The 53935-nt window shown below is 71.1% G+C and carries 59 protein-coding genes and 1 riboswitch (2 of these 60 cut by a window edge); of the genes, 34 read left to right on the top strand and 25 right to left on the bottom strand.

What is annotated here, in order from left to right; genetic code table 11:
* Positions 1-716, bottom strand: the 5' portion of a protein-coding gene (gene mutY, locus VIL67_RS10890) for an A/G-specific adenine glycosylase (RefSeq protein WP_332048906.1). 334 nt of this gene lie to the left of the window's left edge; 716 of the gene's 1050 nt are visible here — the first part of the coding sequence; the start codon lies at positions 714-716; its stop codon lies beyond the left edge, outside the window.
* 42 nt (positions 717-758) lie between these two features.
* Here mutY and VIL67_RS10885 point away from each other — a divergent pair, with 42 nt between their 5' ends.
* From VIL67_RS10885 to VIL67_RS10845, 9 genes are all read left to right on the top strand, one after another.
* Entirely contained in the window at positions 759-1298 is a 540-nt protein-coding gene (locus tag VIL67_RS10885) for a DUF721 domain-containing protein (RefSeq protein WP_332048905.1), read from the top strand.
* 104 nt (positions 1299-1402) lie between these two features.
* Positions 1403-2014, top strand: coding sequence for a DsbA family protein (locus tag VIL67_RS10880; RefSeq protein WP_332048904.1), 612 nt, complete (start codon positions 1403-1405; stop codon positions 2012-2014).
* Positions 2011-2628 carry a DsbA family protein gene (locus VIL67_RS10875; RefSeq protein WP_332048903.1) on the top strand — a complete coding sequence of 206 codons (618 nt, stop codon included), beginning with the start codon at positions 2011-2013 and terminating at the stop codon, positions 2626-2628. The genes VIL67_RS10880 and VIL67_RS10875 overlap by 4 nt, the downstream gene beginning before the upstream one ends.
* 15 nt (positions 2629-2643) lie before the next feature.
* Positions 2644-6087, top strand: coding sequence for a chromosome segregation protein SMC (gene smc, locus VIL67_RS10870; protein ID WP_332048902.1), 3444 nt, complete (start codon positions 2644-2646; stop codon positions 6085-6087).
* A 171-nt stretch (positions 6088-6258) separates the two neighbouring features.
* Positions 6259-6618, top strand: coding sequence for an AtpZ/AtpI family protein (locus VIL67_RS10865; protein WP_332048901.1), 360 nt, complete (start codon positions 6259-6261; stop codon positions 6616-6618).
* 16 nt (positions 6619-6634) lie between these two features.
* Positions 6635-7420 carry a F0F1 ATP synthase subunit A gene (locus VIL67_RS10860; RefSeq protein ID WP_332048900.1) on the top strand — a complete coding sequence of 262 codons (786 nt, stop codon included), beginning with the start codon at positions 6635-6637 and terminating at the stop codon, positions 7418-7420.
* A gap of 50 nt (positions 7421-7470) precedes the next feature.
* Positions 7471-7695 carry a F0F1 ATP synthase subunit C gene (locus tag VIL67_RS10855; protein WP_329633317.1) on the top strand — a complete coding sequence of 75 codons (225 nt, stop codon included), beginning with the start codon at positions 7471-7473 and terminating at the stop codon, positions 7693-7695.
* Positions 7696-7764: 69 nt separating this feature from the next.
* The gene (locus VIL67_RS10850; RefSeq protein WP_332048899.1) at positions 7765-8382 is read left to right on the top strand and encodes a F0F1 ATP synthase subunit B family protein; all 618 of its coding nucleotides are present in this window, start codon (positions 7765-7767) and stop codon (positions 8380-8382) included.
* Entirely contained in the window at positions 8382-8885 is a 504-nt protein-coding gene (locus tag VIL67_RS10845; RefSeq protein WP_332048898.1) for a F0F1 ATP synthase subunit B family protein, read from the top strand. Before VIL67_RS10850 ends, VIL67_RS10845 begins: the two co-directional genes overlap by 1 nt.
* A gap of 54 nt (positions 8886-8939) precedes the next feature.
* On the opposite strand, the gene VIL67_RS10840 is transcribed toward VIL67_RS10845, so the two are convergent.
* From VIL67_RS10840 to VIL67_RS10800, 9 genes are all read right to left on the bottom strand, one after another.
* On the bottom strand, positions 8940-9344 hold the full coding sequence (locus tag VIL67_RS10840) for a hypothetical protein (protein WP_332048897.1): 405 nt from the start codon (positions 9342-9344) through the stop codon (positions 8940-8942).
* A 222-nt stretch (positions 9345-9566) separates the two neighbouring features.
* The gene (gcvPB, locus tag VIL67_RS10835; RefSeq protein ID WP_332048896.1) at positions 9567-11135 is read right to left on the bottom strand and encodes an aminomethyl-transferring glycine dehydrogenase subunit GcvPB; all 1569 of its coding nucleotides are present in this window, start codon (positions 11133-11135) and stop codon (positions 9567-9569) included.
* Positions 11132-12478 (bottom strand): aminomethyl-transferring glycine dehydrogenase subunit GcvPA, encoded by a 1347-nt coding sequence (gcvPA, locus tag VIL67_RS10830; protein WP_332048895.1) that lies wholly within the window; start codon positions 12476-12478, stop codon positions 11132-11134. Before gcvPA ends, gcvPB begins: the two co-directional genes overlap by 4 nt.
* 201 nt (positions 12479-12679) lie before the next feature.
* Complete coding sequence (gcvH, locus tag VIL67_RS10825; RefSeq protein ID WP_332048894.1) at positions 12680-13045, bottom strand: glycine cleavage system protein GcvH; 366 nt, start codon at positions 13043-13045, stop codon at positions 12680-12682.
* A 161-nt stretch (positions 13046-13206) separates the two neighbouring features.
* Complete coding sequence (gene gcvT, locus VIL67_RS10820) at positions 13207-14364, bottom strand: glycine cleavage system aminomethyltransferase GcvT (protein WP_332048893.1); 1158 nt, start codon at positions 14362-14364, stop codon at positions 13207-13209.
* Between the two features lie 185 nt (positions 14365-14549).
* A riboswitch (glycine riboswitch) is annotated at positions 14550-14641 on the bottom strand.
* A 184-nt stretch (positions 14642-14825) separates the two neighbouring features.
* On the bottom strand, positions 14826-15746 hold the full coding sequence (locus VIL67_RS10815; RefSeq protein WP_332048892.1) for a hypothetical protein: 921 nt from the start codon (positions 15744-15746) through the stop codon (positions 14826-14828).
* A gap of 120 nt (positions 15747-15866) precedes the next feature.
* Positions 15867-16901 (bottom strand): hypothetical protein, encoded by a 1035-nt coding sequence (locus tag VIL67_RS10810; RefSeq protein ID WP_332048891.1) that lies wholly within the window; start codon positions 16899-16901, stop codon positions 15867-15869.
* Between the two features lie 547 nt (positions 16902-17448).
* Positions 17449-17820, bottom strand: a complete 372-nt coding sequence (locus VIL67_RS10805) for a hypothetical protein (RefSeq protein WP_332048890.1) — start codon at positions 17818-17820, stop codon at positions 17449-17451.
* A 223-nt stretch (positions 17821-18043) separates the two neighbouring features.
* A complete protein-coding gene (locus VIL67_RS10800) occupies positions 18044-18613 on the bottom strand; it encodes a hypothetical protein (protein WP_332048889.1) in 570 nt (189 codons plus the stop codon).
* 643 nt (positions 18614-19256) lie between these two features.
* Here VIL67_RS10800 and VIL67_RS10795 point away from each other — a divergent pair.
* From VIL67_RS10795 to VIL67_RS10785, 3 genes are all read left to right on the top strand, one after another.
* A complete protein-coding gene (locus tag VIL67_RS10795) occupies positions 19257-20087 on the top strand; it encodes a polysaccharide deacetylase family protein (RefSeq protein ID WP_332048888.1) in 831 nt (276 codons plus the stop codon).
* Positions 20088-20208: 121 nt separating this feature from the next.
* The gene (locus VIL67_RS10790) at positions 20209-21084 is read left to right on the top strand and encodes a terminase small subunit-like protein (RefSeq protein WP_332048887.1); all 876 of its coding nucleotides are present in this window, start codon (positions 20209-20211) and stop codon (positions 21082-21084) included.
* Positions 21085-21304: 220 nt separating this feature from the next.
* Positions 21305-22147, top strand: coding sequence for a TraB/GumN family protein (locus VIL67_RS10785; RefSeq protein WP_332048886.1), 843 nt, complete (start codon positions 21305-21307; stop codon positions 22145-22147).
* An 8-nt stretch (positions 22148-22155) separates the two neighbouring features.
* Here VIL67_RS10785 and VIL67_RS10780 read toward each other — a convergent pair whose 3' ends face one another.
* The 3 genes from VIL67_RS10780 to VIL67_RS10770 all read right to left on the bottom strand — a co-directional run bounded on the left by VIL67_RS10780 (position 22156) and on the right by VIL67_RS10770 (position 26200).
* A complete protein-coding gene (locus VIL67_RS10780; protein ID WP_332048885.1) occupies positions 22156-23463 on the bottom strand; it encodes a cation:proton antiporter in 1308 nt (435 codons plus the stop codon).
* Between the two features lie 242 nt (positions 23464-23705).
* A complete protein-coding gene (locus tag VIL67_RS10775; RefSeq protein ID WP_332048884.1) occupies positions 23706-25499 on the bottom strand; it encodes an arginine--tRNA ligase in 1794 nt (597 codons plus the stop codon).
* Positions 25496-26200 carry a Tat pathway signal sequence domain protein gene (locus tag VIL67_RS10770; RefSeq protein ID WP_332048883.1) on the bottom strand — a complete coding sequence of 235 codons (705 nt, stop codon included), beginning with the start codon at positions 26198-26200 and terminating at the stop codon, positions 25496-25498. The genes VIL67_RS10775 and VIL67_RS10770 overlap by 4 nt, the downstream gene beginning before the upstream one ends.
* 124 nt (positions 26201-26324) lie before the next feature.
* Between VIL67_RS10770 and ispH the strand changes: the two genes are divergently transcribed.
* Both ispH and VIL67_RS19640 read left to right on the top strand, forming a co-directional pair.
* Positions 26325-27275, top strand: a complete 951-nt coding sequence (gene ispH / locus VIL67_RS10765; RefSeq protein WP_332048882.1) for a 4-hydroxy-3-methylbut-2-enyl diphosphate reductase — start codon at positions 26325-26327, stop codon at positions 27273-27275.
* Positions 27276-28219: 944 nt separating this feature from the next.
* Positions 28220-28639 (top strand): GFA family protein, encoded by a 420-nt coding sequence (locus tag VIL67_RS19640; RefSeq protein ID WP_414696199.1) that lies wholly within the window; start codon positions 28220-28222, stop codon positions 28637-28639.
* A 327-nt stretch (positions 28640-28966) separates the two neighbouring features.
* Here VIL67_RS19640 and VIL67_RS10760 read toward each other — a convergent pair whose 3' ends face one another.
* The 3 genes from VIL67_RS10760 to VIL67_RS10750 form a co-directional block, all read right to left on the bottom strand.
* Positions 28967-29338, bottom strand: a complete 372-nt coding sequence (locus tag VIL67_RS10760; RefSeq protein WP_332048881.1) for a hypothetical protein — start codon at positions 29336-29338, stop codon at positions 28967-28969.
* A gap of 115 nt (positions 29339-29453) precedes the next feature.
* On the bottom strand, positions 29454-31673 hold the full coding sequence (locus VIL67_RS10755) for a family 1 glycosylhydrolase (protein ID WP_332048880.1): 2220 nt from the start codon (positions 31671-31673) through the stop codon (positions 29454-29456).
* 176 nt (positions 31674-31849) lie between these two features.
* Positions 31850-32482 (bottom strand): SGNH/GDSL hydrolase family protein, encoded by a 633-nt coding sequence (locus VIL67_RS10750; RefSeq protein WP_332048879.1) that lies wholly within the window; start codon positions 32480-32482, stop codon positions 31850-31852.
* A 95-nt stretch (positions 32483-32577) separates the two neighbouring features.
* Between VIL67_RS10750 and VIL67_RS10745 the strand changes: the two genes are divergently transcribed.
* Positions 32578-33192 (top strand): hypothetical protein, encoded by a 615-nt coding sequence (locus VIL67_RS10745; RefSeq protein ID WP_332048878.1) that lies wholly within the window; start codon positions 32578-32580, stop codon positions 33190-33192.
* A gap of 13 nt (positions 33193-33205) precedes the next feature.
* Here the strand turns inward: VIL67_RS10745 and VIL67_RS10740 are convergent, their stop codons facing one another.
* A complete protein-coding gene (locus VIL67_RS10740; protein ID WP_332048877.1) occupies positions 33206-33418 on the bottom strand; it encodes a hypothetical protein in 213 nt (70 codons plus the stop codon).
* Complete coding sequence (locus VIL67_RS10735) at positions 33411-33644, bottom strand: hypothetical protein (RefSeq protein WP_332048876.1); 234 nt, start codon at positions 33642-33644, stop codon at positions 33411-33413. The genes VIL67_RS10740 and VIL67_RS10735 overlap by 8 nt, the downstream gene beginning before the upstream one ends.
* 224 nt (positions 33645-33868) lie before the next feature.
* Here VIL67_RS10735 and VIL67_RS10730 point away from each other — a divergent pair, with 224 nt between their 5' ends.
* Positions 33869-34117 carry a glutaredoxin domain-containing protein gene (locus VIL67_RS10730; protein ID WP_332048875.1) on the top strand — a complete coding sequence of 83 codons (249 nt, stop codon included), beginning with the start codon at positions 33869-33871 and terminating at the stop codon, positions 34115-34117.
* 6 nt (positions 34118-34123) lie between these two features.
* Here VIL67_RS10730 and VIL67_RS10725 read toward each other — a convergent pair whose 3' ends face one another.
* A complete protein-coding gene (locus VIL67_RS10725; RefSeq protein WP_332048874.1) occupies positions 34124-34363 on the bottom strand; it encodes an AbrB/MazE/SpoVT family DNA-binding domain-containing protein in 240 nt (79 codons plus the stop codon).
* Positions 34364-34446: 83 nt separating this feature from the next.
* On the opposite strand from VIL67_RS10725, the gene thrB reads away from it, so the two are divergent.
* The 4 genes from thrB (at position 34447) to VIL67_RS10705 (ending at position 38658) form a co-directional block, all read left to right on the top strand.
* Positions 34447-35415, top strand: a complete 969-nt coding sequence (thrB, locus tag VIL67_RS10720; RefSeq protein ID WP_332048873.1) for a homoserine kinase — start codon at positions 34447-34449, stop codon at positions 35413-35415.
* Positions 35412-35867, top strand: coding sequence for a ribonuclease HI (rnhA, locus tag VIL67_RS10715; RefSeq protein ID WP_332048872.1), 456 nt, complete (start codon positions 35412-35414; stop codon positions 35865-35867). Before thrB ends, rnhA begins: the two co-directional genes overlap by 4 nt.
* Before the next feature lie 240 nt (positions 35868-36107).
* Positions 36108-36566, top strand: coding sequence for a MarR family winged helix-turn-helix transcriptional regulator (locus tag VIL67_RS10710; RefSeq protein WP_332048871.1), 459 nt, complete (start codon positions 36108-36110; stop codon positions 36564-36566).
* 82 nt (positions 36567-36648) lie between these two features.
* Positions 36649-38658, top strand: coding sequence for an ATP-binding protein (locus VIL67_RS10705; RefSeq protein WP_332048870.1), 2010 nt, complete (start codon positions 36649-36651; stop codon positions 38656-38658).
* Here the strand turns inward: VIL67_RS10705 and VIL67_RS10700 are convergent.
* A complete protein-coding gene (locus VIL67_RS10700) occupies positions 38655-39116 on the bottom strand; it encodes a ribonuclease H (RefSeq protein WP_332048869.1) in 462 nt (153 codons plus the stop codon). The two genes, VIL67_RS10705 and VIL67_RS10700, sit on opposite strands and share 4 nt — an antisense overlap.
* Before the next feature lie 87 nt (positions 39117-39203).
* Here VIL67_RS10700 and trxC point away from each other — a divergent pair, with 87 nt between their 5' ends.
* Positions 39204-39653 carry a thioredoxin TrxC gene (gene trxC, locus VIL67_RS10695; protein ID WP_332048868.1) on the top strand — a complete coding sequence of 150 codons (450 nt, stop codon included), beginning with the start codon at positions 39204-39206 and terminating at the stop codon, positions 39651-39653.
* A 7-nt stretch (positions 39654-39660) separates the two neighbouring features.
* On the opposite strand, the gene VIL67_RS10690 is transcribed toward trxC, so the two are convergent.
* Entirely contained in the window at positions 39661-41043 is a 1383-nt protein-coding gene (locus VIL67_RS10690) for an aminotransferase-like domain-containing protein (protein WP_332048867.1), read from the bottom strand.
* Between the two features lie 60 nt (positions 41044-41103).
* Here VIL67_RS10690 and VIL67_RS10685 point away from each other — a divergent pair, with 60 nt between their 5' ends.
* From VIL67_RS10685 to VIL67_RS10665, 5 genes are all read left to right on the top strand, one after another.
* Positions 41104-41532, top strand: a complete 429-nt coding sequence (locus tag VIL67_RS10685) for a DUF983 domain-containing protein (RefSeq protein ID WP_332048866.1) — start codon at positions 41104-41106, stop codon at positions 41530-41532.
* 64 nt (positions 41533-41596) lie between these two features.
* Complete coding sequence (locus VIL67_RS10680; RefSeq protein WP_332048865.1) at positions 41597-42670, top strand: MBL fold metallo-hydrolase; 1074 nt, start codon at positions 41597-41599, stop codon at positions 42668-42670.
* 224 nt (positions 42671-42894) lie between these two features.
* A complete protein-coding gene (locus VIL67_RS10675) occupies positions 42895-43686 on the top strand; it encodes an enoyl-CoA hydratase-related protein (RefSeq protein ID WP_332048864.1) in 792 nt (263 codons plus the stop codon).
* Positions 43686-44558 carry an SDR family oxidoreductase gene (locus tag VIL67_RS10670; protein ID WP_332048863.1) on the top strand — a complete coding sequence of 291 codons (873 nt, stop codon included), beginning with the start codon at positions 43686-43688 and terminating at the stop codon, positions 44556-44558. Before VIL67_RS10675 ends, VIL67_RS10670 begins: the two co-directional genes overlap by 1 nt.
* A 61-nt stretch (positions 44559-44619) precedes the next feature.
* On the top strand, positions 44620-45114 hold the full coding sequence (locus VIL67_RS10665; protein WP_332048862.1) for a GNAT family N-acetyltransferase: 495 nt from the start codon (positions 44620-44622) through the stop codon (positions 45112-45114).
* A gap of 181 nt (positions 45115-45295) precedes the next feature.
* Here the strand turns inward: VIL67_RS10665 and VIL67_RS10660 are convergent, their stop codons facing one another.
* Positions 45296-46228 carry an SDR family oxidoreductase gene (locus tag VIL67_RS10660; protein WP_332048861.1) on the bottom strand — a complete coding sequence of 311 codons (933 nt, stop codon included), beginning with the start codon at positions 46226-46228 and terminating at the stop codon, positions 45296-45298.
* 30 nt (positions 46229-46258) lie between these two features.
* Positions 46259-47515, bottom strand: a complete 1257-nt coding sequence (locus VIL67_RS10655) for an MFS transporter (protein ID WP_332048860.1) — start codon at positions 47513-47515, stop codon at positions 46259-46261.
* A gap of 218 nt (positions 47516-47733) precedes the next feature.
* Between VIL67_RS10655 and VIL67_RS10650 the strand changes: the two genes are divergently transcribed.
* From VIL67_RS10650 to VIL67_RS10620, 7 genes are all read left to right on the top strand, one after another.
* Positions 47734-48246 (top strand): GNAT family N-acetyltransferase, encoded by a 513-nt coding sequence (locus VIL67_RS10650; RefSeq protein WP_332048859.1) that lies wholly within the window; start codon positions 47734-47736, stop codon positions 48244-48246.
* Positions 48247-48422: 176 nt separating this feature from the next.
* Positions 48423-48971, top strand: coding sequence for a DUF1285 domain-containing protein (locus VIL67_RS10645; RefSeq protein ID WP_332048858.1), 549 nt, complete (start codon positions 48423-48425; stop codon positions 48969-48971).
* Positions 48968-49612 carry a CoA pyrophosphatase gene (locus VIL67_RS10640; RefSeq protein ID WP_332048857.1) on the top strand — a complete coding sequence of 215 codons (645 nt, stop codon included), beginning with the start codon at positions 48968-48970 and terminating at the stop codon, positions 49610-49612. Before VIL67_RS10645 ends, VIL67_RS10640 begins: the two co-directional genes overlap by 4 nt.
* Before the next feature lie 25 nt (positions 49613-49637).
* The gene (locus VIL67_RS10635; protein WP_332048856.1) at positions 49638-49883 is read left to right on the top strand and encodes a hypothetical protein; all 246 of its coding nucleotides are present in this window, start codon (positions 49638-49640) and stop codon (positions 49881-49883) included.
* Entirely contained in the window at positions 49880-51130 is a 1251-nt protein-coding gene (locus tag VIL67_RS10630; protein ID WP_332048855.1) for a CCA tRNA nucleotidyltransferase, read from the top strand. The genes VIL67_RS10635 and VIL67_RS10630 overlap by 4 nt, the downstream gene beginning before the upstream one ends.
* A complete protein-coding gene (locus VIL67_RS10625; protein ID WP_332048854.1) occupies positions 51127-51828 on the top strand; it encodes a type 1 glutamine amidotransferase in 702 nt (233 codons plus the stop codon). Before VIL67_RS10630 ends, VIL67_RS10625 begins: the two co-directional genes overlap by 4 nt.
* Positions 51829-51889: 61 nt before the next feature.
* Positions 51890-52012 carry a hypothetical protein gene (locus tag VIL67_RS10620; protein WP_332048853.1) on the top strand — a complete coding sequence of 41 codons (123 nt, stop codon included), beginning with the start codon at positions 51890-51892 and terminating at the stop codon, positions 52010-52012.
* Here the strand turns inward: VIL67_RS10620 and hemF are convergent.
* Both hemF and VIL67_RS10610 read right to left on the bottom strand, forming a co-directional pair.
* Positions 52009-52887 carry an oxygen-dependent coproporphyrinogen oxidase gene (gene hemF, locus VIL67_RS10615; RefSeq protein ID WP_332048852.1) on the bottom strand — a complete coding sequence of 293 codons (879 nt, stop codon included), beginning with the start codon at positions 52885-52887 and terminating at the stop codon, positions 52009-52011. The two genes, VIL67_RS10620 and hemF, sit on opposite strands and share 4 nt — an antisense overlap.
* A 10-nt stretch (positions 52888-52897) precedes the next feature.
* Positions 52898-53371, bottom strand: a complete 474-nt coding sequence (locus VIL67_RS10610) for a tRNA (cytidine(34)-2'-O)-methyltransferase (RefSeq protein WP_332048851.1) — start codon at positions 53369-53371, stop codon at positions 52898-52900.
* Between the two features lie 204 nt (positions 53372-53575).
* Between VIL67_RS10610 and petA the strand changes: the two genes are divergently transcribed.
* Positions 53576-53935, top strand: the 5' portion of a protein-coding gene (petA, locus tag VIL67_RS10605; RefSeq protein ID WP_332048850.1) for a ubiquinol-cytochrome c reductase iron-sulfur subunit. It continues 195 nt past the right edge of the window; 360 of the gene's 555 nt are visible here — the first part of the coding sequence; its start codon is at positions 53576-53578; the stop codon falls past the right edge of the window.

The following is a 53935-nucleotide window of genomic DNA, read 5'->3' as shown; positions in this document are numbered from 1 at the left end:
AAGCGGTGCGGGCGCTCGGCCTTGGCGGTTCGGCGCGGGTAGGTCTCGGGCGCGCCGGTAGCCAGGGCCGCGCAGTGCTGCGCCACCGGGCAGAGGTCGCACAGAGGCTGCTTCGGCCGGCAGATGGTGGCGCCGAGGTCCATCAGGGCCTGCGCCCAGTCGCCCGGCCGATCCTCGCGCACCAGGGCTGCGGCCAGGCGCTTCAGCTCAGGCTTGGCGGCGGGCAGGGGCTGTTCGACCGCGAACAGGCGGCTGATCACCCGCTCGACATTGCCGTCCACCACATTGGTCGGACGCTCGAAGGCGATCGCCCCGACCGCGGCGGCCGTGTAAGGGCCGAGACCGGGAAGGGCGCGCAGCCCGTCCTCGGTTTCCGGGAAGACGCCGCCGTGGCGCGAGGCCACGGCGCGGGCGCAGGCCAGCAGATTGCGGGCGCGGGCGTAGTAGCCAAGCCCCGCCCAGGCGGCCATCACCTCGGCGTCCGGCGCCGCGGCGAGGTCGGTCACGGTCGGCCAGCGGGCCAGGAACTTCAGGAAGTACGGCGTCGCGTGCGGCACTGTGGTCTGCTGCAGCATCACCTCGGACAGCCACACCCGGTACGGATCGGCTCGCACGCCAAGCGCGCGGGCCTGCGGGCGCACCCGCCACGGCAGGTCGCGCGCGTTGGCGTCGTACCAGTCGAGAAGGGGGCGGCGGATCGTCTCTGCGGTCACCATTCCCACTTAGCGCCGCGGGGCCGCTGCCGCTATTGTGGCGCCATGTCCCGCCGGCCCCTGCCCAGTTCGCAAGAGGCGCTCCGCATCCTGGCGGAGAAGCGCACGCGTCCCCAGCACCGCCCGGCGCCGCCGGCTGGCAAGGGTCTCGCCAAGATGCTGCGAGAACTGGACCAGAAGTTCGGCCAGGGGCCGGCCGCCTTGCAGGCCCGCTGGCGCGAGATCGTCGGCGCCGAGATCGCGCGGCGTACGGAGCCGGTGAAGCTGGTGAAGGGTAGAAACGGCGGACCCTCGTCGCTGGAGATCCGCGTGGCCGGACCCTCGGCGGCGATCATCCAGCACCAGGCGCACGAGATCCTGGCCCGCGTGAACCTCTTCCTGGGTCCGGACGCGGTGCAGAAGCTGCGGATCGTCCAGGGCCCGCTGCGTCACGTGCCTGAGCCGCCGCCGCCCAAGCGCCGTCCCCAGCCGCTGGACGCGGCGAAGGAGGCAGAGCTGGCCCAGAGCCTCGCGGCGGCCCCCGACGGCAAGCTCAAGCAGGCGCTTCTGGCGCTGGGTCGGGGCGTGCTGCGCCAGCAGCGCTGAGTTGACTCACAAACGCCGCGGTTCCATCGGCTGAGTGCGCCATTCGCCGCAGTGCGGGGAATCGGCTTTAATCCTTTATTCACGCTTTCAGAGGGCGTCCGAACATGCTGAGCCGTCGTCTCCTCCTCGCCGCCGCCGCCGTCGCGGGTCTCGCGTTGGCCGGCTGCAACAAGGGCGGCGCTTCCGGCCCCGCCGAGGGCGACATGACCATGGGCGACGCCAACGCGCCCGTGAAGTTCGTGGAATACGCCTCGATGAGCTGCAGCCACTGCGCAACCTTCAACAACGAGGTCTTCCCGGCGTTCAAGGCCAAGTACATCGACACCGGCAAGGTGCACTACACCCTGAAGGAGTTCCTCACCCCGCCCGAGCAGGTGGCCACCGCCGGTTTCCTGGTGGCGCGCTGCGCGGGCAAGGACAAGTACTTCAGCGTGGTCGACGCGATCTTCCACAACCAAGCCGAGATGTTTCAGACCGGCGACGTGCGCGGCGTCCTGCTGCGCATCGCCCAGTCCGCGGGCCTGACGGAAGAGCAGTTCAACGCCTGCCTCCAGGACGAGGCGGCCATCAAGGCGCTGAACGCTCGGGTCGAGCGCGCCGTCCGGGATGATCGGATCACCGGCACGCCCACCTTCGTGATCAACGGCAAGCAGATCGCCTCTGGCGAAGTGACCCTGGGGCAGCTCGACGCGGCGATCGCCGAGGCCTCCAAGTGAACGCGGCCCCGAGCCGCCGCGCCGCGCTTGTCGCCGGCCTGACCGCCCTCATGGCGGCGGGAGCCGCGGCGGCTGCGCCAGGCGTCGCGGCTCCGGGCGACATGAGCCTGGGCAATCCGCGGGCGAAGGTGAAGGTGGTCGAGTACGCCTCGCCCACCTGTTCGCACTGCGCCCACTTCAACGAGGCGGTGTTCGCGCCCTTCAAAGCCAAGTACCTGGACACCGGGCGCGCCCACTACACCCTCAAGGAATTCCTCACCCCTCCGCATCAGGCCGCCGCGGCCGCCTTCCTGATCGCCCGGTGCGGCGCCGCCGCGCCGCAGCGGTACTTCAGCGTCCTGGACGGGATCTTCCGCAGCCAGCCCCGCTGGCGGGCGGGCGCGATCAAGCCCGTGCTGCTGGAGGTCGGTCGGGCCAACGGGCTCACGAACGCGCAGATGGAGGCTTGCCTCGCCGATCCCGCCGCCGTGCAGGCGCTGGACGCCCGCGCCCGGCGCGCGGTGACGGAGGACGGGGTGGAGGGCACGCCCACCGTCTTCGTCAACGGCCGCAAGGTCGAGGTGCAAACCCTGGCCGATCTGGAAGCGGCGATCGGCTCCGCGGGGAAGAAGTAGGGAGGCGGCCGGGGCGTGCACTTCCAGCGGCTGCGCCTTTCGGGCTTCAAGTCCTTCGTCGATCCGACCGAGTTCCGGATCGAGCCTGGCGTCACGGGCATCGTCGGACCGAACGGCTGCGGCAAGTCCAACCTGCTGGAAGCCCTGCGCTGGGTGATGGGCGCGAACTCGGCCAAGTCGCTGCGGGCCGGCGGCATGGACGACGTGATCTTCGCCGGCGCCGCCAATCGGCCGTCTCGCAATCATGCCGAGGTCTCGCTGACCATCGACAACGCCGACCGGACTGCGCCGGCGGCCTTCAACGACAGTCCGGTCATCGAGGTGGTCCGGCGGATCGACCGCGGCGCGGGGTCCACCTACCGGGTCAACGGGCGTGAGGTGCGCGCCCGCGACGTCCAGCTGCTGTTCGCCGACGCTTCTACCGGCTCCAATTCGCCCGCCCTAGTGCGGCAGGGGCAGATCTCCGAACTGATCAACGCCAAGCCGCAGAACCGGCGGATGATCCTGGAGGAGGCGGCCGGCGTCTCGGGCCTACATACCCGGCGCCACGAGGCCGAGCTGCGCCTGCGCGCCGCCGAGGCCAACCTCGCGCGGCTGGAGGACGTGGCCGGCGAGCTGGAGAGCCAACTCAACAAGCTGCGGCGCGAGGCGCGGCAGGCGGAGCGCTACAAGAAGCTGTCCGCAGAGATCCGCGCCCTGCAGGGCGCGGTGCTGGTGGCCCGCTGGAACGAGGCTCGTGAGGCCGCCGAGCGGCTCCGCGCCGAGGCCGCGGCCGCGGTCCGCGCCGTGGAGGAGACGGCGAGAGCGGCGGGGGCGGCCACCACGCGCGCCGCGTCGGCGGAGGAGGCGATCAAGCCGCTCCGCGAGGCCGAGACCATCGCCGCAGCCATCCTGCACAAGCTGGCCATCGACAAGGATCGACTGGACCGGGAGGACGAGGCCCACGCCGCCGAGCTGAAGCGGCTGACCGACGACCTCGCCCGCATCGATACCGACAAGGCGCGCGAAGCCCACATCGTCGAGGACGCCGACACCGCCTTGAAGCGGCTGGCGGACGACATCGCGCAGCTGGAGGCGGCGATCGCCGGCGCACCGCAGCGGACGCCGGAGCTGGAGGTCGCCGTGCAGGCCGCCGAGGCCGTCCGCGCCGCCGCCGATGCGGAGGTGGAGCAACTGGCTGGCCAGGCCGCTGTGGAGGAGGCCCAGCGCAGGGCCGCCGCCCAGCGGCTGGACGAGGCGCAGGGGCGTTTCGCGCGCACCAAGCGGGCGCTTGAGCAGGCCCGCAGCGAACGCGCCGCGCTGGACGCGCAGGCGAGCCCGCAGGCGGCCGAAGCTCGCGCCGAAATGGCGCGCGTGGAGGCGGCGCTGGCGGCTGCGCGCACAGCCCTGGAGGCTGCCGAGGAGGAGCGCGCCCAGGCCATCGAAGCCGAGGCGGCCGCGCGGGAAGCCGGCCGCAAGCTGGAGGAGCATCTCGGGCGGCTCACCGCCGAGGCGCGGGCGCTCGCCGGACTGGTGGCCCAGGCGCGGCGTGGCGGCTTCGCCCCGGCGCTGGACTCCGTGGCGCCTGAGCGCGGCTACGAAAAGGCGCTCGCCGCGGCGCTGGGCGACGACCTCGACGCGGCCCTCGACCCGAAGGCGCCCGCCTACTGGGGCGGTCGCGATATCGCAGCTACCGACTGGCCGGAAGGCGCGACCCCGCTCGGCCCGCTCGTGAAGGCGCCTCCGGCGCTGGCGGCGCGCCTGGCCTTCACGGCCCTGGTGGCCCGCGGCGACGGCGACCGGCTGCAGCCCCTGCTGCCGCCCGGCGCGAGGCTCGTCTCGCGCGAGGGCGACCTCTGGCGCTGGGACGGCTTCACCGCCCGGGCTGAAGCTCCGAAACCGGCTGCGGTGCGCCTGGAGCAGAAGACCCGCCTCGCTGAGGTAGAGGGCGAGATCGAGAAGCTGGAACCGCGCGCCAAGGCGGCGCGCGAAGCGTCCGTCCAGGCCCAGGCGCGCCTGAGGGCCGCTGAGGAGGCGCTGCGCAACCGCCGGCGCGAGACCCCGCCGCTCGAGCAGAAGCTCGGCCAGGTGCGGGCTAATGTGGAGCGTTTCGAGCGCGAGGCCGCGCGGCGCGAAGCCCACGCCGCGTCTCTGGACGACGTCATCCGTCGGTTCGAGGCTGAGTACGCCGAGGTCGAGGCGGCGCTGGCCGCGGCTGCCGAAGCCGCTGGCGGCGCCGCAGCCCCGAGCGACGTGGCCAGTCGGCTCTCGGCGGCTCGGGTGTCCGCCGCCCAGGCCCGGGAGGCCGCCGCCGCCGCGCGTGCGGCGCTCGATGCGGAGCTGCGCGAATGGTCCGGCCGACAGCGTCGGCTGGAACAACTCGCCAAGGAGCGGGACGACTGGACCCGCCGCACACAGGTCGCCGGCAAGCGCCTCGAACAGCTGGCGGACGCCCGCGACAAGGCGTTTGCAGATCTGGAGCGGGTGAAGTCGCAGCCCGACACTCTGGCGGAGCGTCGTGTGGTCCTGCTGGACGAGCTGGCCACAGCGGAGGCCCGGCGGACGAAGTCTTCCGACGCCCTGGCCGCCGCCGAGCACGAGCGCGCGGAGGCCGAGCGCGCCCTGCGCGCCGCCGAGGCCCGGGCGGCGGAGGCGCGGGAAGTCCGCGCCAGCCTGACTGCGCACGCCGAGGCGGCCATCCAGCGCCTTCAGGAAGTCACCGCGCAAATCCGGGAGACGGCCCAGGTGGAGCCGTCGGAGCTGGCCAAGAAGCTGGCCGATGAGGCTGTGGCGATCCCGTCCGACGCCGGCGGCATGGAGGCCCACCTCTACAACCTCGAGCGTCAGCGCGAGCAGATCGGGCCTGTCAATCTGCGCGCCGAGGAGGAGGCCGCCGAGCTCGCCGGCCGCCTCGAGGGGATGCTGGGCGAGAAGGCCGACCTGACCGGGGCCATCGCCCGGCTGCGGCAGGGTATCGACGAGCTGAATCACGAAGGCCGTGAGCGCCTCGTGGCGGCGTTCGAGGTGATCAACGGCCACTTCAAGACGCTTTTTGAGGCGCTGTTCTCCGGCGGCCAGGCGGAGCTGCGCCTCGTGGAGTCAGACGATCCGCTCGAGGCCGGGCTGGAGATCTACGCCTGCCCGCCCGGCAAGCGGCTGGCCACCATGAGCCTCATGAGTGGCGGCGAGCAGGCGCTCACCGCGTCCGCGCTGATCTTCGCGGTCTTCCTGGCCCAGCCGGCGCCGATCTGTGTGCTCGACGAGGTGGACGCCCCGCTGGACGACGCCAACGTGGACCGCTACTGCAACATGATCGACGAGATGCGCCGTCGGACGCAGACGCGCTTCATCGCCATCACCCACAATCCCGTGACCATGTCGCGGATGGACAGGCTGTTCGGCGTGACCATGGCCGAACGCGGTGTGTCCCAGTTGGTTAGCGTCGATCTGCGGCAGGCGGAAGCGCTTGCGGCCGAGTAGCCGCGGCGTGCCGCTGCGGCAATGTCGCGGTGGCGCTCAAAGTCCTTCAAAATCAAAGACCTAAGAAGCTGTCCCGCAGCCTTGACGCACCGCAGCGCGGTCTATAGGTTCCGCGCGACTTTCAAGCCCCCTCCGCCGCGGCGACGCAGCGGACCGTTGGCGTACCGCCCAATGCCGAAGCCTGACGAATCGCGTGATGAGGCGCTCCAGCGCCTGAACGCTCGGGCCAAGGCGCTGGAGGCGCGCCAGGCGCAGGCCGTGTCCCACGAGGGCGCGGCGGCCAAGGTGTCGGGGTACGGGTACCGCCTGATCGGCGTGCTGATCGGCGGCGTGTTCGTTGGCCTCGCGTTCGGCGCTATCGCCGATGCGGTGGTCGGAACCAAGCCCTGGGGCATGATCGTCGGGGTCCTGGTGGGCTTCGGCGTGTCGATCTGGATGGCCGTCCGCTCTGCGCAGCAGATGACGGCCGAGGTCGTGAAGGCCTACGGTCCCGCAAAGGACCTGCCGCCGGACGACGAGGACGAAGATTAAGGGAGTTCGAGGCGGCATGGCCGACCCGATGCACCAGTTCGAGGTCCACAAGATCGTGGACCTCCCCGACTTCACGATCCCGGGCCTGGGCCGGGTCGACATGGCGTTCACGAACTCCACCATGGCCATGACCGTGGCGGCGGGGATCATCGTGCTGTTCTTCGCCATGGTGACCGCCTCGCCGAAGGTCGTCCCTGGTCGCTTGCAGCTGATGGGCGAGGGGATCTTCGGCTACATCGACAACCTTGTGTCCAGCATCATCGGGCACGAGGGGCGCAAGTTCTTCCCCTTCGTCTTCACGCTGTTCCTGTTCATCCTGGCGATGAACCTGCTCGGCCTGTTCCTGGTGTTCACGGCCACGTCGCAGCTAGCGGTCACCGCCACGCTCGGCATCATGACCATCCTGCTGGTGCTGATCGTCGGGTTCATCCGCAACGGCGCCAACATGTACAAGCTGTTCGTCCCGTCGGGCGTGCCCTGGTACATGCTGATCCTGGTCACTCCGATCGAGTTCATCTCCTTCATCCTGCGGCCGGTGACCCTCGCGCTCCGTCTGTTCGGCAACATGCTGGGCGGCCACGTGGCCCTGAAGGTGTTCGCCGGCTTCGTGGTGTCGCTCGGGGCTATGGCGGCCGGCGGCGGCCTTGGCCTGCTTGGCATTCCGGGCGCCGCGCTGTCGCTGAGCGGCGTGGTCGCCCTGACTGCGCTGGAGTTCCTCGTGGCCTTCCTGCAGGCCTTCGTCTTCGCGGTTCTGACCTGCGTCTACCTGAACGACGTGGTCAATCTCGGCCATCACCACTGACGGCCGACCTCAAACCCTCAACTTTCAACCTTCACTAGGACTAGGACACCATGGAAGCGGAAGCGGCTAAGTTCATCGGCGCTGGCCTCGCGACCCTCGGCATGATTGGCGCGGGCATCGGCGTGGGCACGATCTTCAGCGGGTTCCTGCAAGGCGCCACCCGTAACCCGTCGGCCGCCGGTGGCCAGTTCACGAACCTGATCCTGGGCGCGGCTCTGACCGAAGCCCTGGGCATTCTGGCCTTCGTGCTCGGCCTGCTCATCCTCTTCAGCTAAGCCTTACCCGCGGCTCGCGACGTCCATCTGGACGGCGCGAGCCGCGGCTAGACGGACCTTGCGCGCCTGATGGCTACCTCCCCCACCCCTACGGGTGACCACGACGGCAACCCCGCCGCCGAGGCCGCGGAAGCGGTTCACGGCCACGAGGTGCCCGCCGGCACGACCGAAGTCGCAGCCCACGGCGGCGAGGGCGGCGGCCTGCCGCAATTCGAGTTCGAATACTGGGGCGGCCAGATCGTCTGGCTGCTGCTCCTGTTCGCGATCCTCTACTTCCTGCTGGCCCGGGTGTTCATCCCGCGGCTCCGCAAGGTTGTGGATACGCGGGCGGAGACGATCGCCGGCGCCTTGGAAGAAGCCCGCCGGGTGCAGGCTGAGGCTGACGCCCAGGCGGCCGCCGCCCAGGCCGAGATCACCCAGGGTCGGACCGAAGCCCGCCGAGTCGCCGCCGAAGCCCAGGCCAAGGCGGCGGCCGAATTCGCCGCCCGCCAGGCGGCGGAGGACCAGCGGCTCGCCGGCCAGATGGAAGAGGCCGAGGCCCGGATCCGCGCCATGCGCGACCGGGCCATGGGCAACGTCCAGGGCATCGCCAGCGACACGGCCACCGCCATCGTCGAGAAGCTGACCGGAGCTGCGCCTTCGCCTGCCGAAAGCGCCGCCATGGTCGCCCGCCAAGGAGTCGCGTGATGCCCGCCTTCCTGAACCCGGCGGAAGCCGAAGCCTGGGTCGGCGCCGGTCTCCTGATCTTCCTGGCGATCGTCATCTTCGTGGCCAAGGCCCCGAAGACCGTCGCCGGCATCCTCGACGCCAAAGCCCAGTCGATCCAGTCTGACCTGGACGAAGCTGCGCGCATCCGCCAGGAGGCCGAGCGCCTGCTGGCCGAACTCCGCGCCGAGCGCGCCAAGGCCGAAGCCGACGCCAAGGCCATGCTCGACCAAGCCCAAATCCAGGCCCGGGCCTACGAGGCCGACGCGAAGGCCAAGCTCGAAGAAAGCCTGAAGCGCCGGCAGGAGATGACCGAGCGCAAGATCGCCGAAGCCGAACGCCGCGCCATGGACGACGTCCGCGCCGCCGCGGCCGACCTGGCGGTGCAGATGGCCGAGCAGGTGCTGGCCGGCCGCAGGGCGGCGATGAGCAACGATCCGTTGGTCGACCGGGCGATCGGACAGCTGGCGGCCAAGCTCCAGTAGGCTTTCGGCCGCGGAAAGAACGAAGCCCCGGAGGCGACTCCGGGGCTTTCTCTTTTAAGCTTCGGATCCCCCGAAGTGGCGCTTCACGAAGTGCCGGCCTTTGACCCCAACTCGGTAGCGCTTGGGGAGGGCGAAGCGCTCGACCCGCAGGTACTGCTGCCAGAAGACGGAGGCGATTTCCGGCTCCTTGCGCATCAGGCGACGAAGCGGGTGGACCGCCCTGGGCCAGCGCCGGTGCGCGCGGACGAAGACCTTCTTGGCCTTGTACGAGTTGCGGAGAATCACGACCAGACCAACCGCGATCACGGGAACGCCGCCCGGGCCCGGGATGGGAGCGATCAGGACGCCGGCCACCACGATCAGCCCGCCAAGGGTCACCAGCCCGCCTCGAACGAGGCGGCTGACGATCTCAGGGGCGAGATCAGGCGTGGCGCGACGCTGCGCGCGCGGTGACGGCATAGCCAGAGACATGTTGGTACCCGAGAGCGCGCAGGGGCTTGGGGAGGTTCCCGGCAACGCCCTCTCGATATGCGAACGCCCCGGGAAATCGTAAAGGCGCTGCCGTGTTAAATTTTGCTAACGGCCACCTATTCTCAAGCTGCTGGCGCCAAAGCCACAGTTTGCGTCACCGAAGCGACACACCCCATCTAAATTCACTTAGCGACCCAGGGGTGACGGATGTCACTCCGCTGCCTGAGCGGTCCCCGACTCGGGCTTCCAGGTGAGCTTCGGCTTGCGAGCGGCCTGAGTCTCGTCGAGCCGGCGCATGGGGGCGAGGTAGGGCGCGCCCTTGAAGCGGTCGGCGTCGCCGGCCTTCGCGGCCTTGGCGAGCTGCAGCAGGGCTTCGCAGAAGCGGTCGAGCTCGGCCTTGGACTCGGTCTCGGTGGGCTCGATCAGCATGGCCCCGTGGACGACCAGCGGGAAGTACATGGTCATCGGGTGGAAGCCTTCGTCGATCATCGCCTTGGCGAAGTCGAGGGTGGTCACGCCCGTGCCCTCGAGCCAGGTGTCGTCGAACAGGGCCTCGTGCATGCACGGCCCGTCCGGGAAGGCGGGGGTCATCTCCTGGGAGAGGCGGGCCTTGATGTAGTTGGCGTTCAGGACCGCGTCCTCGGCCACCTGGCGCAGGCCGTCGGCGCCGTGGCTGCGCATGTAGGCGTAGGCGCGCACGAACATGCCCATCTGCCCGTGGAAGGCGCTCATGCGGCCGAAGGCCTGGGCGGCGTCATCGACCGCCTCCTCGACGAGCTGGAGGCCGTCGGGGCCGGAGACCACCCAAGGCGCCGGGGCGAAGGCGGCCAGGGCCTCGGAGAGCACCACAGGGCCGGCGCCGGGGCCCCCGCCGCCGTGCGGGGTGGAGAAGGTCTTGTGCAGGTTGATGTGCATGGCGTCGACGCCCAGGTCGCCGGGGCGGACGCGGCCGACGATGGCGTTGAAGTTGGCGCCGTCGCAATAGAAGTACGCTCCGCGCGCGTGCGTTATGCGCGCGATCTCGATCACGTCGCGTTCGAAGAGGCCGCAGGTGTTCGGGTTGGTGACCATGATGGCGGCGACGTCGTCGCCGAGCTTGGCCTCCAGGTCGGCGAGGTCCACGCGGCCGTCGGCGGTCTGGGCGATCTCGGTGACCGAGTAGCCGACGAAGGCGGCGGTGGCCGGGTTGGTCCCGTGGGCCGAGGTGGGCACCAGGACGCGGCGGCGGTGGCCCTGGCCGGCGGCCTCGTGGGCGGCCTTGATGCAGAGCAGGCCGCAAAGCTCGCCGTGGGCCCCAGCCTTGGGCGACAGCGCCACGGCGGGCATGCCGGTCAGCGTCTTCAGCCAGTGGGCCAGCCGGTCCATGAGCGCCAGCGCGCCCTGGGTCGTCGAGGTCGGCTGCAGCGGGTGCAGGTCGGCGAAGCCGGGCAGGCGGGCCATCCGCTCGTTGAGCCGGGGGTTGTGCTTCATGGTGCACGAGCCCAGCGGATAGAGCGCCAGGTCGATGGCGTGGTTCTTCTGCGACAGGCGCACGTAGTGGCGCACGGCCTCGGGCTCGGAGAGGCCGGCGAGACCAATGGGCTCGGCGCGGACCAGGTCGCCGAGGTCGGCGGCGTCGAACTCCGGCTCCGGCAGGTCGACGCCGGTCTTCTCCCAGCCGCCCAGCTCGAACAGCAGGGGCTCGTCCTGCAGAAGGCCGCGGCCGCCGGACAGGGACTGGTGGGCCGTCGGGGCGGCGGCGTCGGGGCGGGTGGGGCGGCCCACGTTCAGCATGCTCATCGGGCGATCTTCGCGTTGAGGGCGCCCACGAGGGCGGCGATGTCTTCGGAGGTGGTGGTCTCGGTGGCGGCCAGCAGCAGGACGTCGTCCAGGCCGGCGTGCGGGTCGAGCCGGGCGTAGGGCACGCCGGCGACCACGCCGTCGGCCAGGCAGGCCTCCACCAGCGCCGTCGCGGAGCCGGGCACGCGCACGGCGATCTCGTTGAAGAAGCGCGGCGTCAGGACCTCGAGGCCGGCCACGCCGGCCAGCGCCTGCTTCAGCTCGCGGGCCCGGCTGTGGTTGAGGGCGGCAAGCTGCTTCAGCCCCGTCTCGCCCAGCAGCGACAGGTGGATGGTGAAGGCCAGCGCGCAGAGGCCCGAGTTGGTGCAGATGTTGGACGTCGCCTTCTCGCGGCGGATGTGCTGCTCGCGGGTCGACAGCGTCAGGACGTAGCCGCGGCGGCCCTCCGCATCGACGGTCTCGCCGCACAGGCGGCCGGGCATCTGGCGCACCAGCTTCTCGCGGGCGGCGAACAGGCCGACGTAGGGGCCGCCGAAGTTCAGGCCGTTGCCGATCGACTGGCCCTCGGCCACGGCGATGTCGGCGCCCATGGCGCCCGGCGACTTGAGCAGGCCGTAGGACACGGCTTCGGTGGTCACCACGATCAGCAGGGCGCCCTTGGCGTGCGCCGCCTCGGCGATCCGGGACACGTCGGTCACCACGCCGAACACGTTGGGCGTCTGGACGACCACGCAGGCGGTGTCGCCGTCGATGGCCTCGATCACCGCGGCCTCGGCGTCCACCTGCGCCTGCAGGCGCACGATCTCCATGCCCTCGGCATGCGCGATGGTCTGGGTGGTGGCGGCGTAGTGCGGGTGCAGGCCGCCGGACAGGATGGCCTTCTCGCGGCGGGTGACCCGCTGGGCCATCATCACGGCTTCCGCCGTGGCGGTGGAGCCGTCGTACATGGACGCGTTGGCCACATCGAGGCCGGTCAGCGCCGCCACCTGCGTCTGGAACTCGAACAGCACCTGCAGCGTGCCCTGGGCGATCTCGGGCTGGTAGGGCGTGTAGCTGGTCAGGAACTCGGACCGCTGGATGATGTGGTCCACGGTGGCCGGCACGTGGTGCTTGTAGGCCCCCGCCCCGCAGAAGAACGGCCCGGCCCCGGCCGGGCGGTTCAGGGCCGAGAGCGCGGTCAGCTCGCGCTCCACCTCCAGCTCGCCCGCGTGCAGCGGCAGGTCGAAGAGGTCGGCCTTGCGCGCCGCGGCGGGCACGTCCGCGAACAGGGCGTCCACGGTGGGCGCGCCGATGACGCCGAGCATCTCGGCGCGGTCGGACGGGGTGAGGGGGAGATATCGCATCGGGTACTCAGCAGGTGAGGGCGGGGTCGAGCGACCCCACGACTGTCATCCCGGTTTCGCGAAGCGAAGACCGGGACCCATAGACTCCGCCTTGGAAGGCTTGGCTGGCGGCCGCGGCGCGATCGGGCGAGCGCTGGCGTCTATGGGTCCCGGTCTTTGGCCTGGCGGCCAAAACCGGGATGACAGGGTGGGGGGCGGGGATCAGAGAGTTTCCAGATAGGCGTCGTAGGCGGCCTGATCCATGAGGGCGTCGAGTTCGGAGGGGTCGGCGACGCGGACCTTGGCGAACCAGCCGGCGCCGGTGGGCTCGGCGTTGACCGTCTCGGGCGCGCCGGACAGCGCCTGGTTGGCCTCGACCACCTCGCCGGACACCGGGGCGTAGACGTCCGACGCGGCCTTGACGCTCTCCACCACCGCGAAGCCGTCGCCGGCCTTGACGGTCTTGCCCACGTCCGGGGTCTCGACGAACACCACGTCGCCCAGCTGCTCGGCGGCGTAGGACGTGATGCCGACGGTGGCCACGTCGCCGTCCAGCGACACCCACTCGTGGTCCTTGGTGAACTTCATGAGCGATCTCTCCTAGGGCGTGGGCGCGTCAGCGCCGTTGTCTTGAACCACCAAGGTCACCAAGGACACCAAGGGGCCGAGGACTGCTTGGGCGTCTTGGTGACCTTGGTGGCCTTGGTGGTGAATGGAGTGCGCCTGCGGCGCGGGGGCGGGGCGCATGGTCAGGGCTTCCGCACGTAGCGGTGGGGGACGAAGGGGGTTTTTACGACCTCGCAGGCCTGGGGCTTGCCGCGCACCAGGACCTTCAGCTTCGTGCCGGGTTCGGAGTGCAGCGGCGGCACGAAGGCCAGCGCGATGCCCTGGCGCAGGACGGGGGAGAAGCCGCCGGAGGTGACCTTGCCGACCACCTGGCCGTCCTCGTCGGCCACCTCGGCGCCCTCGCGGGCCGGGGCGCCTTCCAGCACCTTTAAGCCCACGCGGACCCGGAAGGGGCCCTGGCTGAGCTCGTTGGCGATCCGCGCCGCGCCCGGGAAGTCGCGGGCGTCGCGGCGCTTCTTGGAGACGGCGAAGGCCAGGTCGCCCTCGATGGGGCTGGTGGTCTCGTCGAGGTCGTGGCCGTAGAGCGGCAGGCCGGCCTCGAGGCGCAGCGAATCGCGGGCGCCCAGGCCGATGGGCCGCACGTGCTCGTCGGCCAGCAGCTGGTTCCAGACGGTGGCGGCGGCGTGCGCCGGGACCGAGATCTCGAAGCCGTCCTCGCCGGTGTAGCCCGAGCGCGAGACGATCAGGTCGGTGCCGAAGCCCTCCAGCAGGCGGGCGTCCATGAACACCATGGCGGCGACCTCAGGCACGTGGCGCTTCAGCACGTCCACCGCCTTGGGGCCCTGCAGGGCGATCAGCGCCCGGTCCTCCAGGCGCTCGATGGTCACCTGGGGGGAAAGCTCGTCGTCGATGACGCGGAAGTCGTTGTCCTTGCAGGCGCCGTTGACCACCACGAAGAGGCCGTCGTCGCCCGAGCCGTCGGGGCGGATCGGCCGGGCCGCCATCAGGTCGTCGATGATCCCGCCCTCGCGGTTCAGCAGCACGGAGTAGCGCTGCTTGCCGGGCTTCAGGCCGATGAAGTCCGAGGGGGTGACCTCCTCGAAGGCCGACAGCGGCGCCACGCCGCGCAGGCGCGCCTGGCCCATGTGGGAGACGTCGAACAGGCCGGCGTGCTCGCGGGTCCAGAGGTGCTCTTTCAGCACGCCGTCGGCGTACTGCACCGGCATGGAGTAGCCGGCGAAGGGGACCATCTTCGCGCCCAGGGCCACGTGGGCCTCGTAGAGCGGGGTGGTCTTGAGGACCGTTTCGGGGGGCAGGTCGGAAGCGGGCAGGTCGGACAAGCTGGGACTCCGGGCGTCGAGCGTTCGGTCCGCCGGGCCGGCTGGCCTGGCTTCGTTCGCGCCCCCGCTGTCCCTCGTGCCTGAGAGATTTCGGGCCTCCGGCTTAGCGGTGCCGGCGCCCCCTGCTCCTTCGGCGTCCTCGCAAAGCTCCGTGAGGAGCGAAGGAGGAACTTTCCAGCGTGCCTTTGCCCGTCGCGGTCCTTTTGCCTGAGCGTTTCCGGGGCGGTTGCGCCTTCGGCTCCGGGGTCTGAGTCCCGGTCTCTCCCGCGAGAGTCGGGGGAGGTGTAGCGGAGGGGCGGGGGGAGTCAATGCGGCGTGGGGGGGGGGCAGCTATGCGTCAGGAGCGGACATTGGGTTCAAACCCGAAAACCGAAGTTCGTCGAGCACATCCGAAGGGCCGGATCGACAAACTTCGGCCTCGTCGCAGTATGGTGCGCGGACGCGCGCGGACACGCGCCGCCTCAGGGAGCCTTAGGTCGACGCTGCGAGTAGACGAACGCCGCGGGAGCCCCCGCGGCCTGTAAGGGGCGCGCCCCCGCCATGGTGATTAACCACCCGCCTCCGGGTACGCGGACAGGGCCGCCCCCGATGAGTTGCGGCGGCACATAGCCTCCGTCGCTCAGGATCCAGGGACTGTAGGCTGTCGGTACAGCGAGGCTTGGCTTCAGGTCTCCGAACCTGATTACGTGCTCGGCCTCCGGTAGGAATTCGCAGACCACCTGGCCGGGAATCATCAGGACCTGCATCACATGCGGCCCTACGGTGCGATCCGTGCGGGACACGTTGCGTATTGCCGCGGCGAGACCCTGGCCCAGCGCCCTCACGGGGTGCAGACCCGGCATACTGGGCACAGCGACGGTCGCGGTCAGGGACGCGCCGACTGAGGCGCGCCGCGAGAGCAGGCTGGTTGGTCGCCGCATTCGCATGTCGGCCTGCGTGCGGCGGTTCCTCCGCGCCGTGATGGTGACGAGCAGCGGCGTCAGGCGTCCACGGCGGCGGCGCCACCCGGTGGCGAGAAGGGTCACCCCTTGTCCGCCGCGGGTCGCCGCCAGCCTCGCCTGCAGGTGGAAGAGGGCCTGGGGTACGCTACGGCGCACCTTCGGCGGCCCCATGTACATTGCATAGGAGTCGCCATGCGGTCCCAACATGAAGGCGTCGCCCCAGAGCTGTTGCGCGATCCATTCGTCAGTGGGCATCCTCTCGAGGAAGGCATTGCCCGTGTACCCGATGGCTACTCCCTCGGTGCCGCTCAGGAAAACTACCGTCTTGTTTGCGACTTCGTCGAAACGTCCGATGAGGTTCGTTCCCCGCCACTTAGTCGTCAGACGGTCGCTGACCATGACCGAATAGGTGGAGGCAGACTCTGCAATCACGAGGGTCATGGCCGGGATATAGGCCAAGTGCAGCCACAGTGCAGGGTCAAGCGGTTGCTCGTCTCGTCAGTTGACGAAGGTCTCAGTCAAGGGGGCGGGAGCGACGATGCGACGGCCCCTGGTCCGGCATCAGTTCGCGACTCCATCAGTGGGAGTTGATGCGCTCGACAAGGCTTCTGAATGGGCGGGCAACGAGAGGCGCACGTCTTTGGACTCGTCTCGGGACCAGCGGGGTGCCAGTTCGTCCGGCGGCACGAAACCCCGCGAAGACAGTTGAGCGAACTCAAGCACTAGCTCGGGCTCGTCTCTCCATGACGGGATCGACATCCCGGCGACGCCCAACAAGAGCGTCCTGCAGGTGGCATGCACATTCAGAAGATCGACCGGGGTCAGGGCGCGAGTCTCAGCCTTCGTGGCATGCGACGAAGCGCGATGCCTGATGCGTGCGGAAAGCAGGATCGCCTCATGCAGCGGGACCAGTCTGTCCCTTACCTTCCACCGAGCCCATGACGCGCGTTTGCCAGCCGGAGGCGCAACTCGGCGCTCGACGATTGTCGGTACGCCGCGCGCCAGCCAAATGACCTCCTCATCGGGATTGAGCCCACGGGCCGCCAATCGTTCGCGAAGCTCAGTCTTCACGCGCTCATTCCACTGCCCGTCCTTGAAAACCTGCTCGCCGGGCTTGTGTCTGGGTTCTAGCCGAAGTTCTTCGATGGCGCTGAAGGCGCTCGTGATCGCCAAGGCGTACGCGGTGAAACTGAACGCCGTACGATCGAAATCGGGGATCAGCGCGACGCTTGGAGAGGCGTCCATCGGGTGGTGGTAGATGATCCTCGCGGCATGGCTCAGACGAGCCAGGGCGAGACGTGCATGCTCATTCTCCCAGATGCGAGCGACGTAGCTGCACGATTGATAGACGCCTGCAGTGGCAGTCGAACTTGTGCGAGCATCCGTGGAATACCTTCCGGGAGGATAGTTCAGCGAACAGTACGCGTCAGGGTGGGCGACGACGTCGTCGTCCTCAAATGGCGAGTAGCCGTTGAACAGCAGCATAGCAGCGTTGATGTGCGTCAGGACATCGTTCGCGAGGGCCTCGTCGGGGGCGAAGATGAGGGCTTCCGGGAATCCAATCGAATAGCGCACCGGTTCGTTCTTGATCGCCATGGTGCTGCCAGATGCCCGCATCACATCGAGACGTAGCCGGGCCTCGGTCTCGTAGCGGCAGAACAGCTGGCGAAAGTCGATATGCCATCTTCGCGCGAAGACTGGTTCGCAAATGAGCCGGTGAGCCTCGTAGAGCCGTGTTCTGTATGGGAAGCGTTGCGCTCGGAGCCGTTTGCTCGGCATTGGCGCAAAGCCGAGGGAGTCGGGGATAGGATGCCAGTAGCGCCGTCCTACTATGCGAGCGAAGTACGGGCTTGGCTGGAGAGTGACCGTGGAAGAGCGACGTAACTCGCTAAGGTTCATGTGCTAAGGCTAAGGTTCGAATTGCTTCGCAGCAAAGTCTTCTTATCGGCTGCACGCCCTCTGGGTGTGACTCCGCACGCGACGCCCGAGTGCAGACCCTCCCAGGGCCGGCAACGAGTGAGCAGCGGACTCGCAGCGTCCGAGCCGGCCGTGCAGACGGGCTGCCGTGGATCTATGGCGGGGAGGGCGCGGGGCGCGCCTCTCGCGGAACGGCCGTCTAGCGGCAGCCCAAAGACTGCACGTTCTAAGGAGCCGCTCGAGTTGATCGCCGGAGCATGCGTCCGACAGATACCCCGGCTAGGCCCAGCACCGACGCGGCCGCGAAGAGCGGAAGCCAGATGTGCTCCGCCCATATCCCCCACCGGTGTGCGAGGGGTTCGCCAAAGGTGCCGCTCTGCTGCGTGAAAAAGATGGCGGCCAGAAACGCGCCGCCCGCATAGGCCAGGACAGCCGCTCTCCCGCGCCCGCGTCGCACCGCGACCGCGATCCACACGGGAACGAGGACGATCCATGCGAAGGCCGTGATGGCCATCAACTGTTCCGGAAGAGTCGACAGCACGTCGGGAAACACGGCGTCGCCTGCGTGCTTCAGGGGCGGTGGATCAGCCGGTTCCATGGCGGCACCTCAGAAGGCTTAGGTCCTGCCGTCAAGTCGCCGTCACCGAAGCAGTCTCCACCCGTTGCAGCCCGTCCGGCAAATCCGCTGCCGCGACCGCTTCCCCGCGGCAAAGGGCGAGAGAGCTTCGTGACGGATGTACGGGCTGCCGTGGAGGGCGGGGCCGGCGCAGGGCGCGCGTCTTGCGGGAGGGCGGCTGACCCAACTCCAAACCGCCGCTAGATCACCTGTTCCGTGGAGCGTAGGCGGCGAGGCGCTCTGGTTTCAGGGCGTAGGTCGTCCCCGTCCAGACCAGATCCTGTTCCAGGGGCACGCCGCCGGTCCCCGTCACGGGCACCTCTCGTGCGTCCGGCCACCTGCGCTTGATGTCCGAAAGCAGCCGCGTTCGAACGCGGAGCGCCAATTCCGGCTGCTTTCCCCGCAAGAAGCGCAACCAAGGCCGCCCCTGGTGGCCACCGTCATCAACGACGACCTCGGGGCCCTCGTCGTCAGGGCCGCGGTAAAGGTGGACGTAGATCGTCTTGGTCAGCACATCCGTCGCGGCCGGTGGCTCGTCCGGCGGAGCGCTCTTTCGAAACGTATGCCAACTTTGGGTGACGTCATCCACATGCAGCCCGCCCGCGTCGGCGTGGCGCCGCAGCATGGCCAGGAGATCGGCTCGGTCGGCAGGGGTGCGCAGAGGCACCTCGACGGCTGCAACCGTCCGGAGGCTTGCCGGCTGCTCGGCGCAGCCGCAGATCAGCATGATCGCGGCGAGCGCCGCGACCGTGATGTGACGTGCGGGAAGCAGCATGGTGCGAGTGTTCCACGACGCGCGTCCGCTTCCCAGCCTTGGCTCACCTGCGCCGGCCGGTCCGCCATGGCGTCAGCCTGGAGGGGCGGCGGAGCGTGGGGGACTCAGCTTGGGTCCCGGCTTTCGCCGGGATGAGCGGAGGGGCGGGGCGGCGTTGGGGTGTTGCGAGGCCGTGGATCCGCCGGGTGAGGCGAGCCCGTCTGACGAGCCTGGTCAAGGACGCGCGCTGGGCGCGCGCCGCGGGGCGGCCGGCCGGGGGCCGGTCCTTGAGCAGGCTCGGCAGACGGGCAGGTGGGCTGCCGTGGATCTATGCGGGGAGGGCGCGGGGCGCGCCTCGCCTCGCCTCGCCTCGCCTCGCTTCAGGGGCGGGGACGTTGCGCCGCTCCGGGGGAGCTTTCGCGAAGCGGGTGAGAGGGGCATCCTCAAGGTCTGGGCGGACCCTCTCCGGCTCTTTTGAGGGGATCGGCGGGGCGGGTGCGGGGAGGCGTGAGGCTTGATTGGTCGCAGGGCGCTGATCTTCGGGGCTGGGGCGGGGGTCGGCGGCGGCCTGCTGGCCGGCTGCGGTCACGTGGCGGGCGGCGGACACCGACGCGGAGGCGGAGGCGGACGCGGACGAGGACAAGCGCGGGGGCGGGGGCCGGCGGTGGCGGTGACCATCGACGACTTCGAGATCAAGGACACGCCGCGGCTGAGCGGGGCGGAGCGGCATGCGGCGATCCTGGCGGCGCTGGAGCGGCATGGGATCAAGGCGGCCGGGTTCGTGGCCGGGACCTATGCCGACAACCCCGCGGCGCAGGCGCACCTGCGGGCCTGGTCGGCGCAGGGCCACCTGATCGGCAACCACACCTATTCGCACCCCTACTACGGCGGGAAGAACCCGGCCGGCTTCATGGCCGAGGTGCTGAAGGCCGAGGCGGTGCTGGCGGGCTTGCCCACCTATCGCAAGCTGTTCCGCTTTCCCTACCTGGCGGAGGGGCGGACGGCGGAGGGGCGCGACGCCATGCGGGCGCTGCTGAGGCAGCACGGCTATCGCAACGCGCCGGTCAGCATCGACACCTCGGACTGGTATGTGAACAGCCGGCTGCTGGCGCGGCTGAAGGCCGATCCCGGGGCCGACCTGGCGCCTTACCGGCGCTACTACCTCGACCACCTGTGGGACCGCGCCGCCTACTACGAGGGCCTGCACCAGGCCCTGTTCGGCCGGCCGGGCGTGCACGTCCTGCTGCTGCACCACAACCTGATCAACGGCCTCTTCCTGGATGACGCGCTTGCGCAGTTCTCGGCGCGGGGCTGGCGGCTGGTGGACGCCGAGGCGGCGCTGGCCGATCCGCTCTACAGCCTGGCGCCGGACACGGCGCCGGCGGGGCAGAGCGTGCTCTGGGCGCTGGCCAAGCTGAAGGGCGGCTTCGACCTGCGCGATCCGGGCGAGGACGGGGCCTACGAGCAGCCGGCCATGGATCGGCTGGGGCTCTGAGGCTGGGGCGGCTGTGTTCGCGTTTTGTTCTTGACGCCTGCGCGCGTTTGTGGGAGAGTTGGCGTATCGCTGAGAGCTGCGCCTGACGGCGGCGGTGGCGGCGGGTTTCCGGAGACAAGCGATGGGCGACGAGGGGGGCGGGCCGGCTTTGCCGGGGCCGGGGCGGGCGCATGTGCGGTGGTCGGAGGCGGTGGGGGCGGAGATCTGCCGGCGGCTGCGGGACGGGGAGCTGTTGCGGCACATCTGCGAGGAGCCGGGGATGCCGTCGGATACGGCGGTGCGCAAGTGGGCGCGGGCGAGGCCCGGCTTCGACCGGGCGCTGAAGGCGGCGAGGCGCGCGGGGTGGCGGCCGGAGGGCCGGCTGCCGCGCGGCGGCGGGCGGGACGGGCCGGCGTTCGGCTACTGCCCCGAGATCGGCGACGAGGTGTTCGAGCGGCTGTGCGAGGGCGAGAGCCTGACGCGGATCGCCGAGGACCCGACGCTGCCGTCGCTGTCGACCTTCTATTACTGGATGAAGCGCATCCCGGAGTTCAACGCCGCGGTGGTGGAGGCGCGAAGGATCCAGGCGGACCGGTTCTGCGACCTGGGCTGGGACCTGGCGGAGGGGGCGAGCCCGGAGACCGCCTACCTGACGGACGTGCGGCTGAAGCAGCTGCGCTGGATGGCCGGGGTGCGATCGCCCAAGGTCTACCGGATCAAGCCCACCGAGGGCGAGCTGGCGCGGGAGACCACGACCTTCCTGATCCGCCACTTCAAGGGCGAGCCGGACCCGGTGACCGGGGAGCTGAGGGTCGTGGCCTACTGCCCCAATCCGGAGACCGGCCAGATGGAGCGGGAGGACACGCCGGGCTATCGCTATCCGGCCGGCTGCGTGACGGTGCCGGGAGGAACCTCGTGGGAGGCGATCCAGGCGCGCAAGGCGGCGGAGGCGGCGCGGGAGGCGGCCGGGCGGGAGGCGGCGCAGCGGCGGGGGCTGGACGACAACGAGTGGATCTGAGGCTGGGCGGCTCGCGCCGCGTCCGCGCCTTGCGGTCGGCCGGTTAAGGCCAAGCTTTTGCCGTGATGGCGCGGGACGAAGGGCGCTTCGAGAACAGAGGTCTCCCAATGCGCCTTTTCACCGCCCTCCTGGCCGCCGCGGCCGCCCTGGCGCTCGCCCTGCCGCTGGAGGCCCGGGCCCAGGCGCTGGAAGATCCCGAAGCCAGGCTGGTCGAGGACTGGTGGTGCAGGCGGTGGAGCCGGGACCGGCCTGGTGGCGGGTCGTGGACGGCGACACCACCGTCTATGTGCTGGGCGCGGCGGACGACGAGATGCCGGCCGATGTGGGGTGGGACCGGCGCTGGCTGGAGCGGCGGATGCGCGGCGCCAACGGCCTGGTGCTGGGGACCCGCGTCGGCCTGACGGGCGGGGTCCGCGACCTGCCGGCGCTGATCCGGGCGCGCAACCGGCTGCGGTCGAAGACGCCGATGGAGGAGGACCTGCCGCCGGCGCTCCGGGCGCGGTTCGTGGCGGCGCGGGAGCGGGCGGGGCAGCCGGCCAAGCGCTACGCGGGCTGGCAGCCGCTGATCGCCGGCGAGATGCTGCAGGACGACGTGGCGGGCAAGCGCAAGACCCAGCGGGTCTCCGGCGCCGCCCGGGCCCTGGCCAGGGCCGCCAAGGTCCCGGTGGTGGAGCCGGCGCGCTATCCGATCGCGCCCTTCCTGAAGGCGATGACGCCCAGCCTGACGCCGGCCGTGCACCAGCAGTGCCTGGCCGGCGCCCTGGACGACGCCGAGACGCCGCCGGCCCGGACCCGGGCGGCCTTCGAGGGCTGGGCCCGGGGCGACACCGCCGCGGCGCTGGACGTGCCGCGCAGCTTCGACAAGTGCGTGCTGCTGCTGGGCGGCGGGCCCGAGCTGTGGCGGCGCTCGGTGGAGGATGTCGCGAGCGCCCTCCAGGCGCAGCTGGCGCGGCCCGGGCACGCGGTGGCGGTGGTGAACCTCAGGCTCTGGCTGGCTGAGGACGGCCTGGCCAGCGAGCTGCGCCGGCGCGGCGTGCGGGTGCTGGGGCCGGGCGAGGGCTAGGGCTAGGGCTAGGGCGCCGGCTGCGCCACGGCGGCGGGCGGCGCGGGCTCCGGGTCGGCCAGGGCGCCCAGCTCGCCCCGAGCCCGGGCCCGGGCGCCGTAGACCCACTCGAACAGCGGCGAGGCCATGAGCGTGGTCACCACCGCCATCAGCACCAGGATGGAGAACAGGGCCGGCCCGATCAGCCCGCGCTGCAGGGCGATGTTGATGATGATCAGCTCCATCAGGCCGCGCGCGTTCATCAGGGCGCCGATGGCCAGCGCCGTGGGATTGGACTGGCCGGTGAGCCGGGCGGCCGCCCAGCAGGCCCCGCCCTTGGCGAGGATCGAGGCGGCGAGGATCGCCCCGGCCAGCAGCAGCAGGGACGGGTCGGCCATCAGGGTCAGCTGGGTGTTGAGGCCGGAGAAGGTGAAGAACACCGGCAGCAGCAGGACGACGGTGAGCGGCTCGAGCCGGGCCTTCAGCTCGCGGGCCAGGAGACCCCGGGGCATGGCCACGCCCAGCAGGAAGCCGCCGAACACGGCGTGCATGCCCACATAGTCCATGGCGAAGGCGGCGGCGAGGAACAGCATCATCACCGTAGCCAGGAGGCCATGGGAGAGGCCGCCCTCGCGCTCGGCGATGCGGCCGAGGGGGGCGAGCAGGCGCGGGCCTGCGACCAGCACCAGGGCCGCGAAGCCGGCGGCGCCGACCACCGCCTTGACCGCCACGCCGGCCCCGTCGCCGAACACCGCCAGCACCAGCGCCAGCACCGTCCAGGCGCCGGCGTCGTCGATCGCCCCCGCCGAGAGGGACAGCGAGCCCAGCGGCGAGCCGGAGAGCCGGCGCTCGTGGATGATCCGGGCCAGCATGGGGAAGGCGGTGATGGAGATGCAGGCGCCGAGCAGCAGGCTGGCCTGCAGGACATCGAGCCTGGGCGAGAACAGGCCGGGCGTGCGCATCAGCCAGGGGGCCATCAGCACCGCCACCAGGAAGGGCGCGGCCATGCCGGCCAGGGACACGGCGCCGGCGCTGCGCACATGGCTGCGGAAGTGGGCGCGGTCGAAGCCCAGGCCGACCAGGAACATGTAGAGGCCGACGCCCAGCTGGGCGACCACGTAGAGCAGGCTGCGGGCCTCGGCGGGGACTAGGGCCGCCTGCAGCTGCGGCGCGAGCGCGCCGAGCAGGGAGGGCCCCAACACCACGCCGGCGATCATCTCGCCCACCACCTGCGGCTGGCCGAGGAACCGGCGGCCGAGCCAGCCGACCGCGCGGGCGGCGGCGACGATCACCGCCAGCTCCAGGAAGAAGATCACGCTGAGCTGCGCCGACGCCATCCGATGTCCCCCTCCGGACGTCCGTTGGACCGGAGTGTGAGCGGTAACACGCGGCAGTGTCAAACGGTGTTCGGGGGACGCCCCCTCTCCCGCAGGGCGGGAGAGGGCTGGGGTGAGGGCGGCGCAGGCGAGCCGGTAGGCTGGGCGTTGGACCTATGCGCACGGGTCCAACGGCGGCGCGCGGGCGGTCGGGGCGCCGCCCTCACCCTGACCCTCTCCCGCAGGGCGGGAGAGGGAATGGCTCACATGCGGTCGGGGACGGCGATGCCGAGGACGTCGAGGGCCTGTTCGAGCTGGCGCAGGACGGCGCGGGCCAGGGTCAGGCGGCTGGCGCGGACCGGGGGCTCGGCGATCAGGATCGGGCAGGCGGCGTAGAACTTCGAGAAGCTCTGGGCCAGGCGGTAGGCGTGCTCGGCCACCGCGTTGGGGGCCTTCTTGTCGTAAGCCTCGGTGAGCGCGGCGTCGAAGGCGTCCAGGGTGAGCACGAGGTCGCGCTCGGCCGGCTCGGTGACGGTCACCGGGCCAGGCTCGGCGGCCTCGCCTTCGGCCTTGCGCAGCAGGCTCTTCACCCGGACGGCCTGGTAGAGGAGGTAGGGGCCGGTCTTGCCCTCGAAGCTGGTGAAGCGGTCGAGGTCGAAGACGTAGGAGGTGCCGCGGAAGTTCTGCAGGTCGGCGAACTTGAGCGCCGCGACGGCCACCTTGCCGGCGATGTCCTCGAACTCCTCGGCCGGCAGGTCCTCGCCGAGGCCGGCCTCGTGCAGGCGCTCGCGGGCCTTGGACCGCGCCATCTCGATCAGGTCGTTGAGCTTCAGGACGCCGCCTTCGCGGGTCTTGAAGGGCTTGCCGTCGGCGCCGTTCATGGTGCCGAAGCCGATGTGCTCCAGCTGGCCCTCCGTGGCGTAGCCCGCCAGGTAGGCGGCGCGGAAGACGATCTCGAAGTGGTCAGCCTGGCGCTGGTCGACGCAGTAGATGACCAGCTCGGGGTCGAAGGTCTGCCTGCGGTCGAGGATGGTGGCGAGGTCGGTGGTGCCGTACATCGCCGAGCCTTCGGAGGAGACCACGAGGAGCGGCGGCAGCTCGCGCTTGTCGCCCTCGCGGGCGACGCGGACGATGCGGGCGCCCTGGTCCTCGACCAGCAGGCCCTTCTCGTCCAGCTCGCGGACCATGGGCTCGATCAGGTGGTCGACGTCGCTCTCGCCCTTCCAGAGGTCGAAGTCGACGCCCAGCGCGTGGAAGTCGCGCTCGAGCGCGGCCTGGGTGACCTTGGCGAAGCGCCGCCACAGCAGATAGGCGCCGGGCTTCTTGGCCTGCAGCTCGGCGGTGAGCTTGCGGGCACGGTCGCGGTAGGCGGGGTCCGCCTTCCCCTTGGCGGCGGCCTCGGGATAGAGCCGGTCGAGGTCGGCGAGCTCGATCGCCTGGAAGGCCTCGGGCTCCAGCCGCTGCCAGTCGGCCGGCAGGTCGGCCGCAGCGTTGAGGCGCGCGACCTCGGCGGCGATGGCGGGGGTCTCGTCCGTGACGGCGCCGATCAGCAGGCCCATCTGGTAGCCCCAGTCGCCGAAGTGGGCGTCGCCCACCACCACGTCGCCGCGGAAGCGATAGAGGCGCTTGATGGATTCGCCGATGATCGACGAGCGCAGGTGGCCCACGTGCATCGGCTTGGCGACGTTGGGGCCGCCGTAGTCCACGAGCACCCGGCGCGGAACGGCCACCAGCTCGCCGCCGGCGCGGGGGTCGGCGGCGATCTCGTCGGCGCGCGACGCCAGGGCGGCGTCGGCCACCTTGAGGTTGATGAAGCCGGGGCCGGCGATCTCCACCGACGCCAGGCGCGGGTCGGCTTTCAGCACCTCGGCCACCGCGGCCGCGATCTCGCGCGGGTTCTTGCCGGCGCGCTTGGCGGCGGCCAGCGCCCCGTTGGACTGGAAGTCGGCGAGGTCGGGGCGGTCGGAGGCGGTCACCCGGCCCAGGTCTGCGGGCAGGCCGAGGTCTGCGAAGGCGGCCCCGACCGCTTCGCCGAGGCCCGTTCTGAGGTCGGTCATTGCGGGGTGGCGGCGGTCCCGGCGGCCGCGGAGCCGGCTGCCGCCGTCTGCGAGCCTGCGTTGAGGCGGAAGCGCTTGCCCTCGCGGTTGAAGGCGGCCATCTCGGGCGTCACCTCGAAGCCCACCAGGACCTCGAAGTTCGAGCCGGAGGTGGTCAGGGCGGCCCGCGGAATGACGATGTTGTGGACCCGCTCGGTGACGTAGACCCGGTCCTTGCCGGACGGGAAGTTGACCGCCAGGTCGAAGGTTTCGCGGGCGAGGACCGAACGGTTGCGGTCGGTAACCGCGACCCAATAGCGGTAGGTCTTCTGCGAACCCGTGGCCTGCGGGCCGCGGCCGAGCTCGAAGAGCACGTCCATGGCCACCTTGATCGGCTCCTCGTCCTTGTACTGGCAGCCGGCCGAGATGCCCTGGATCTCGCCTGAATAGGCGACGTTCGCGGACGCCTCGCGGTTCTCCTTGAACTCCACGTAGCGGGCGGCGTCGTAGAGGGTCTTCACGAACGGGCAGGGACCGGCGTTGCGCAGGGCGGGCAGGGGCGACTGGTTGTTGCCCCATTCCGAGTCGCGCTTGCGCTTCTTGGCCTGTTCGTCGCGCTGCTGCTGGTCGGGGTCCTGGCGGCGGCCCTGGGCGTCGGCCGAGAGCGGAACGGCGGTCAGGGCCGCGGCGAGCGAGGCGGCGACGAGAAGCAGGCGGCGCATGGCAGGGCGTCCAGAAATCGTAGGGAGGCGCGGGCGGCCGCGCGGTGGGAGCCGTAGTACAGCCTCAGGAATGCGGCGGCAACGCGGCTGGCGGGCGGGCGCGCGAAGCCTTACGTTCCGCCCCATGAACGCCGTCGTCCCCAAGCCCGCCCTGACCGTGCTGCTCGCAGCCCCGCGCGGCTTCTGCGCCGGCGTCGACCGGGCGATCCAGATCGTGGAGCGGGCGATCGAGAAGTACGGCGCGCCGGTCTATGTGCGCCACGAGATCGTCCACAACCGCCATGTGGTGGACCGGCTCCGCGCCCTGGGCGCGGTGTTCGTGGAGGAGCTGGAGGAATGCCCGGTGGACCGGCCCGTGGTGTTCTCGGCGCACGGCGTGCCGAAGTCGGTGCCCGCCGAGGCCCAGGCCCGCCAGATGCTCTACCTCGACGCCACCTGCCCCCTGGTCTCGAAGGTGCACGTGGAGGCGGAGCGGCACCATGACGCGGGCCGCGAGATCGTGCTGATCGGCCACGCCGGCCACCCGGAGGTGGTGGGCACCATGGGCCAGCTGCCCGACGGGGCGGTGCAGCTGATCGAGACCATCGAGGACGCCCAGGCCTTCACGCCGAAGGACCCGGCCAACGTCGCCTTCGTCACCCAGACGACGCTGTCGGTGGACGACACCGCCGAGATCGTGGCGGCGCTGCGGGCGCGCTTCCCGGAGATCGCCGCGCCGCACAAAGAAGACATCTGCTACGCCACCACCAACCGGCAGGAGGCGGTGAAGGCGATCGCCGACGGGTCGGACGTGCTGCTGGTGCTGGGCAGCCGCAACTCGTCCAACTCGGTGCGGCTGGCGGAAGTGGGCCGCCGCGCCGGCAAGCCGGCCTACCTGATCGACGACGCGTCCGGCCTGCAGTTCGGCTGGCTAGACGGGGCGCGCACGGTGGGCGTGACCGCCGGGGCGAGCGCGCCCGAGGTCCTGGTCCAGGGGCTGATCGACCGGCTGGCCGAGGCCTTCGACGTCACTGTCCAGGAGGTCGAGGCGGCCCGCGAGACGGTGACGTTCAAGCTGCCGCGGGTGCTCGCGTAGGCGTCTAGAGGCGGTCGGCGGGTTTCGCTCGCTACGGGGCGGCTATGCATCGCCGCGTTGCGGACGTTCAGGATGTCCGCAGGGGTGGAAAGCCGATGGTTGCCCGCTAAGTAGGCTGGGTGCTTGAGGGATTGTGTGGATGACCGGGTTCATCATCATCTCCGTCATGATGTCCCTTTGTGCTGCAAACCTGTTTTGTGCTTGGCGGTACGGTCGGCTGCTCGGATCGATGGGGATCAGCTCGCGAAATGAGGGTTCATCATTCTGGGCCGACGTGGTCATGACCACGTCCTCTTGATCGGACAATTGTGGGTGCTGTGCTCTGCAATAGTCAGGCACCTCAACTAGATCCGGCTGCGAAGGTCCGAGGAGGGGCGCGGCGGTCGTTGATCCTGAACGGACCTTCTCGCTGAGCGAGCGGCGTAGGTGCGGATCCCTGCCGCCCGGTCGCCTCCCGCGGTGAAGACGTATTCCAGTTCGACCTCAACACTGGGCTGCTGCGAGTCAGCTTGGGTCCCGGCTTTCGCCGGGATGAGCGGGGGAGAGGGAGGGTTGGTGGCGTGCGCCAGCGCCAGCAAGGGGTCGGCTATGCCGGTCGGCGCAGCGGGGGGGTTCTGGATCGGAAGATCTCTTCACGGCCAGACACGATCCGGGCCGCGGATGCGCGCGAACGACGCTTGGAGAGGGCGCGCCGACCGGGCCCTCCGCTCCCTGTTGCGGCAGCCGCAGCGCACCAACCACCATGCCTCCCTCACCCCCGCTCATCCCGGCGAAAGCCGGGACCCAAGCCGACTCGCAACAGCCCAGTCTTCGAGCCGAACTCGCAAAACCTCCTCACGGCGAGAGGCGACCCGGGCGGCGATGCGCGCCAACGCGTCGGGTGGACGGCTTCTGCTCCCGGGCGCAAGCTCCGGACCTTCAGGAAGGTAGGACCGGGGGCTGCCATGGCCGTGCGGACTGCGCGATGTGCCTGTGGCGCGTGCCAAGTCGAGGTTCAAGGCGAGCCGGTCAGCAGCGGACTTTGCAGCTGCGACAACTGCAAACGGCGCACCGGCGCTCCGTTCGGGTGGTCGGTCTATTTCAGTGACGAACAGGTCAGGCGGGTCGATGGCCCGTTTGCCGTTCTCGAAGGCCTGGGCAAGCGCTGGTTCTGCGCAACCTGCGGCTCGACGCTTTACTGGAAGTCCTTTGGGGCGTGGAGACCCGGCCAGACCGGGTTCGCCGGAGGCTGCTTCGCCGACCCCACGTTGCCGCCCCCCACCATCGCGGTCCGATGCGCACAGGGGATGCCGTGGACAGGCTATCCCGCGGGCTGCGCCCTGTTTGACGACATGCCCCCGAGCGCGTCAGCAACAGGGTCGTGAGGGTTCACTCCGGGGCGTTCGCTGCTGCTGCGGAGCAGGCCGCCGTGCTCTGAAGACTGGGCTGTTGCGAGTCAGCTTGGGTCCCGGCTTTCGCCGGGATGAGCGGGAGGGGGAGGGGGCGGGGCGGTGGTTGGTGGGCTGCGGCTCGAGCTTGCCGGCCCGGCGCCTTACGGGTCGCACCAGCGGGCGGAGGCGCGGTCGGCGCGACCCCTCATCCGTCCCGCTTCGGGCGACACCTTCTCCCGCAAGGGGAGGAGGGAAGGGGCCTTCAAGTCCATGGGAAGCAAGGGGACGTTCGGAAGGTCGGCTATGGGTGGAAGGCGGAGCTTAGCGAGCCAAGAAGGTTCCGACTGCATCTCCATCGACGCCGAGGCTCTGCCAGCGATCCTCAGTACGCGACAGGAGTAGGAATGCGTCGCGGTGAGGCATGAAAACCAGCAGGTAGCTGCCCGGGTCTTCAGCAACAGCGACGCACGCATAGCTGCGCTGCGGCCCGAAATGGTCGTGCGGTGGGTCCTGGATATCGACGTCGATCCAGTAGGGCTCGATCAGACAGCGGCGCATTTCGGCCACTTCAGCCGCGACCTTCTCGCGGTTCCAAGGCGTGCCGAACGTCCCTTCGGGAGGCTCGTAATCCTCCACGTACCGGTCCATCTCGCTTTCAAGCTCGCGGCGAAAGGCGGGTAGGTCGATGTCCATCCAGCGCAGAATGGGCCTGCGCCGCGAACGTCAGCAATGGGTCGATAAGAGACCCTGGCGCCGGATCGGCAAACCGACCTTCAAGCTGCCGCGGGTGCTGGCCGGCTGAGCCGTCTCAGGAGGCGGCCGCCTGCAGGTGGGTGTCGTCACGCCGGCGGGCCACGCCGGCCACGCCCTCGCGCCGGGCGCAGCGGCACTCGCGGACGAACCGCTCGAGGGTCGTCTCGCCCGGCGGCAGCAGGCTGGGCGCCTCGATGACGCCGCCCGCCTCCGGGACCGGGCGCAGGGTCGGCAGGCGGGCCTCGCGGACCAGGCCGCGGTCGCACTCGGCCACATCCGCCAGCCGGCGGGTGAACTCGGCCACCGACCAGGGCTCGTAGGGCAGGAAGCTCTCCACCCCGGCGACGCCGTCGATGAGCAGGTCCAGCACGGCGTCCACCAGGTCGGGGCCGTAGGTCTCGTCCCAGTGGCTCTGGGCGCAGGCGTCCACGGCATGGCCGAGCTCGAGCGTGTCGAGGGCGCGCACGGCGAAGCGCGCCCGGTCCCAGGGGGTGAACACGCTCTCGGCCCCGGCCAGCAGGAGCCGCCCGCCGCCGAGCGCCAGCAGGCGCTCGTCCACCTCCTCGAAGCCGTCGACGGCGGTGAAGGCGGCGCAGGGGATCGACAGCGCCCCGCAGGCGGCGGCGAGCGCCTCGGGGGGTGCGAAGCCAGCTCCCGGCCAGCCGCCCCTCCGTCCGGAGGCGAGGCTTACCTGGCATATCCCTGCCCAATCCCGGCCGTCGACCACAGCCCACGGCCTCAGGGCGCGCAGAGTGGCTTCGCCGGGATCGCGCAGGCTGCGGCGGTAGGGCAGGCCGCGGACCTCGCAGGCCCGCACCAGCAGCTGGGTGAGCGGTCCTTCCGCGCCGACGATGAGCAGCGGCGCGCCCGTCTCCAGCAGGGCCGGATCGCGGGCGGCGTCGAACTGGTGCGCGTGGGAGGGCCGGCTGTTGACGAAGCGGCTCTCGCGCCGCCACCAGCCGGGCTGGTGCAGCGCCACGGCGGTGGGGCGCCGGCCGGCGGCGAGGTCCTTGAGGACGGGGGCGAGCGCGGTCGGCCGGGGCTGGCCCGAGCGGACGTCGTACACGCCCACCTCGTAGTGGCCGACGAACCGGGTGACCATGCGGTTCCAGTCGTGGGAGCCGAGCAGGGACCAGGCGGTGACCGCGCAGAGGTCGTGGCCCTCGTCGCGCAGGGCCTGGGCGCCGTCCCAGACCTCCACGAACCAGCGCACCTGCTCCTCGCGCGTCGCGCCGTTGTGGCACTCGGTGACGGCGACCGTGCGGCCGTACCGCTCCGCCGCCTGGCGGAGCAGGGTCGGCAGGCCGAGCACGCCTTCGCGGCGGTTGCGGATGGCGTCCACGTCCACGAAGGCCACGCCGCCGCAGTCGCCCAGCTCGCGGTCGGCTACGGCGCGGTTGATGTGCAGGTCCACACGGTGGTCCAGCAGCCGTTCGCTGGCGAGGTAGTGGTTCACGCCGATGACGTCGGGCGGGCAGGGATCGCCGGCGATGACCCGCAGCCGCTCGGCCAGGCCGCAGGCGGCGATCCGCCCCCAGAGCGGATGCGCCTCGGTGACCATCCCGCAGAGCAGGTCCCACCCGATCCAGCGCCGCTGGTTCTGGTAGTCGGCCTCTGCCTGCAGGGGCTCGGTGGCGTGGCAGTAGCCGAGGTCGTCGGTCTGGATCAGGCGGGCCTGCGGGTTGACCCTGCGGATCTCGCGCATGGCCAGGCGGGTGGCGTCGATCTCGTTCAGGAGCGCCGTCCAGAACGCCTCTTCGGTGCGGGTGTGCGGATACCAGTAGCCGTAGAGGGCGCTGAACCGGGCGGTGGTGAGGGGCTCGTTCACCGGCGTCCAATCGCGGATCCATGGATAGCGCTGAGCCACGGCGGCGGCGTGCCGCGCCAGGCCCGGTGCGAAGCCGTCGTGCAGCAGGCTGGTGTAGTGCGGACCGCTGCCGTGGTGGCAGAGGGTGACGATCGGCTCCATCCCGAGCTCGCGGATGCGGGGCAGGCGCTGGTCCGTCCAGGTGAAGTCGCGGACCTCCGGATCCTGCGGCGAGATGCGTTCCCAGAGCGCCGGATAGCGCAGGGCGGTCATGCCGAGGTCGGCGAACAGCTCCAGGTCTTCGATGCGATGTTCGTGGCCGCTGCGCGGCGTCTGGTCGAACCACTGGTCGCCGACGCGATTGACGGTGCACTCGTAGCCGCCCCAGAGCTCCAGGCGTCCGCGCCCGGCTGGGCGGCCCGCTTCGCCGAATCCCGCGCGCGGCTGCAGCCTGATGATCTCGGCCATGTCACGTCCCTTGATGTCATGCGTAGTTCAGGGGCGAGGAAGGCGGAGATCGTATGTGACGTTCCGCCGAGCATCATCTGATGTTCTCTGAGGACGTCTGCCGATCTTCCTGCATGCGGCGTAGAGTTTGTTGATCTATGTTAGATCTACGCAGCAAGTTGCGATTCCTTCCCGCCCTAATTCCCCCAGATGCTTGATTGGGGCGGGCCTTCCGGCCAATGGCGGACCAAGGCCCCGATGACCCGCGCGATCTTCTCGCCGCCCTGTTCTGAGGGCTCGATGGGATTGGCGTAGTCCGCGGGCTCGGTGCAGATCAGGCGCAAGTCCACCAGTGGCAGGCCGTGCGTGAAGGCGGCGCGGGTGATCACGTCGTTGAACAGGGCGAGCCCCGCGACCACCACCCGCCGCTCCGGCTCAGGGTAATTGGCGTCGTAGACGGTGCACACGGCGGTGGGCAGGCGCCGCGCCAGGACCGCCTCGAGCATCCGGGCGTAGGCGGAGCGGAAGCGGCCCTGCGCCTCAGCCAAGCGGTCCACGGCCTCGGCGACCGAGGCGGCGCGCTGGTTGAGCAAGCCCGCGGAGCCCAGGGCGTCGTTGCCGCCGACCGAAATCACCAGGTGGGTGGCGTCGGCGGGCAGCCGCCGGAGCTGGCTCGGCACGTCGGAGGTCACGTCGCCATCCACGGCCAGCAGGGTGGCGCGCCAGCCGGAGCCGAGGACGTCGCGCAGCTGCCGCACCACGTCGGGCGCGGGCGCCACGTAGGCGCGGTTGTCGAAGATCGAGTCGCCGAGCAGGACGACGTGGCTCATGGCGAGCTCCAGGCGAGGCGCCTTTCGGCAATCCGGGAACGAACGCGCGCACGGGCGATTGCGGCGCACGGACCCGCATTTGCTTGGAGTTTCCGGTGAGAGCCGTCGCCATCCTGGCCGCCGTCGCCCTGGCGCCCGGCGCGAGCCATGCGCTCGACCTCACGGGCCGCGTCGCGGTGGGCGCCCAGGCCGGGAGCACGGGCCCAGGCGTGGAGAGCCTGCTGAAGCTGAACGACCGTCTCGTGCTGCGAGGCGCCATTGAGGGGTTTCGGGCCGGCGGGCGCGTGCACTCGGGCGGCGCGGCCTATGACGTGGACGCGCGCTGGCTGACCGATTCCGGCATGGTGGATTTCCACCCGGCCGGCACCGCCTGGCTGGTCTCGGTGGGCGCCTACTACGGTCGGCGGGACTTCAAGCTGCGCGGGGCGTCGCCTGGCGTGGTGGCGGTCCACGGCCGCGCCCGGCTTGCGCCTGTGGCGCCGTTCGCCGCCCTGGGCTGGGACAATACCTTCCACGGCGCCCGCCGGATCGGCTTCAAGGTGCGGGTGGGGGTGATCGCCAGCGGGAGCCCGGACGTCGACCTGCGCGCGAGCGGCGGCGGCTCCGCGGACGACGCGGAGCTCGCCCGGCAGGAGCGGGCGCTGCGCCGCGAACTCAGGCCCGCGCGGTTGTGGCCTGTGGCGCAGGCGGGACTGACCTACAGGTTCTGAGCCGCCGCCCGGTTCACGCGTCTTCCAGGCTGTCCTCGTCGAGGTGATCGCCCCAGCCGGGCTCGAACTGGCCGGCGAAGCGGCCGTCGGCCAGGAGCTGGTGGCCGTGGGGGCTGATCAGGTTGGCGGCCAGGTCCTTGGCTTCCGCCAGGGTCTCGCAGTCGAGCGCCACGCGGGCGACGGTCGCCGAATGGGCCCCGAGGACCCGGATCTCGAAATCAGCCAAGCGGTCCTGCCTGTGGGGCGTAGATGGTGCTCCCCACGATCTTTTGCGCGCGGTCGTGGACGAGCACGCGGGCGAACTGGCCGGCGCGGGCCAGGGTGCGGGCGAGCTTGTGCGCCTGAGCCTCGGCGCGGCCCCCGGAACGGAAGAGCAGGGGCTCGACGGCCCCGGCCGCGTCCACAAGCCAGCCGTCGCCGGCCGGACGGACATGCAGTCGAACGTCTTCCATGGCGGAGTCTCCTCGTCGGTGGGTTGTGGTGATCGGGCTACGTGCGGGCGGAACAGGGGGACCCTGCCGAGCCGGGCCCCGCGCGTGAGCGAGAGATGGGCGCAGGCCGGCTCAAGACAAGGCTGGCCGGCCCAAAATCCGGCCCGCCGCCCTCAGTCGACAGGTCCGGAACACCCGCCCGGCCCGCGCGCTCTCCTCCCACACCGAAAAGAAGCGAGACCCGCATGCCCGACGCCCCCCAGGCCACGCTCTACCGGATGGTCCTGCCCGACCACACCTGCCCCTTCGGCGTGAAGGCCAAGGCGCTGCTGGAGAAGCACGGCTATGACATCGATGACCGGGTGCTCGCCACCCGCGAGGAGGTGGAGGCCTTCAAGGCCGAGCAGGGGGTGAGCACCACGCCCGTGGTCTTCATCGGCGACGAGCGGGTGGGCGGCAGCGACGAGCTGGAACGCTTCCTCGCCCGCGGCTGACGCGGCTCAGGTCCCGGCGGCCGGCTCGAGGCGCTGAAGGCTCTTGTTGTAGCGCTTGAGGAAGGCGCGGCCGCGGGCGTGGTGGTCCTCCACCCAGACCTCCTGGGTGGTGCTGCAGAGCACCCCGTCGCGGGACGGCTCGACGTGCAGGGTCCCGCCGACCTCGACGCCGAGCACCTGAAGGGCTTCCTCCGTAAGGACGACGGCGACCTGGTCGCCGATCTTCTCCACCTTGAGCGCAATCATGAGGCTCCTCCTGGAAGAGGGGGAATTTTAGCACGATCTGCCGCCTTGACCGACTCCGCGCGGTCGCTCACTGCGGTCGGGCGATGGCGGTCTACACAGACATAACGGACGAGGAGCTGGCCAAGCTTCTCGCGGACTTCGACCTTGGCGAGGCGCTCAGCCTGAAGGGCGTGGCCGAGGGGATCGAGAACTCCAACTTCCTGCTGGAGACGCAGGCCGGCCGCTTCATCCTGACCATCTACGAGAAGCGGGTGAAGGCGGACGAGCTGCCGTTCTTCCTCGAACTGCTGAAGTGGCTGGCGGAGCATGGCTATCGCTCGGCGACGCCGGTGGGCGACCGCCAGGGGCGGCTGCTGAAAACTGTGCGGGGCAAGCCGGCCGCGATCGTCACCTTCCTGCAGGGCATGTCGGTGCGCCGGCCGAGCGTGGCGCACTGCCGGGAGGCGGGACGCGGGCTGGCGGAGCTGCACCTGGCGCAGCAGGGCTTTCCGATGCGGCGCGAGAACGACCTGGGGCAGGCGGCCTGGGCGCCGATGTTCGAGGGCCTGCGGGGCCAGGCGGACGAGCTGAAGCCGGGACTGGCGGCGGTGATCGAGGCGGACCTCGCGCGCTTGGCGCAGCGGTGGCCGCATGGGCTGCCGGAAGGCGTGATCCACGCCGACTTCTTCCCGGACAATGTGTTCTTCACGGGCGGCGCCTTCGCCGGGGCGATCGACTTCTACTTCGCCTGCAACGATGCACTCGCCTACGACATCGCGGTGGCGCTGAACGCCTGGTGCTTCGAGGCGGACGGCTCGTTCAACATCACGGCGGCGCGGGCCATGGTGGCGGGCTACGAGGCGGTGCGGCCGCTGGCGGACGCCGAGCGCGCGGCCCTGCCGGTGCTGGCCCATGGCGCGGCCATGCGGTTCTTCCTGACCCGGCTGGCCGACTGGAAGGCGACGCCGGCGGGCGCGCTGGTGAAGCCGAAGGACCCGCTGGAGTACGAGCGCAAGCTGGCGGTCCACCGCTCGTCGCCGGACCTGGTGCTGTTCGGGCGCGTCGTCGGATGACGCCCCAGGTCGTGATCCACACTGACGGCGCCTGCTCGGGCAACCCGGGACCGGGCGGCTGGGGCGCCATCCTGCAGTACGGCGAGAAGGAAAAGGTGCTGAAGGGCGGGGAGCTGGCGACCACCAACAACCGCATGGAGCTGATGGCGGCGATCCAGGCCCTCGAGGCGCTGACCAAGCCCTGCAAGGTGGAGCTGCACACCGACAGCCAGTACGTCCAGAAGGGCATCCACGAGTGGATCCACGGCTGGAAGCGCCGCGGCTGGAAGACCGCCGACGGCAAGCCGGTGAAGAACGACGACCTCTGGAAGCGGCTCGACGCCGCCCGCATGCGCCACGAGGTGACGTGGCGCTGGGTGAAGGGCCACGTCGGCCATGAGCTGAACGAGCGCGCCGACGCCCTGGCCCGGGCCGGGCTGAAGGAGACGCTGGAGGCGCGGCGGGCGGGCTGAGCCTGCTGGCTGCGTCTCGCCTCTCTCCGCTCGTCCCGGCGAAAGCCGGGATCCAAGCGGCCTACCGGCTGTGACGCGCGCCACTGGACTTATCTCAGCTTGGGCCCCAGCTTTCGTCGCGGTGAGCGGGAGTTGTGAGCTGCTGATCAAGCAACCCGACCGCGCATGGTTCGATTTCGAAGCTTGACCGTTCGGCGAACGGCGGTCTAGGAATGTTCAAGATCGAACGAAGGAGGGGCGATGCCTCCGCTGCCCGAGGACCACGCCGACATCCAGGTGTTCGACGAGATCCGCTACATCGAACATCTGGTGAGGACGACCATCACCCGCAAGCTGCCGGTGGGGCTGAACTACCCGCAGTGGGAGGTGCTGAACCTGCTGGCCCGGCGCGGCGACGGCTCATCGCCGGCGATGATCGCCGAGGCTTTGCAGATGACCCGCTCGGGGCTGACCAACACCCTGCAGCGGCTGGCGGCCCGCAAGCTGATCGAGGTGGAGGACTGCCCCGCCGACGGGCGGCGCAAGCGGGTGTGGCTGACGCCGGCGGGCCGGCAGGCCTACGGCCAGGCCATGGCCAACCTGCGGCCCAAGATGGACATGCTGCGCGAGGGCTTCACGGCCAAGGAGTTCCGGGAGGCCCTGCCGTTCCTGCGCGCCCTGCGCGAATGGCTCTCCGACCCCGAGCCGCTGCCGGCCTGAGGTCGTTCGTCGCAACAACCCTGGGCCGGTGGCGGGCCGCTCACCGCGCGGTAAGCTCTGCCGGTGTAAGGAGGGCGCCGCGATGAAGGTCGGGGGCGGCATTGGGCTCGGTTCGGAAGTGCCGTTCGGCATGAACGGCTTCGCGGCCCTGCTCGGCACCCAGCAGGCGGTGGCGCTGGCCGGCGCCGACGTGGACGCCGTCATGCGCGCGGTGGTGGACGGGGCGCTGAAGGTCATGCCCCAGGCCGACGGCGCGGTCATCGAGATGCGCGACGGCGACGAGATGGTCTATCGCGCCGCCAGCGGCACCTCGGCCGGCAAGGAAGGCCTGCGCCTGAAGCTCGCCACCAGCCTGTCGGGCCGCTGCGTGCTGCTGGGCGAGCCGCTGGCCTGCGAGGACTCCGAGACGGACGACCGGGTCGACCGGGAGGCCTGCCGCAAGATCGGCGTGCGCTCGATGATCGTGGTGCCCCTGCCGCACCGGGGCAGCACCGTCGGCGCCTTCAAGCTCTATTCGGCCGTGCCGCGCGCTTTCGGCCCCGAGGACATGCTGGCGGCCCAGCTGCTGGCCGGGCCGATCGCCATCGGTCTGGCGGGGATCGCCGAGGCTCAGGCGGAGCTCGCCCGGGCCAACGCCGAGGCGGCCGCGGCGGCCAAGGCCTCGTTCCTGGCCAACATGAGCCACGAGATCCGCACGCCGATGAACGGCATCATCGGCTTCGTGGACCTGCTGCTGCGCACCGAGCTGGACGAGGCGCAGCGGCGCTACGCCACGCTGATCGCCGAGTCCGGCGGGGCGCTGCTGAAGCTGCTGAACGACATCCTGGACTTCTCGAAGATCGAGGCCGGCGAACTCGACGTGGTCGAGGAGCCCTACGACCTGGTCCACATCCTCAACCAGTGCGCCCAGCTGCTGACGCCGGCTATGGAAGGCAAGGGCCTGGCGCTGAAGGTGCAGGTGGACCCGGCGCTCGAGGGCTGGGTGATGGGCGACGCCCTGCGGCTGCGCCAGGTGGTGCTGAACCTGCTGGGCAACGCGGTGAAGTTCACCCTGACCGGGTCGGTGACGCTGAAGGCGGCCCGGGTGCGCCGGCGGGGCAAGCCGGACGGGGTGGTGATCTCGGTGGCGGACACCGGCATCGGCATCCCCGCCGACCGGCTGGACGCCATCTTCGAGAAGTTCGTCCAAGCGGACAGCTCGGTGGCGCGGCGGTTCGGCGGCACGGGCCTGGGCCTCAGCATCAGCCAGCGGCTGGCCGAGCTGATGGAGGGCGAGCTCGAGCTGGAGAGCGCGGTGGGGCAGGGCACCACCGTGACCCTGCGCCTGCCGCTGAAGCCCGCCGCGGCCCCGGCGGAGGCGGCTTTCCCGCCGTCGACGGCCTCGGCCGTGCGGCCGGGCCACGTGCTGCTGGTCGAAGACCTGGACATCAACCGAGAGCTCTGCGCGGGCATGCTGCACGCCATGGGGCACACGGTGGAGGTGGCCTGCGACGGCGCCGAGGCGGTGCAGGCCTTCGCCGGGGCGCGGCGGCCGTTCGACCTCGTGCTGATGGACGTCAACATGCCGGTGATGGACGGGCTGGAGGCCACCCGCCGGATCCGCGCGCTCGGCGGAGCGGGGGCGACGACGCCGATCGTGGCGCTGACCGCCAGCGCCCTACCCGAAGAGGTCGCCCGCTGCCTGCAGGCGGGCATGGACGGGCACCTGAGCAAGCCGATCACCCAGGCGATCCTGACCCGCGGCCTCAGCCGCTGGCTGGCGCCCGCGCCGGAGACGGCGAAGCCCGCCCCGCGCCCCGCTGCGGCGGCGGATCCGGCCATCGCGGCCCTGGCCGGCAAGTTCGCGGTGCGCAAGGCCGAGGCCCTGGTGGCGCTGTCGCCGCTGGCGGCGCTGACCGCCCCGCTGTCGGTGGCGCAGGTCGCCGAGGCGCAGGCGGTCAGCCACAAGCTGGCCGGCGTCTGCGGCATGTTCGGCGAGCCGGAACTCGGCGAAGCGGCGCGGCGGCTGGACGACGCCACGCGCGCGGCCCAGCTCGACGAGACGCAGCTCGCCGCCCTCTTGCGCGAGCTTGTGGGCGCGCTGGAGGCCTAGAGGCCCGGGACCTTGGCGAGGTTCGGCTTGGGGATCGCCGAGCGGAAGCCGCCGGCCGACTTGGCCTTGTCCGCCGCGAACTCGGCCCAGGCCTGGGCGAAGCCTGCCGGCGTGGCCTTCGGCTGGGCGACGGAGACGAGGCGGGCGGCGCGGCCCTGCAGCGCCGCCAGAGCTGGGGCGTAGGCCGCGGGATCGGCGTCGTCCGGGAGCTCGGCGCCGAACAGCGGGGCGAGCCGGGCGGCGTCCTCGGCCGCCGCATGCAGCACGAGCTCGCCCGCGGGTAGACCTTTCAGGGCGTCGGCCAGGCCGGCCAGCAGCATGGCGGCCTGGGACGTGCGACGCTGGCCGCCGGCGGCGCCGGCCACCTCGCCGCCCGAGGCGCGCACCCAGGCCCAGCCGCCGTTCAGGAAGGCCTTGTGGTGGTGGGCGGCGAGCCAGAGGCGGTGCGGGGCGGTCATGGCGGCCGCGCCTAGCACCGTGCGGGCCGGCTTGGAACCCGGTGCGCGGCTCCCCAGATGAGTCGGACGAATTCTGGAGTAACGCCGATGTCCGAAGCCCTGCACGTGGTCTGCCCGCACTGCGACGGCGTCAACCGCCTGCCGGCGGAGCGTCTGGCGGAGGCCGCCCGGTGCGGCCGCTGCAAGGACGCGCTGTTCACGGGCCAGCCGGTGGCGCTGGACGGGCCGCGCTTCGATAAGCACCTGGCCAAGAGCGACCTGCCGCTGATCGTCGACTTCTGGGCCGCGTGGTGCGGCCCCTGCCGGGCCATGGCGCCGATCTTCGAGCGCGCGGCGGCCGCCCTGGAGCCGCGGGCGCGGTTCATCAAGGTGGACGTGGACGCCAACCCGGGGCTCGCCCAGCGCTTCGGCGTCCAGGGCATCCCGGCGCTCTTCGTCTTCCAGCACGGCAAGGTGAGCGCCCGGCAGTCGGGCGTGGCGCAGGAGGCGCAGCTGCGCGCCTGGGTCGACAGGTTCGCGCCGGCGTTGGCGGCCTAGGCGAGGCTCACACCACCCATCGCGCCTCGCCCGGGGCGCCATCGATCAGGTGGGCCACCTCGCCCAGGGCGCGCTCGAGGACCTGCCGCTTGCCCGGGCCGCCGAGGGAGATGCGCAGGCCGTTGCGGTGGTCGGGGCCGGCGGCGAAGGCCTCGGCGGTGACCAGGGCCAGGCCGCGCGCCTGGGCGGCGTCGCGGACGCGGGCCGGGCTCCAGGCGTCCGGCAGGTCGAGCCAGACGTGCGGGCTCTCGGGCGCGCCGATGCCGGCGGGCAGGAGCCGTGCGGCCAGGGCGCGGCGGACGCGGGTCTCGCTGCGGACGGCCGCCAGCAGGGTCTCGGCTGCGCCCTCGCGCATCCAGCTGGTGACCACGGCCGCCATGAGCGGCGCGGGCATGAGCGCCAGCGCCCGCAGGGCCTGGGCGACCGGCTCGGCCAGCGAAGCCGGCGCGGCCACATAGGCGAGCCGCAGGCCCGGCGACAGGCACTTGGACAAGGTGGCGATGTGGAGGGTGCGCTCGGGCTCCAGGCTCGCGATGGCCGCGAGCGGCGTCTCGGAAAGCCGGCTGTAGGGGTCGTCCTCGACGATCCAGAGGTCGTGCGCGGCGGCGACTGCGGCGAGTTCGCGACGGCGCGCCGTCCCGAGGGTGGTCGCCGTCGGGTTCTGCATGGCCGGCACGAGGTAGAGCGCCTGGGGCCGGTGCTCGGCGCAGAGCCGCGCCAGGGCCTCCGGTATTGGCCCTTCGCCGTCGGCCGGGCCGGGGAGCAGGGTCAGGCCGAGCTGCGCCGCGACGGTCTTCACGCCGGGATAGGTCAGCGGCTCGACCACCAGCTTGCCGCCCGGCCGGCAGGCGACGGCGAGGGCGGCGGCCAGCGCGGCCTGGGCGCCGGGCGCCAGCAGGATCCGCTCGGGCGCGACGTCGCCCAGCACCGGGGCGAGCCAAGCGGCGCCCGCGGCGCGCTGGCCCAGCGTGCCGGCTCCAGGATGGTAGGCCATCAGGGCCGCGGCGTCCGTGCGGTGGAGGACGGCGGCGGTGGTCTCGGCCAGCAGCCTGCCGAGCGAGAGCCCCGCGGGCGGCGGCGGCAGGTTCATGGTCAGGTCGACGAGGCCGGCTTCGTCGTCGGCGGCGCCCGCCCGCACGAAGGCGCCGCGGCCGACAGTGCTCTCCAGCAGGCCCCGCTCGCGGGCCACCGTGTAGGCGCGGGTGACCGTGGTGAGGTCGACGCCCAGCCGCTGGGCCACGTCGCGCTGGGCCGGCAGCCGGTCGCCGGGCTGGAGCTCGCCGTCACGGACGGCCGCGGCGAGGGCGTCGGCCAGGGCGAGGTAGATCGGACGCCCGCCGCGCTCCAGGCGGTCGAGCCAGCGGGCGGTGTGGGCTTGCGGCGTCTGCATGAGATGCATACATTATGCACAGATTGTATGGACCGCAATTGAAAATGTAGGGACGCCGCTATGGCCATCCAGTACGACTCCCCGTCCTCCCTGAGCGCGGGCCTGCGCTGCCGCTGCCCGCGGTGTGGAGAAGGCAAGCTGTTCCAGGGATTCCTGACGATCGCGCCGGCTTGCGCCAAGTGCGGCCAGAGCTTCGCCTTCGCCGATCCGGCGGACGGCCCGGCCTTCTTCGTGATGAGTGGGGTGGGCATCGTGGTCACGGCGCTGTGGGCCTGGTGGGCGGTGGTCGCCCAGCCGCCGATCTGGGCGCAGATGGCGGTGGTGTTCCCGGCGATGATCGGCGGCTGCCTGGCGTCGCTACGCCCCGTGAAGGCCTGGCTGGTGGCCGAGCAGTACCTGCACAAGGCCGGCGAAGGGCAGTGGGCCAGCCTCGGCAAGCATGGCGAGGGCGGGTTCGTCTTGGACCGCCGCAAGGCGTCCGGCGGCTGAGGCCGTTGCATCCCCCCGCGGCATCGGCCGACAATGGGCGCGCCAGTGCGGGAGAGTAGCGGCTTTGCGGGACGGACTTGAAGAGACGACGGCGATCCCGGAGCACCCGCGGCCGAAGCTGACCTATCCGTTCGAGGCCGGGCCGAAGGCGGGCGAAGCGATCGACATCGCGCCCGGCGTGAAGTGGCTGCGGATGCCTCTGGGCGGGTCGCTGGCCTTCATCAACGTTTGGGCGATCGAGGACGGCGAGGGCTGGGCGATCGTCGACACCGGCATTGCGAGCCCCGACACCGCCAAGGCCTGGCGTGTGGCGATCGCGGGGCCGCTAGAGGTGCGGCCGGTGACCCGGGTGTTCGTCACCCACATGCACCCGGACCACATCGGCATGGCCGGCTGGCTGACCCGCAAGTTCCAGTGCCGGCTGTGGATCACCCGGCTGGAGTTCCTGATGTGCCGCTCGCTGGCGGCCGACAGCGGACGCGAGGCGCCGGCCGACGCGCTGACCTTCTACAAGGCCGCCGGCTGGGATGAGGAGGCGCTCGAGACCTACCGCTCGAAGTTCGGCGGCTTCGGCCGCGGCCTGCACGCCCTGCCGGACAGCTTCCAGCGACTGACCGACGGCCAGGTGGTGCGCATCGGCGAGCATGACTGGCACGTGGTGGTGGGCTCGGGGCATTCGCCCGAGCACGGCTGCCTTTGGTGCCCGGACCTGAAGCTGCTGATCTCGGGCGACCAGGTGCTGCCGAAGATCTCGTCCAACGTGGCGGTGTTCCCGACCGAGCCGGAGGCGGACCCGCTGGCCGACTGGATGACCTCGCTCCGGCGGATCAAGACGCGGGTGCCGGACGACGTCCTGGTGCTGCCGGCGCACAACGATCCCTTCCGCGGCCTGCACGCCCGGATCGACCACCTGGTGGGCGGCCACGAGCGGGGGCTCAACCGCCTGCGCCAGCTGCTGGCCGAGCCGAAGCGGGCGGTGGACGTGTTCCACGTGCTGTTCCGCCGGCGCATCGACCCCGGCCTGCTTGGCTTGGCAACCGGCGAGAGCCTGGCGCACCTGAACCACCTGCTGGCGACGGGGGAGGTGGTGCGAAGGCGGGACGAGGCCGGCGTCGACTGGTACCGGGCAGTGGGGTGATCTTCCTTTCCCACGAGGTGGGAGAGGGGGACCGCCCGCCGCAGAGCGGGTGGTGGAGAAGGCGAGCCGCGAGGGCGTTGCGGGCCGCTTGCCCTTCCCACCCTCGGCTCTTCGGCTTCGCCTCGGCCGACGGTCCCCCCTTCCCACTGCGTGGGAAGGGAAGACTGGCCCTCCGCCGTTCCCGGGCCTAACCTTGACGGCGTAAGCCCAAGAGGAGGCCGGCGATGACCGAGCATGTGCTGAGCGAAGTGTCGGGCGGGGTCCTGACGCTCACCTTCAACCGGCCGGAGAAGAAGAACGCCCTGACCCGGGCCATGTACCAGTCGCTGGCCGACGGCATCGACCGGGCGGACGCGGACGCGGCCATCCACTGCGTGCTGATCCAGGCCAACGGCGACATGTTCACGGCCGGCAACGACCTGGCCGACTTCGCCGCGGTGAACCGGGGCGAGGCCGACGCCAACGCGGCGCGGGAAGGCGGCAACCCGCTGCTGAACGCGCTGGAGCGGGCCAAGACCCCGATCGTGGCGGCGGTGAACGGCCGGGCGGTGGGCGTGGGGACGACCATGCTGCTGCACTGCGACCTGGTGTTCGTGGCCGAAGACGCCCTGCTGACGACGCCGTTCGTGAACCTGGCGCTGGTGCCGGAGGCGGCCTCGTCCATGCTGCTGCCGGCGCGAATCGGCCACGCACGGGCCTTCGCCATGTTCGTGCTGGGCGAGGCGGTGGACGCCAAGAAGGCCGCCGAGTGGGGGATCGCCAACGCTGTCGTGGCCAACGGGGAGCTGCGCGCTCGCGCCCGGGCGGCGGCCGAGGCCGTGGCGTCGCGCGCCCCGGCCTCTGTCGCGGCCACCAAGGCGCTGATGCGTCGGCCGGCCGAGCCGATCAAGGCGCGCTACGGCGAGGAGGGCCGGCTGTTCGCCGCCCAGCTGAAGTCGCCGGAGGCGGCGGAAGCCTTCGCGGCCTTCGCCGAGAAGCGGGCGCCCGACTTCAGCAAGACGCGGGAGCCGGCGTGATGAGCCTGGCCGGCAAGACGCTGTTCGTCACCGGCGCCAGCCGCGGCATCGGCCTGGCCATCGCGCTGCGCGCCGCCCGCGACGGGGCCAACGTGGCCATCGCCGCCAAGACCGCCGAGCCGCACCCGAAGCTAGAAGGCACCATCTACACGGCCGCCGAGGAGATCGAGCGGGCCGGCGGCAAGGCCCTGCCGCTGGTGGTGGACGTGCGCGACGAGGCCTCTGTGCAGGCGGCGGTGGAGCAGACCGTGCAGCGTTTCGGCGGGTTGGACATCTGCGTGAACAACGCCTCGGCCATCCAGCTGACCGGCACCCTGCAGACCGACATGAAGCGCTACGACCTGATGCATCAGATCAATGCGCGCGGGACCTACGTCACCTCCCGGGCCTGCATCCCGCACCTGAAGCGGAGCGCCAACCCGCACGTGCTGATGCTGTCGCCGCCGCTGGACATGAGCCCGCGCTGGTTCGGCACGCATGTGGCCTACACCATGGCCAAGTTCGGCATGAGCATGTGCGTTCTCGGCATGGCCGAGGAGTTCCGCGCCGACGGCATCGCCTTCAATGCGGTGTGGCCGCGGACCGGCATCGCCACGGCGGCGATCAAGAACGCCCTGGCCGGCGAAGAGGGGATGCGCCGGTGCCGCACGCCCGAGATCATGGCCGACGCCGCCTATGCGATCTTCAACAAGGACAGCCGCAGCTTCACCGGCCAGTTCCTGATCGACGACAGCTTCCTCCATGCGGAAGGCGAGCGGGATTTCGACAAGTACCGGGTGGACCCGCGCGAGCCCCTGATGCCGGACTTCTTCGTGCCCGAGAGCGACCCGCCGCCGCCCGGCGTGAGCCTCGCGCCCGTGGGGGCCGCATGATCCCCCGTCGCCAAGGCTTCGGAGGACTGGTCCGGCGAAGCTCGGACCGGAGCGAAGCGGCATGAGCGTCACGATCCGGGTGGCGACCCCTTCCGACGTGCCGCTGATCGTCCAGTTCATCCGCGACCTGGCCGACTACGAGCGCCTGCTGCACGAGGTGGAGGCCACGGAGGCCGACATCCGCCGCGACCTGTTCGGCGAGAACCCGCGCGCCTTCTGCGACATCGCCGAGCACGAGGGCCGGGCGGTGGGCTTCGCGCTGTGGTTCTACAACTACTCGACCTTCCGCGGGCGGGCCGGGATCTACCTCGAGGACCTGTTCGTGAAGCCGGAGGCGCGCGGCCTGGGGGCCGGCAAGGCGCTGCTGCGTCGCCTGGCGCAGCGCTGCGTGGAGGCGGACCTCGGGCGGCTGGAGTGGGCGGTGCTCGACTGGAACGCGCCGTCGATCGCCTTCTACGACAGCCTGGGCGCCAGCGCGAAGACGGACTGGATCGTGCGGCGGCTGGACGGCGAGGCGTTGCGGGCGCTGGCGGGCGTCGAGGAAGAGGTGGGCTAGGCTTCCTTTCCCATGGAGTGGGAGAGGGGGACTATCGGCCGAAGAGCCGATGGTGGAGAGGGCAAGCCGCACGCACGGCCGGCCGCTTGCCCTTCCCACCATCCGCTCTTCCCCCGGCTCGCGCCGGGTCGGCGGACGGTCCCCCCTTCCCACCGGCGTGGGAAGGGAAGGATCCTGCGGCTTAAGCCGGCTGCGCCTGCTTGGGCTGGGCGGACGGCGGGGCGCGGCCGAGGTCGTAGAACTTCGAGGCCATCTGCGGGACGGCTTCCTTCAGGATCGACTCCACGGTCCAGGCCTGGCCTTCCGGCTTGCTGCAGGTCTCGATCGGGCGGGGCTGGGAGTAGAGGATGATGTTCTCGCCCGAGACGCCGAAGATCTGGCCCGTGACGTGCTTGGCCTGGTCGGAGGCGAGCGCCACCGAGAAGCGGGCCGGCTGGTCGGGGCGGATCTTCTCGGCCATCACCTTGCGGCGCTCGGCCTGGGCCTCGTCCTTGATCGGCACCGACTGGGTCATCCGGGTCCAGGCGACGGGGGCGATGCAGTTCGAGCGGACGTTGTTGCGGGCGCCTTCCATGGCGATGATCCGCGACAGGCCGGCGATGCCCATCTTGGCCGCGCCGTAATTGGCCTGGCCGATGTTGCCGAACAGCCCCGAGGTCGAGGTGTAGAACATGTAGGAGCCGTCGTTCTGCTCGCGGAACAGCTCGATGGTGGCGCGGGCCACGTTGAACGAGCCGCGCATGTGCACGTCGATCACGCGGTCCCAGTCGTCCTCGGACATCTTGTGGAACATCACGTCACGCAGGATGCCGGCCGGATTGATCACCGCGTGGAGGCCGCCGAAGGTGTCGCGGGCCTGTTCGACCATGCCCTGCACGGCCTTGAGGCTGGTGACGCTGTCGGAGTTGGAGACCGCCTCGCCGCCTGCCGCGCGGATCTCCTGGGCCACCATCTCGGCCGGACCGGCGGAGCCTTCGTCCTCGCCCTTCAGACCGCCGCCGAGGTCGTTGACGACCACCTTGGCGCCTTCCTGCGCCGCAATCAGGGCGCAGTCGCGCCCGATGCCGTTGCCGCCGCCCGTGACCAGGACGACCTTTCCTTCCAATGCGCCCATCGCGTTATCTCCCAAATGAATGGGCGAACGCTATTCGAGGCGGTCGGCCTTCCGCAAGGCGGGAAACAGGTAGGCCCATAGGCCGGTGACCGCCATGGCGCCCACGCCGCCGAAGATCGCCGCCCGCACGGGCCCGAGCAGGCGGGCGACCACGCCGCTTTCGAACTCGCCGAGCTCGTTGGAGGCGCCGATGAACACCGAGGAGACGGCGGCGACGCGGCCGCGCATGTGGTCGGGCGTGACCAGCTGCACCAGCGTCTGGCGGACGAAGACGCTGAGCATGTCGGCGCCGCCGAGCACGGCCAGGGCGGCGACGGAGAGCCAGAGCGACTTGGACACGCCGAACACGACGGTCGCGGCGCCGAACAGGAACACCCCGCCGAACATGTAGAGGCCCGCCTTCTGCCGGATGGGATTGGCGGCCAGGTAGAGGGCCACGGCCGTGGCCCCCACGGCCGGCGCGGCGCGCAGGATGCCGAAGCCCTCGGCGCCCACGTGCAGCACGTCGCGGGCGAACACCGGCAGGAGGGCGGTGGCGCCGCCCAGCAGAACGGCGAAGAGGTCGAGGCTGATCGCCCCGAAGACGATCTTCTGGCGCCAGACGTAGGAGAGGCCCTCCTTCATGAGCTGCCAGCGCGAGCCCGGCTGGACCTCGGGCTTGGCGTTCTTCCGGATCATCAGGACGCAGAAGGCGGCGGCCAGATAGAGGAAGAAGGTGGTGGTGTAGGCATGGGCGGGCGAGACGGCGACCAGCAGTCCGCCCACCGCCGGCCCGGCGATGGAGGCGGTCTGCCAGGCCAGGGAGTTCCAGGCGATGGCGCGCGGCAGCAGCGCGCGCGACACCAGCATCGGCCCAAGCGCCGTATTGGCGGGGGCGAAGAAGGCGCGCGAGGCGCCGAACAGGGCCGCGACCACCAGCAGCAGGCCCACCGAGGCCTCGCCGCGCCAGGTCGCCACCGCCAGCGCCAGCACCGAGGCGATCTCGCCCGTGAAGCAGATCAGCAGGACCTTCTTGCGGTCGTAGCGGTCGGCGGTCTCGCCCGCCGGCAGGGTGAGGAGCAGCACCGGCACGAAGGCGGCCAGGCCGATCATGCCCACAAGGAAGGCGCTTTCCTCCACCGACCGGGTCTGGCGGGCGAGCACGTACATGTGCCAGCCCATGGCCACGGATTGGATCTGCGCGGCGAAGCTGCCCATCCACCGCGTCGCCCAGAAGAAGAGGTAATCCCGCTCCTTCAGGAGCGCTCGGGCGGAGGGGACCTGGTCCAGCGGGGTCTCGGACGACATGCGGCGGCGACCCTGCCCTGAGCCGCGGCGCCCTGCAATGGCGTTGACGCGCCCCGCCATGGGCCCTATGTGCGCCGCTCCGACGGACGGTCAGGGAAGGACCCGACCATGCAGCTGCGACGACGCCCGCGCGCCTGACGCGCAATGAACCCTTCGCAGGTGGGCCGCATTGTAGAGCTCCCTGCGGCGTCGCAGCTCCTCTCGCAAAGACGAGGCCCATGTCCGTCCAGTTCGCCCCGCCGCCGCCGTCGCTTGTCCTGAAACCCGAAGAGTTCGCCGACTGCGAGCGCATCGAGGCCCTGCTCGACCGCGCGTTCGGCCCGGGCCGGTTCGTGAAGTCCTCCGAGCGGGTGCGCGAGATCGCGCAGTTCGCGCCGGAGCTGTCGTTCTGCGCCCTCGACGGGGAGACCCTGCTGGGCACGGTGCGGATGTGGCGCGTGCGGGTGGGCGGCCAGGCGGTGACCTTCCTCGGACCGCTCGCGGTGGACAGCGACCAGCGCAGCGCCGGCGTCGGCGGCCAGCTGGTGCAGCGCGCCTGCGACGCGGCGCGGACGGCCGGCGAGGCCTGGGTGGTGCTGGTGGGCGATGCGGCTTACTTCGAACGCTTCGGGTTCGCCGCCGCCGCCGCGGCCGCGGTGAGGATGCCGGGGCCGGTGGACCAGAAGCGCGTGCTGGCCCTGCGGCTCGACACCGGCGCACCGGCGCTGGCGGGCGAGTTTTCGGCCCTATAAATCCGCTCACCCCGGCGAAAGCCGGGGCCCAAGCTGACCCATCGTAGTGAAGGGTCGAAGTGCGCGGCCGGCAGCTCCGCTTGGGTCCCGGCTTTCGCCGGGAAGAGCGGAGAAGAAGGCGTTCCGTGGACGGGTGACGGTTGAGACGCCTGCCCGGCGGGCCTACCTTGCCAGGCATGGCGGATGCTCAGGACGGGAAGGCGCTGGATCGGGTCGCCGAGGCGGCGGGGCAGGCGGGCAAGCGCGGGCTGCCGCCGGTGCACCTGTGGAATCCAGCGCACGTGGGCGTCATCGACATCGTCATCCGCAAGGACGGAACCTGGGTGCACGAGGGCGGGGTGATCGGGCGCGAGGCCCTGGTGCGCCTGTTCTCCACCATCCTTCGCAAGGACGAGGACGGCGTCTACCTGGTCACGCCCGTCGAGAAGCTGAAGATCGCGGTGGAGGACGCCCCCTTCGTGGCCGTGCGCGTGGATCGGGCCGGCGAGGCGCTGCGCTTCACCACCAACGTGGGCGACGAGGTGGAGGCGGGGCCCGAGAACCCGATCCGCGTGGCGCTGGGCGACGACGGCGAGCCCCGGCCCTATGTGCACGTGCGGCGCGGCCTGGAGGCGCTGATCGCCCGGCCGGTGTTCTACGAACTGGCCGAGATGGCGGAGGAACGGGAGGGGGCGCTGGGCGTCGCCTCGAACGGCGCTTGGTTTCCCATCGGGCCCGCGGCGTGAGCGTTAGGCCGAGCGAGGACCTGCGCGCTTGGATCGCCGGTCACCTGGACCCGCTGGAGGCGGGCGACGCCGCCAAGGCGGAGACTCGCTCCGACTTCGACCTGACGCCGGGCGGCTGGGCGCCGGCCGACCAGCCGCTGACGCCCGCCGCGGTGCTGGTGGGGCTGGTGGAGCGGCCGGAAGGCTATTCGGTGCTGCTGACCCGCCGGTCCGACACGCTTCGCCGCCACACGGGCCAGATCGCCCTGCCGGGCGGCCGGCAGGATCCCGGCGAGACGCCCTGGCAGACGGCCCTGCGAGAGGCGGAGGAGGAGATCGGCCTCAACCCCAGCTACGTGTCCCTGGCCGGGCTCTCCACGCCCTACCGGACGGGCACCGGCTACCTGATCACGCCGGTGGTGGGCTTCGTGCGGCCGGGCTTCACCCTGACCGCCAACCCGGACGAGGTGGCCGACATCTTCGAAACCCCGTTCGGCTTTCTGATGGACCCCGGCAATCACGAGGAGCACGAGCGCGAACTGCCCACGGGCGAGAAGCGCCGGTTCTACGCCATGACCCACGAGAACCGGTTCATCTGGGGCGCGACGGCCGGCGTGCTGCGGGCGCTCTACGACCGTCTCTACGGCGCCGCCGTTGCTTAGGCTGTTCCTATTCCGCGGGGCCCTGGTGGCCGTCCCGTTCGTGGTCTGGTTCGTCTGGAAGGCATGGGCCGAGCGCAACGGCAAGCCCATGGGGGCGACCCCCTGGGCCTGGCTGGCGGCGGCCGGCGCGGTGCTGTTCGGCCTCTCCTTGCTCGCGACGCCGCTGTTCCATAGGGACAACCGCGGCGAGGTCTATGTGCCGGGCGAGGTGACAACCGGCGGCCGCGTCAGCCAAGGCCACTACGAGCAGCAGGTACCGAACCCCCGATGAGCGAGACGATCGGCCAGCGCCCCTGGATGACCGCGCCGGAGACCGCCCGCGTGCTGGACGCGCTGGAGGCGGCGGGCGGCGCGGACTGCGCGCGGTTCGTGGGCGGCTGCGTGCGCAACACCCTGATCGGGCGGCCGATCAGCGACGTGGACATCGCCACCACCCTGACGCCCGACGCGGTGGTGATGGCGCTGGAGGCGGCGGGCGTGCGGGCCGTCCCCACCGGGGTCGAGCACGGCACCATCACCGCCATCGCCGACCACAAGCCGTTCGAGGTGACCACCCTGCGCCGCGACGTGGAGACCGACGGCCGCCGGGCCGTGGTCGCCTTCACCACCGACTGGATGGAGGACGCGCTGCGCCGCGACTTCACCCTGAACTCGCTCTACGCACGCCGGGACGGAACGGTGTTCGATCCCACCGGGCACGGCGTGGCCGACGCGAGGGCGGGCCGCATCGTCTTCGTGGGGGATCCGGAGCAGCGGCTGCGGGAGGACCACCTGCGCTCGCTGCGGTTCTTCCGCTTCCTGGCCTGGTACGGCAAGGGCGAGCCGGACGCGGCGGCGGTGGCGGCGATCGAGGCCTGGAAGGACGACGTCGCCCGGCTGGCGGCCGAGCGGATCTCGGCCGAGCTCCTCAAGCTTCTGGCGGCGGACGACCCGCGCGCGGCCCTGCGGCTGATGGCTGACACGGGCGTGCTGGCGGTGGTGATCCCCGGGCCGTGGGACTTCACGCGGTTCGAGGGCCTGGTGGAGATCGAGAGCGAGCAACTGTTCGAGACAGACCCGGTCCTGCGGCTGGCCGCCCTGTTGCCCAACGACCAGATCGCCGCCCATCAGCTGGCCGAGCGGCTGCGGCTGTCGAACGCCGAGCGCGACCGGATCGTGGCGGCGCTGGCGCCGACGCCGGTGTTCAAGAGCTGGATGAGCCCGCGGGAGATCCGCCGGGCGGTGTACCGCCTGGGGGCCGAGGCGTTCCGCGACCGGGCGAAGCTGGCCTGGGCGAGCGCCAACCGCACGGCGGTGGCGCCGCAGTGGCGCGGGATGATCGCGCTCGGCGAGGGCTGGAGCCCGCCGGCCTTCCCGATCACCGGGGACGAGGTGCTGAAATCCGGCGTGCCCAAGGGGCCGCTGGTGGGCGAGGTGCTGCGCGAGGTGGAGGACTGGTGGGTCGACCATGACTTCCTCGACGACAAGATGTCGGCCATCGAGAAGCTGAAGTCCGTGGCCCAGGGCATGGTCTATTGAGGCTGGGCGTCCTCGAGACCGGTCAGCCGCCGGAAGCAGCGATCCCGCAGTTCGGGACCTATCCCGAGATGTTCCGGCGGTTGCTGGGGCCGGAGGCCTACGACTACGCCACCTTCGCGGTGGATCGCGGCGAGTGGCCCGGGCGGGTCGAGCAGTGCGACGCCTACATCGTCACCGGCTCGCCCTGTGGGGTCTATGAGCCGCTGCCCTGGATCGGCGAGCTGATGGACTTCCTGCGCCACGCGAAGGACCGGACGCCGCTCGTGGGCGTCTGTTTCGGCCATCAGGCCATGGCCCAGGCGTTCGGCGGCGCGGTGGTGAAGTCCCCCAAGGGTTGGGGCGTCGGCGAACACGAGTACCGGGTGGTGAAGCGGGAGCCCTGGATGGACGAGGCGGCCGTCATCCGCCTGCCGGCCTCGCATCAGGATCAGGTCGTCACAGCCCCCGAAGGCGCCGAGGTGATCGCCGCCAGCGACTTCACGCCGTTCGGCGCCCTGCGCTACGGCGACCGCGCGATCTCGATCCAGCTGCATCCGGAGTTCGAGCCGGCCTATGCCGTGGCGCTGATCGAGGCCCGACGTGGCAGCCGCTACACGCCCGAGCAGGCGGACGCCGCCATCGCCAGCTACGGCGCGCCCGACGACCGGGCCCGCGTGGGCGGCTGGATCAGAAATTTCCTAGCGCGTGCAACAGCCTAGCCGCGTTTTGAGTTCAGGCCTCCATAGGCGCGGGGGTGCGCCTTCCTCGGAGAGCCTTCACATGACCCGGACCTGGCAAACCCTGATCGTCGTGGCGAGCGCGGCGGCCGCGCTGGCGATCGGCCTTGGCGCCCAGGCGGGCGCGCTGGACGCCGATCCGGCGACGGTGATCGCGGCCCGCTAGGGCCAGGCCACCAGCGGCGGCATGGACGACAGGATGGTGTCCACGTTGCCGCCTGCCTTCAGGCCGAACATTGTCCCACGGTCGTAGAGCAGGTTGAACTCCACGTAGCGGCCGCGGCGGACCAGCTGCTGCTGGCGGTCCGCGTCCGTCCAGGGCTCGGCCATGCGGTGGCGGACGATCTTCGGATAGACCTCCAGGAAGGCCTCGCCGACGGCGCGCGTGAAGGCGAAGTCCCTCTCGAAGTCGCCGGTGTTGTGGCGGTCGTAGAAGATGCCGCCGACGCCGCGCGTCTCGTTCCGGTGCGGCAGGAAGAAGTACTCGTCGCACCAGGCCTTGAAGCGGCCGTACCAGTCGGGATCGTAGGCGTCGCAGGCCGCCTGCATGGCGGCGTGGAACAGGACCGCGTCGTCGGCCTGCTGGCTGCGCTGCTCGTCGATCATCGGCGTGAGGTCCGCGCCGCCGCCGAACCAGCTCTCCGCCGTCGACAGGAAGCGGGTGTTCATGTGCACCGTAGGAACGCGCGGCGAGCGCGGGTGGACGATCAGGCTGATGCTGGCCGAGACGTAGGACGGGTCCTTGTCGGCGCCCGGCATCTGGGCGGCCATCTCGGGGCTGAAGCGGCTGGTGGCCGCGGAGGTGTGGATGCCCGCCTTCTCGAACAGGCGGCCGCTGAGGTGTCCGCCGAGGCCGCCGCCGGCGCCGGTCTCCCGCGTCCACGGCCGCGTCTCGAAGCGCCCCGGCGCGCCCGGATAGAGGTCGGCCGGCGCCTCCTCCTCCAGTTGCTCCAGGGCCGCGAAGATCCGGGCCTGCAGGGCTTCGAACCAGGCCTTGGCGCGCTCGCGCCGTTCGAGGATCTCGGGGGGCAGGCTGGACATGGCCCGCTTGCTAGCCGGTTCCCGGCGGGCTTGGGAAGCCATTCGTCTGCCGCAGCGCCTCGCCCAGCGCCATGGCCGCGGCGGTGACGACGTTCAGCGAACGGGCGCCCGCCGAGAGAGGGATGTAGAGCCGGGCGTCGGCGGCGGCGTGCACTTCCGGCGGCGCGCCGGCGCTCTCACGGCCGAACAGCAGGACGTCGCCGGGGCGGAAGGCGAAGGCGTGGTAGGGCTGCGCGCCGCGGGTGGTGAAGAGCACGATCCGCCCCTGCGCCCGCTGGGGATCCTCGAGGAAGCGGCCCCAGCTGGCGTGGCGTTTCACCTCGGCCTGATGGGCGTAATCCATGGCTGCGCGGGCCACCGCACGGTCGGAGAGCGGGAAGCCGCAGGGCTCGATCACGTCCACGGGCGCGCCGAGGCAGGCGCCCAGGCGCAGCATAGCGCCAAGGTTTTGCGGAATGTCCGGTTGAAAAAGGGCCAAACGCATTCTAAGCGAACCGCCACGGGATAGGCCGGGGCTTGATAGACGAATCGCGCGTGAGGTTTGCGAGCAATCGCAATCCGTTCGGCGAACGCATCCTGCCCTCCGTCTGACCCGGCGTGCGGCCGTACCAGAACCCTGGTAGGGCCTAAAAGGCTGGGCGCCCCCTGCTAGGTTTCCGGGGCGTCCGAATTCGAAGGGTAGCTTTAGGTGGCCAACACCGTCGTGGGCGCAAATCCCGATCCGCACGCTCCGGGCGAAGACCCGAGCCGTCGCGACTTCATCCACATCGCCGCAGGCGCGGCCGCGGCCGGCGCCGTGGGCGCCCTGGCCTGGCCGTTCATCGACCAGATGAACCCGTCCGGCGACACCCTGGCGCTGGCGTCGGTGGAGTTCGACCTCAACAAGGTGACCCCCGGCCAGCAGGTGGTGCTGAAGTGGCGGGGCAAGCCGCTGTTCGTGCGCAACCGCACCCCGGCGGAGATCGCCGCGGCGGTGAAGACCCCGCTGTCGGACCTGCCGGACCCGCAGAGCGACGAGGAACGCCACAAGCCGGGCAAGCCCGAGTGG

It is taken from the genome of Phenylobacterium sp. (genome assembly GCF_036563385.1).
Lineage (GTDB): Bacteria > Pseudomonadota > Alphaproteobacteria > Caulobacterales > Caulobacteraceae > Phenylobacterium.
This window is presented reverse-complemented; position numbering and strand designations above follow the sequence as displayed.

Coding starts and splice junctions, on each gene's coding strand:
- VIL67_RS10885 (WP_332048905.1), top strand. CDS start 759: ATGTCCCGCCGGCCCCTGCCCAGTTCGCAAGAGGCGCTCCGCATCCTG.
- VIL67_RS10880 (WP_332048904.1), top strand. CDS start 1,403: ATGCTGAGCCGTCGTCTCCTCCTCGCCGCCGCCGCCGTCGCGGGTCTC.
- VIL67_RS10865 (WP_332048901.1), top strand. CDS start 6,259: ATGCCGAAGCCTGACGAATCGCGTGATGAGGCGCTCCAGCGCCTGAAC.
- VIL67_RS10860 (WP_332048900.1), top strand. CDS start 6,635: ATGGCCGACCCGATGCACCAGTTCGAGGTCCACAAGATCGTGGACCTC.
- VIL67_RS10855 (WP_329633317.1), top strand. CDS start 7,471: ATGGAAGCGGAAGCGGCTAAGTTCATCGGCGCTGGCCTCGCGACCCTC.
- VIL67_RS10850 (WP_332048899.1), top strand. CDS start 7,765: ATGGCTACCTCCCCCACCCCTACGGGTGACCACGACGGCAACCCCGCC.
- VIL67_RS10845 (WP_332048898.1), top strand. CDS start 8,382: ATGCCCGCCTTCCTGAACCCGGCGGAAGCCGAAGCCTGGGTCGGCGCC.
- VIL67_RS10840 (WP_332048897.1), bottom strand. CDS start 9,344: ATGCCGTCACCGCGCGCGCAGCGTCGCGCCACGCCTGATCTCGCCCCT.
- gcvPB (WP_332048896.1), bottom strand. CDS start 11,135: ATGAGCATGCTGAACGTGGGCCGCCCCACCCGCCCCGACGCCGCCGCC.
- gcvPA (WP_332048895.1), bottom strand. CDS start 12,478: ATGCGATATCTCCCCCTCACCCCGTCCGACCGCGCCGAGATGCTCGGC.
- gcvH (WP_332048894.1), bottom strand. CDS start 13,045: ATGAAGTTCACCAAGGACCACGAGTGGGTGTCGCTGGACGGCGACGTG.
- VIL67_RS10815 (WP_332048892.1), bottom strand. CDS start 15,746: ATGACCCTCGTGATTGCAGAGTCTGCCTCCACCTATTCGGTCATGGTC.
- VIL67_RS10810 (WP_332048891.1), bottom strand. CDS start 16,901: ATGGCGATCAAGAACGAACCGGTGCGCTATTCGATTGGATTCCCGGAA.
- VIL67_RS10805 (WP_332048890.1), bottom strand. CDS start 17,820: ATGGAACCGGCTGATCCACCGCCCCTGAAGCACGCAGGCGACGCCGTG.
- VIL67_RS10800 (WP_332048889.1), bottom strand. CDS start 18,613: ATGCTGCTTCCCGCACGTCACATCACGGTCGCGGCGCTCGCCGCGATC.
- VIL67_RS10790 (WP_332048887.1), top strand. CDS start 20,209: ATGGGCGACGAGGGGGGCGGGCCGGCTTTGCCGGGGCCGGGGCGGGCG.
- VIL67_RS10780 (WP_332048885.1), bottom strand. CDS start 23,463: ATGGCGTCGGCGCAGCTCAGCGTGATCTTCTTCCTGGAGCTGGCGGTG.
- VIL67_RS10775 (WP_332048884.1), bottom strand. CDS start 25,499: ATGACCGACCTCAGAACGGGCCTCGGCGAAGCGGTCGGGGCCGCCTTC.
- VIL67_RS10770 (WP_332048883.1), bottom strand. CDS start 26,200: ATGCGCCGCCTGCTTCTCGTCGCCGCCTCGCTCGCCGCGGCCCTGACC.
- ispH (WP_332048882.1), top strand. CDS start 26,325: ATGAACGCCGTCGTCCCCAAGCCCGCCCTGACCGTGCTGCTCGCAGCC.
- VIL67_RS19640 (WP_414696199.1), top strand. CDS start 28,220: ATGGCCGTGCGGACTGCGCGATGTGCCTGTGGCGCGTGCCAAGTCGAG.
- VIL67_RS10760 (WP_332048881.1), bottom strand. CDS start 29,338: ATGGACATCGACCTACCCGCCTTTCGCCGCGAGCTTGAAAGCGAGATG.
- VIL67_RS10755 (WP_332048880.1), bottom strand. CDS start 31,673: ATGGCCGAGATCATCAGGCTGCAGCCGCGCGCGGGATTCGGCGAAGCG.
- VIL67_RS10750 (WP_332048879.1), bottom strand. CDS start 32,482: ATGAGCCACGTCGTCCTGCTCGGCGACTCGATCTTCGACAACCGCGCC.
- VIL67_RS10735 (WP_332048876.1), bottom strand. CDS start 33,644: ATGGAAGACGTTCGACTGCATGTCCGTCCGGCCGGCGACGGCTGGCTT.
- VIL67_RS10730 (WP_332048875.1), top strand. CDS start 33,869: ATGCCCGACGCCCCCCAGGCCACGCTCTACCGGATGGTCCTGCCCGAC.
- VIL67_RS10725 (WP_332048874.1), bottom strand. CDS start 34,363: ATGATTGCGCTCAAGGTGGAGAAGATCGGCGACCAGGTCGCCGTCGTC.
- thrB (WP_332048873.1), top strand. CDS start 34,447: ATGGCGGTCTACACAGACATAACGGACGAGGAGCTGGCCAAGCTTCTC.
- rnhA (WP_332048872.1), top strand. CDS start 35,412: ATGACGCCCCAGGTCGTGATCCACACTGACGGCGCCTGCTCGGGCAAC.
- VIL67_RS10710 (WP_332048871.1), top strand. CDS start 36,108: ATGCCTCCGCTGCCCGAGGACCACGCCGACATCCAGGTGTTCGACGAG.
- VIL67_RS10705 (WP_332048870.1), top strand. CDS start 36,649: ATGAAGGTCGGGGGCGGCATTGGGCTCGGTTCGGAAGTGCCGTTCGGC.
- VIL67_RS10700 (WP_332048869.1), bottom strand. CDS start 39,116: ATGACCGCCCCGCACCGCCTCTGGCTCGCCGCCCACCACCACAAGGCC.
- trxC (WP_332048868.1), top strand. CDS start 39,204: ATGTCCGAAGCCCTGCACGTGGTCTGCCCGCACTGCGACGGCGTCAAC.
- VIL67_RS10690 (WP_332048867.1), bottom strand. CDS start 41,043: ATGCAGACGCCGCAAGCCCACACCGCCCGCTGGCTCGACCGCCTGGAG.
- VIL67_RS10685 (WP_332048866.1), top strand. CDS start 41,104: ATGGCCATCCAGTACGACTCCCCGTCCTCCCTGAGCGCGGGCCTGCGC.
- VIL67_RS10675 (WP_332048864.1), top strand. CDS start 42,895: ATGACCGAGCATGTGCTGAGCGAAGTGTCGGGCGGGGTCCTGACGCTC.
- VIL67_RS10670 (WP_332048863.1), top strand. CDS start 43,686: ATGAGCCTGGCCGGCAAGACGCTGTTCGTCACCGGCGCCAGCCGCGGC.
- VIL67_RS10665 (WP_332048862.1), top strand. CDS start 44,620: ATGAGCGTCACGATCCGGGTGGCGACCCCTTCCGACGTGCCGCTGATC.
- VIL67_RS10660 (WP_332048861.1), bottom strand. CDS start 46,228: ATGGGCGCATTGGAAGGAAAGGTCGTCCTGGTCACGGGCGGCGGCAAC.
- VIL67_RS10655 (WP_332048860.1), bottom strand. CDS start 47,515: ATGTCGTCCGAGACCCCGCTGGACCAGGTCCCCTCCGCCCGAGCGCTC.
- VIL67_RS10650 (WP_332048859.1), top strand. CDS start 47,734: ATGTCCGTCCAGTTCGCCCCGCCGCCGCCGTCGCTTGTCCTGAAACCC.
- VIL67_RS10645 (WP_332048858.1), top strand. CDS start 48,423: ATGGCGGATGCTCAGGACGGGAAGGCGCTGGATCGGGTCGCCGAGGCG.
- VIL67_RS10630 (WP_332048855.1), top strand. CDS start 49,880: ATGAGCGAGACGATCGGCCAGCGCCCCTGGATGACCGCGCCGGAGACC.
- VIL67_RS10620 (WP_332048853.1), top strand. CDS start 51,890: ATGACCCGGACCTGGCAAACCCTGATCGTCGTGGCGAGCGCGGCGGCC.
- hemF (WP_332048852.1), bottom strand. CDS start 52,887: ATGTCCAGCCTGCCCCCCGAGATCCTCGAACGGCGCGAGCGCGCCAAG.
- VIL67_RS10610 (WP_332048851.1), bottom strand. CDS start 53,371: ATGCGTTTGGCCCTTTTTCAACCGGACATTCCGCAAAACCTTGGCGCT.